The organism is Terrimonas sp. (assembly GCF_003075435.1).
In the GTDB taxonomy this organism is placed as follows: domain Bacteria; phylum Bacteroidota; class Bacteroidia; order Chitinophagales; family Chitinophagaceae; genus Agriterribacter.
In genome coordinates, this window is record NZ_QCZJ01000004.1 from 230687 (window position 1) to 288357 (window position 57671).

Consider the following 57671-nt stretch of genomic DNA (forward strand, 5'->3'; position numbering starts at 1 on the left):
GGTTGATGAAGTGAAAGACATTCTTGTAAACGGCATTTGCGGCCAGGTTCCAGGTTCAATTATTCCCGGCATGATGGGGCTCGAAGCCGGGCAAAGCGCATTTGGCGATGTATTTGCCTGGTTTAAAAATATATTAAGCTGGCCGATACAAAAGTTTATTACAGATGAAACACAAAGAAATGCCGCTACTGAAAAGATCATCGCTGCGTTGAGTGAAGAAGCCGCTAAGCTTCCATTGAATGAAAAAGATGAACTGGCAATAGACTGGCTGAATGGGAGAAGAACACCCGATGCCAACCAGTTACTGAAAGGCGCAATAACACAATTAAATCTGGGTACAGATGCGCCACGTATATTTAAAGCATTGAATGAAGCCATTTGTTTTGGCGCAAGAGCAATCATTGAACGATTTATTGACCAGGGTATTCCGGTAAAAGGTTTGATAGGACTGGGAGGTGTTGCACGCAAATCACCATTCACTATGCAAACCCTGGCAGATATTGCCAATATGCAGATACGCATTCATAAATCTGAACAAACCTGTGCCATTGGCGCCGCTATGTTTGCGGCAACAGCCGCAGGTATATATAGTAAAGTGGAAGATGCTATGCAGGCAATGGGACAGGGATTTGATAAAGTGTATACACCTGATGCAACAAAAGTGGAGATATATAACAAACGCTACAAGGCGTATAAAAAGCTTGGAAAATTTTTGGAGCTATGAATGGTCACATATCAGCTATCAGCAAAGCATTGGCCGCTGATGGCTGATGGCTGAATGCTGATAGCTGACCGCTAAAAACCAACATCATGAACTACAATCATATACGCGAAGCAGCTTACAAGGCAAACATGCAATTGCCGGAGCTGGGATTGGTGCTTTTTACTTTTGGTAATGTAAGCGCTGTTGACAGAACGCTTGGTGTGTTTGCTATTAAACCAAGTGGTGTTCCTTATAATGAGCTATCACCTGCCAAAATGGTGATTGTGGATTTTGATGGCAATACAGTGGAGGGCAATCTACGTCCTTCTTCAGATACATTAACACATGCTGTATTGTATAAACATTGGATAAATATCGGGGGTATTGTTCATACCCATTCCACATACGCTACGGCATGGGCACAATCGCAAAGAGATATTCCTATTTTCGGCACAACACATGCTGATCATAATACCGTTGATATTCCCTGTGCACCACCCATGGACGATGAAATGATAAAAGGCAATTATGAATATGAAACGGGTTTCCAGATCATGAACTGTTTTAAAGAAAAGGAATTGAATTATGAAGAAGTGGAAATGATACTGGTTGGCAATCATGCGCCTTTTACCTGGGGCAAAACACCGGAAAAGGCAGTATACAACAGCGCGGTACTGGAAAGCATTGCACAGATGGCTTATCTCACCGGGCAAATCAATCCTAAAGCGCCGAGACTGAAAAATGCGCTCATTAAAAAACATTTTGAACGCAAACATGGCCCGGATAGTTATTACGGTCAATAGTATTTTATATATTTTATCTAAGACTATATCACTATATGAAAGATTTCAGCACACACGAAGTTTGGTTTATTACAGGAAGTCAGCATTTGTATGGAGAAGAAACCTTACAGCAGGTAGCCACACATGCGCAAACCATCGCCGCCTATTTAGATAAATCCCCTATAATACCGGTAAATATTGTTTGGAAGCCAACCGTAAAAACACCGGAAGAAATATACGCGGTTTGCCAGGAAGCCAATGCTGCTAAAAATTGTATAGGTATCATTGCGTGGATGCATACATTTTCGCCGGCTAAAATGTGGATCAATGGTTTAAAGATCCTGCATAAACCTTTATTGCATTTACATACACAATTTAACCGCGATATTCCCTGGAGTGATATTGATATGGACTTTATGAACCTGAACCAGAGTGCACATGGCGACAGGGAATTTGGCTTTATGGTGAGCCGTATGCGTATCAACCGTAAAGTGGTTGTTGGTTATTGGCAGGATACTGAAGTGCTGGATGATATAATTGTATGGGTTCGCGCTGCCGCCGGCTGGAACGACTGGCAGGGTGCAAAATTTGTACGCTTTGGTGATAATATGCGATACGTTGCTGTTACCGATGGCGATAAAGTAGAAGCAGAATATAAATTCGGTTACGCTGTAAATACACATGGCATTGGCGATCTTGTTCGTGTGATCGATGCCGTTAGTGATAAGGCTATTGATGACCTGGTAAGCGAATACCAGGATAGTTATACACTGGCAAAATCATTAACCAGGGGAAGTGAGCAGCACCAATCCTTACGTGAAGCAGCTAAAATTGAATTGGGGTTAAGATCATTTTTGAAAGATGGGAATTTCAAAGGGTTTTCAGATACGTTCGAGGACCTGCATGGCATGGTGCAATTGCCCGGACTGGCGGTACAACGTTTAATGGCAGATGGCTATGGCTTTGCCGGTGAAGGCGACTGGAAAACCGCGGCGCTGGTAAGAGCAATGAAAACAATGGCAACAGGCTTAAAAGGCGGTAACTCATTCATGGAAGATTATACTTATCATTTTGATCCTGCCAACTCCCTGGTATTAGGTTCTCACATGCTTGAAATTTGTCCATCCATTGCTAACGGAAAACCAAGCTGTGAAATACATGCATTAGGTATTGGCGGAAAGGCAGATCCTGTAAGGCTGGTGTTTAACTCCGGCGCCGGTGCGGCTATTAATGCTTCTGTAGTTGATATGGGCAACCGTTTCCGTTTGCTGGTGAATGAAGTGGAAGCAGTAGCGCCCGTGAATGACTTGCCAAAGTTGCCAGTGGCCAGGGTTTTATGGAAACCGTATCCTGATATGAAAACGGGTTGCGCCGCATGGATATTAGCCGGCGGGGCGCATCATACGTGCTATAGCCAAAACTTAACTGCAGCGCACTTGCAGGATTTTGCTGAAATGGCCGGAATTGAATTTGTTCTTATCGGTAAAAACACTAATCTTTATCAATTCAAAAACGAATTGCGCTGGAGCGATGTATATTACCAACTCAATAAAGCTTAATTCAATATATCAACATTTTTAAAACTGATTGACTTGTTATGAAAAATGGACTGCTGCTTCCTGATTACCTCGTGTTCTTTATTTACTTCATAATTGTTGCTTCCTATGGATACTGGATTTACCAGCGAAAGAAAAAGGCACAGGTGGATACTCACGACTTTTTTCTTGCAGAAGGCTCTCTAACCTGGTGGGCAATCGGCGCTTCCCTTATCGCATCAAATATTTCCGCCGAACAGTTTATAGGTATGAGTGGCGACGGTTTTTTTGCAGGCGTGGCTATTGCCGCTTATGAATGGATAGCAGCCCTTGCACTTATTATCATTGCTGTTTGGTTTATGCCGGTATATCTTAAAAACAAGATATACACAATGCCGCAGTTTTTAAAAACTAGGTATAATGAAAGTGTCTCTCTGATCATGGCGATATTCTGGTTGTTCCTGTATGTGTTTGTTAATCTTACTTCTATATTATATCTCGGCGCCTTAGCCATTAACGGGTTGCTTGGTGGCGGGTACCTCCATTTGATCATGGTATTATTATCCATCTTCGCCATCATTATTACGTTGGGAGGAATGAAGGTGATAGGATATACGGATGTAATACAGGTATCTGTGTTGATTATTGGTGGTTTGGCTACCACCCTGCTTGCATTAAATATTGTGAGCGATAAAGTTGGAACAGGCGCCGGCATATTCGATGGCTTTAATACATTATTGAAAGATGCGCCAGAGCATTTTCATATGATATTTGATAAGCCAACACCTGAATCATCCCAGATTGAAATTGATAAATATCTTATTCTTCCCGGTATTGCCATGTATTTTGCAGGTCAGTGGATTGTGAACCTTAATTATTGGGGATGTAACCAATACATTACACAGCGTGCATTGGGCGCTGATTTAAAAACCGCACGTACAGGTATTTTATTCGCAGGTATGCTTAAGCTGATGATGCCGATTATTGTAATGTTACCTGGGATAGCGGCGTATGTATTGCATAAGAATGGTCATCTTCCCCAGTTGACAGGCGGGAAAGATGGCGCTTATTCAGCCATGTTAAGCTTTTTGCCAACGGGTTTAAAAGGGCTTTCTGTTGCGGCGCTTACTGCTGCTATAGTAGCTTCGCTGGCAGGTAAAGCAAACAGTATATCTACCATTTTCACGCTCGATATCTATAAAAAATATATTAAGAAAGAAGCTGACGAAAAGAAACTGGTTTGGATAGGACGGGTAACCATCATAGCATCTATGGTAATTGCTATTTTATTTACCTGGAATGATTTACTGGGTATTGGCGGCGAAGGCGGATTTACATTTATCCAGAAATATACCGGTTTTATCAGCCCTGGTGTATTCGCAATGTTCATACTCGGTATGTTCTGGAAAAGAACAACCGGTGCTGCTGCTATTGCCGGTTTAATTACAGGATTGGTAATGGCAATTATTTTCAATAACTATGCACCACAGTGGTTTGGCAATGAAACATTATTGTATACCGCCTTCCCAACAATGGAAAACGGCGTGCAGGTATGGCGTATCCCATTCCTTATCTGTATGGGTTGGGCATTTGTGTTTACCGTAATTGTGATGGTGGTATTCAGTCTTGCAGGTACTAAAATAAATCCAAAAGCATTTGCATTGGATAAGCAAATGTTCAAGCTCCAACCTTCCATACTTACCATGATCGTAATTATGCTGTTGATCCTGGTTGCGCTGTATGCGAAGTTCTGGTAGAGGTACCACAAAACACACAAAGAAGGCACAAAAGGCACAAAAACACCAGGGATTTAGCTTTTAGAAAACCTAAAACAAATTGCAGCAGTTACAAGAGATTGCTTCGCCCGCCGCAATATGCCTTCAACTCAAATCTTCATGCGGGCGGGCTCGCAAAGACGCGGGAGTGTTTGAGTTTTGCAGTCAGCGTTAAAGCAAGGTTTGTAATTGCTCAACATCCCGGACAATACTATCAGTACTGAATCAAAGTGTAAAGCTATTCAGTCTTTCAGTCGTCCTTGCGAGCCCGCCTCAACCACTTATAAATATCAGGTTGATATGCGGGCGAATCTCAGTTCTTTTGTCTGGCTCCTTTTATTACTTAAGTATATATATTTATCTTTTAAGGTTAAAGTATCTTTTTAAAACGAAATCCCTGACAAAAACACTTTGTGTCCCTTTGTGCAATTCCACAAAACCACAATAATCACTTCAACTTAAATTCCTTTGTCAGCTCCCACAATACTATGCCTGCGGCAACAGATATATTCAGGGAATGTTTCATACCCATCTGAGGAATTTCAATGCAACCATCACAAAGTTTCAGCACTTCGGCGTCAACGCCACTAACTTCATTGCCAAATATAACAGCAGCTTTTTCCTTCTCCGGCAAGTGAAGGGTTGAAATTTTGTCGAGTAATATACTGCCTTCAACCTGTTCAACAGCCCATATACGATAACCGGTAGCTTTTAGTTCCTGTACCGCTTCTGTTGTTGTATTGTAATATTTCCAATGCACGGTTTCTGTGGCGCCCAAAGCTGTTTTCTGTATATCCCTGTGGGGTGGCTTAGGCGTGTAGCCGCATAAATAAACACCTTCAATAAGAAATGCATCTGCCGTTCGGAATACGCTGCCCACATTGTGCATGCTGCGCACATTATCTAACACAGCAATTACAGGCGTTTTATCAGAAGCCTTAAATGCTTCCACCGATTTTCGGTTAAGTTCGTCCATGGTTAATTTGCGCATAGCGCAAAGAAAGTAAAAGTTTTAATGCGGAAAACTGTGGTATACTCAGCCTGCTGCACGAATGCTGCTCAATGATATACAGTACAAGCGAGCGTGGCAAGGAACGATGCTACCTGCACTGTGGCCGGCTACATAAAATATATACTTTAATTTTGGGGAAACTTAGGGGAAATAGTTGCGGTACAGTTCATTAAATTTGCCACCCCAGTATGGCAAAAGCAAGTTCAGATACTCCGTTAATGCAGCAGCACCGCGCAATAAAGCAGCGCTACCCGGATGCGATTTTATTGTTCAGGGTTGGCGATTTTTACGAAACCTTTGGTGAAGACGCGATCGTAACATCGCAGGTGCTTGGTATTACGCTCACCAAAAGAAATAATGGTGCGGCATCATCATCCGAACTGGCAGGCTTTCCGCATCACGCATTAGATACTTATTTGCATAAACTTGTAAAAGCAGGTTATCGCGTAGCTATATGCGATCAGCTTGAAGACCCGAAAGCAGCCAAAGGAATTGTGAAACGCGGTGTAACGGAAATGGTTACACCGGGTGTTGCTACCAATGATAAACTGCTTGAGCACAACAGCAATAATTTTTTGGCAGGTGTTTATTTTGGAGAACATATAGTAGGTACTGCCTTCCTTGATATATCAACCGGCGAATTTTTTGTGGCGGAAGGAAATGCGGAATACGCGGATAAATTGTTGCAGAGCCTCAAGCCGGCGGAAGTTGTTTTTCAACGCAGTTTTCAAAAGCATTTTAAAGAAACCTTCGGCACAAAATTTTATACCTATACTTTAGAGAGCTGGCTGTTTGAAGAAAAATATGCCACAGAAAGTTTGCTGAAACATTTTGGCACACATTCGCTTAAAGGATATGGTGTAGAAAATATGCATGCCGGTATTATTGCGGCCGGCGCGGTATTGCATTACCTGAAAGATACAGAGCATCCTAATCTTCAGCATATCACTTCCATTCAGCGCATTGATAAGGATGAACATTTATGGATGGACCGGTTTACCATCCGCAACCTGGAATTGCTGGGCACCGGCGTGGATAGCGGGCATACATTACAGAAAGTAATGGATAATACGGTTTCTCCTATGGGTGCCCGTTTACTGAGGCGATGGCTGGTATTGCCGCTAAAGGATATGGCAGGCATTAATGAGCGGCTGAATCTTGTGGAGTATTTTATTAAAGAAGTTGATCTACGTACAAAGATCATTCAGCATATTAAACAATGCGGCGATATTGAACGGCTGGTAAGTAAAATACCCTTAAAAAAAATAAACCCACGCGAAATAAAGCATATAGCCCGCGGATTACAGCATATACAGGAAGTAAAAAACAGTTGTATAAACAGCAGCAATGCTTACCTTAAGCGGTTGGCCGACAGCCTGAATCCCTGTACATATATAGCTGAAAAAATAAACAAGGAGATCACGGAAAACCCGCCGGTACAGGCAAATAAAGGTGGCATGATCAACACAGAGGTGCATGCTGAACTGGATGAGCTAAGAAGCATTGCTACTAACGGCAAAGATTACTTGCTGGATCTGCAACAGAAAGAAATGCAGGCAACAGGCATATCTTCTTTAAAAGTGAGCTATAACAATGTGTTTGGTTATTACCTTGAAGTGACTAACTCACACAAAAGCAAAGTGCCTGAAAGCTGGATACGAAAACAAACGCTGGCAAATGCGGAAAGATATATTACGCCGGAGCTAAAACATTACGAGGAAAAAATAACCGGGGCCGAAGAAAAAATATTCCAGATTGAATTGGAATTATATGATAAGCTGCTGGTTGAATTGCAGGATTATATTGCACCGATGCAATTGAATGGAAACATACTGGCAATACTGGATTGCCTGCTGTGCTTTGCAGGTAACGCGCTGCAGTATAATTATAAAAAACCGGAGATGCACGATGGAGCGGCATTAACGCTGAAAGACAGCCGGCACCCGGTTATTGAACGTTACCTGCCCTCTGACGAACAATATATTACCAACGATATTATACTCGACCCGGACAGCCAGCAGATCATTATACTTACCGGGCCCAACATGAGTGGTAAAAGCGCATTGCTCAGGCAAACCGCGCTGATCACACTAATGGCGCACACCGGAAGTTTTGTGCCGGCATCTGCTGCAAGCATACCTGTTACAGATAAAATATTTACCAGGGTTGGAGCATCCGACAATTTAAGCGGCGGCGAATCAACTTTTATGGTAGAGATGAATGAAACAGCCAGCATTATCAATAATATTTCGGCGGCCAGCCTGATATTGCTCGATGAAATAGGCAGGGGAACATCTACGTACGATGGTATTTCGATAGCATGGAGCATAGCGGAGTTTCTGCATAATTCACCGCACAAACCCAAAACATTATTTGCTACGCATTACCACGAGCTGAATGAACTGGAAAATAAGCTTCCCCGTATTAAGAACTATCACATCACCAATAAAGAAGCAGGCAATAAAATTATTTTTCTCCGCAAATTAGCACCGGGGGGAAGCACGCACAGCTTTGGTATACATGTGGCTAAAATGGCCGGTATGCCTCCTGCGTTGATTGACCGCGCCAATGCGGTGCTAAAGCAACTGGAAGAAAAGCATGGAGATGGCGGACCCGATATATCTTCTGCCGTAAAGCAACTGGCAATACCGCAAATGCAACTTTCTATTTTTGATGCACACAGCGAAACTTTTGATGAAATAAGAAAGCTGCTGGAAACTACTGATATTAACCGGCTTACCCCCGTGGAAGCATTATTGAAGTTGAATGAGATTAAGGGAATGCTGAAGTAATGTGAGAATGTGGAAATGTGAGAATGAGTGAACCGGGAAAGTTGTTTGGAGATCAGGGGGAACGTATCAGTAAATCAGTTAATCATAGGTAGTTATGGGATTAGATAGTGTTGAAATATTAATGAAAGTAGAAAACACTTTCGGTATTAAAATCCCTGACCATGAGGCTGAAAAAATTATAACTATAGGTGATTTTCATAATGCTGTATGGAAGCATCTTTCGGGAAAAGATAGTGAAGGGTGTAGATCCCAAACGTTATTTTATCGCCTGAGAAAAGGATTTCAGGATTATTTTAATGTACCTTATTCAGAAATTTTATTAAATACCTCACCCGAAAATATTTTTCCTGAAGAAAAGCGCCGGGAGCACTATTATGATTTTGCGATAAGTACTGGCTTAGCTTTACCTCAACTTGTTTTAACTAGACCATGGGCTAATTTTCTGAATACAACAGGATTTTTATTTATTGCCGGCGGAGCGGTTACCTCTAATATGCTTATATTTTTTTACAATCAATCAAAATGGTTACTACTTATTCCTGTTGCTGGTATATGTACAACTATTCTGCTTTCTTATTCATTAAATTCAAAGCGTACCCGAATACCTTTAAAAACACTGCGTGCTTTTACTGAACAAACGCTTATGCTGAATTTCGCTGCCATGCATTCCGATGAAGGTGCCAACAGAAAGGAAATGGAATTTGTTATAAACCATATTATTTCAGATATGGCTGGTGTAGATATTGAAGAAATTACACCAGGCAAGAAAATAGCTGATGATTTGGGCATTGATTGAACTGTCAGTAGTTAACGGCAATAAGTACATTACGTTGATTACCCGACCTGCTTTTGCTTTCTCCCGTCCATCCATATTTTCCCGATTCCACAATCCCATTTCGCTTATATTTGTTTCAGGAACATCTATAATAACTATTTATGCACTCAATCATTCACCTGGATAATATCAGGAAAAGCTACTTTATGGGAAGACAGGAGTTACAGGTGCTGAAGGGTATATCACTCGATATCCGGAAAAACGAATATGTAGCGCTGATGGGACCTTCAGGTTCAGGAAAAAGTACTTTGATGAATATTCTCGGTTGCCTTGATTCGCCAACCGGCGGAGACTATTACCTGAATGGTCACCAGGTTAGTAAAATGGCAGATAATGATCTTGCAGAAATTCGTAATAAAGAAATAGGTTTTGTGTTTCAGCAATTTAACTTATTACCAAGATTAACTGCCGCGGAAAACGTGGCCTTGCCACTTATATATTCCGGTATTCCTAAAAAGCAGCGTACTGAAATGGCAATGCATGTATTAGAGCAGGTTGATCTTGCCGACAGAAGCCATCATAAACCAAATGAATTAAGTGGTGGTCAGTGCCAGCGTGTAGCCATAGCAAGAGCATTGGTCAATAATCCTTCGCTGGTTTTGGCAGATGAACCAACAGGTAATCTCGATACAAAAACCTCTTACGAGATCATGAACATTTTCAGCAAAATACAGGAAGCCGGAAATACAATTGTGCTGGTTACACATGAAGAAGATATCGCTAATTACTCCAAACGAATAGTGCGCTTACGCGATGGCGTTATAGAAAGTGACAGGAAGGTGGAGAAGGCTGCTGTTGCAGGGTAAATCATCCCTTATGGCTATAAGAATTTATACAAAAACCGGTGATAAGGGAAGCACATCCCTTATCGGGGGGACTAAAGTGTCTAAATCTCACCTGCGTATAGAAGCATACGGAACGGTTGATGAACTGAATGCACATATAGGTTTGTGCAGGGATATACTCACGGATAATAACAGCCGTAATACACTGCAAAAAATCCAGAACGATCTTTTTGTAACTGGCTCTTTGCTGGCTTGCGATCCGCAGAAGGATATTAAGATGGCATTGCCGGAAATTGCTGAAAGCGATATTGCTTTATTAGAGAAAGAAATAGACCGGATGGATAGTGTGTTGCCAGCCATGAAATATTTTATTCTGCCGGGAGGAGATATTGCCATCTCTCAATTACATATTGCCCGCTGTATCTGCCGCCGTGCAGAGAGGTGTTGTGTGCGGCTTGATGAAGCATCAAAGGTAAACCCAGCCATTTTAAAATATCTCAACCGCCTGAGTGATTATCTTTTTGTATTGGCACGTTATACCGGCCATCTTAATAAGATTGAAGATATACCGTGGAAGCCTTAAATTACCTTTTTTTCAGGTCCGGGATAGCCTCATATAGCTCATCAACATAGGCCTGTTTAAATTTTCCCGTTTTTCTATATTGCTCAATAACCGCATTTGCCTTGTCATAATTTCCTTTTCCGGCATATGTAACAACAAGTTGCTGCATGTTTAAACCATTAGACGGGTCATATTGAAACGCTTTCTCAAAAGCCACATTTGCGTCATCAACTTTTTCAGCAAGCATATAGAAAACTCCTTTGTAATAGTTAAGAAAAGGATCACCTCCGGTAAGACTATCTAATTTGTTGATGGCATTAATTCCTTTTTCCATTTCCTTTTTAATATAATAAGCATCCAGCATTAGCAAATAAATATTTGATTCGTTGGGATAAATTTTAGCAAATGATTCAATTGCGGAGATATAATTGTCTGTATCGACATGCTGGCAGGCCTGAATATAAATTGTCTGAATAGCTTTGTTCTTCTTTATTTCACCTGTTTGCGATTCAACAAGTTTTTTTATTTCTGTATAAGCGCCTTTTTGTTGAAGTGTTCTTAATTGAGTAATGAAATTTACCTTTTCTTGTGCCTGGGGATCTATGGATGATTTGGATATGATATCATTTAACAATGCCGCTAAAGTTGCGCTTAATTCCTCTCCTGTCAAATAAATGTATATATCAGCAGCCTTTACAGTATCCTTTACTTTATAAAGAAGGAAATCATGATAATTTAAACCGCCATCTCCAAACATCCGGAAAAGAACATGTGTTTCATTATTTTTCTGATAGGTACGAACCAGGCTATAACTACCGTTTGCAATACTATTTATTATCTGGGCTCCCATTTGATTAAGATTAAACCCCTGTTGAAAGCCTGCCATAACAGCAGGGTCTTTAGAAATCTCACTTTTTGAAGAAATTCTCTTCATTAGTTCGGGCATATAAATAATGGTAGAAAAAACTGCAGGATTATTGCTATTGATGGATGTTTCTAATTTTTCGGCGAGTTTTTTTGCTTCATCTACGCTTACAGCATAGGATTGTGCAAAAGACCAGGCAGTTGTGGATAGGGTAAATAATGCTAAGGCTATGATCTTTTTTGACATTATTGTGTTTTTCATTTAACGAATTTTAAGATGCATCAGGTATAATTTTAAACCATCTTCCCATCTTTCATATGCAAAACCCTGTCGCTCATCTGGGCTAATTCTTCATTATGGGTTACAATCAGAAAGGTCTGTCCGTGCCTGTTTCTCAGATCAACAAAAAGCTTATGCAGTTCCCGGGCATTTTGAGAATCAAGGTTGCCGGTAGGTTCATCAGCAAAAACAATATCAGGCTTGTTAATAAGTGACCGGGCTACAGCCACGCGCTGCTGTTCTCCACCGGAAAGGGCGTTGGGTTTATTATCAATGCGGTCGTTAAGCCCAAGCGTTTCCAGCAACTCTTTTGCCCTTGCCTCAACTTCTTTCTTTTTTTTGCCTGCAAGCCAGCCCGGAATACATACATTTTCCAGCGCTGTAAATTCCGGAAGCAGGTGGTGAAACTGAAAAACGAAGCCCATGTGCTTATTCCGGAATGATGCCAGCTTTTTGCCTGCCAGGGTATCTACCCGCTCATTCTTCAGGAAAATTTCTCCACTGTCTGGACTGTCGAGCGTACCAATAATATGAAGTAAAGTGCTTTTGCCTGCCCCTGAAGAACCGATGATACTTACAATTTCGCCCTGGTTTATATCAAGGCTTACCCCTTTCAGCACCTGCAGGTTACCATAGGATTTTACAATGTTTTTGGCTGATAACATTACCGCGTATTAGGTTGTTTAAGACGGGAAATTAAGCAATAGTGTTCATAAATGCCCAATGCCGCATGCAATAAAAAAATCGGCTGCCCGTTCACCTTTTTTTGAGCGTGAATAAGTGAATTTGGAAATTACGTGCTAAACTTTACTTTTGCGGAAAATTTGCAGGGTATAAAGCCTGTAAAACCGGAAAGAAATCTGATCATCCATAAAATTAAAATAGACAATGTTCTGGACACTTGAACTGGCATCCTACCTGGAAGACGCTCCCTGGCCCGCCACAAAAGATGAATTGATTGATTATTCCATTCGTAGCGGTGCGCCTATCGAGGTGATAGAAAACCTGCAGGAGCTGGAAGACGAAGGTGAGATATATGAAGGTATTGATGATATTTGGCCTGATTACCCATCTCAGGAAGACTTCTTCTTTAATGAAGATGAGTATTAATCAGTCCAGCATTATCCACACTTATGTCAACCGTTCTTTGCAGAGCGGTTTTTCGTTTTGATATTTCCTCCATATGCTTCATGGAACTTTCCCTTTATCAATTAAATAACCCTTTTATAACAAACCTGCCGCTGATTTTCAGGCAGCTTGTTTTAAATTGAACTCCGGATCCCCACTTGTGAAAGCGTGCTGCTTACAGCTGTTTCGATGTTTGCTGATTTGTTTATTACGGTAATTAACTTAAATAACCCGCGCATGCATACAATATCGGCGGAATAAATACTTTTAAAGATATGCACTGATATCATGCAAAGTGTGTTGACCAGTTACTATGAAATATATTTTTATATCGTGTTTGTGGATTTGCTGTTTATGGGGTGGTGTATATGCACAGCATAGCTCCAGACCAAAAATAGGGCTGACACTTAGCGGCGGTGGAGCTAAAGGGCTGGCGCATATAGGTATATTAAAGGCAATAGATTCGGCGGGCTTGAATATAGACTATATTACCGGCACAAGCATGGGCAGCGTAATTGGCGGTTTATATGCTGCCGGTTATTCGGCAGACACTATTGAAAGAATAGCAAAAACAATGGATTGGGATCTGTTGCTCAGCAATCAATCTTCGCTGCAAAGTATATTCATGGCTGAGAAAGACGAATATTCCAAATATATTGTAGAGCTTCCCTGGCAAAATCACAGGTTTAACCTGCCAACCGGTATTCTTGAAGGGCAGGAACTCTGGTTAAAATTTGCCGAATTATTTTTCCCTGTTTGTAATGTAAAAGATTTTTCAAAACTCAGTATCCCTTTTAAATGCATAGCAACAGATGTTGGTACAGGAGAAGCCGTAGTAATGGAATCCGGGGAAATAGTTTCGTCTATACGTTCCAGCATGGCAATTCCGTCTTTTTTTACGGCGGTTAATATGCAGGAAAGAAGGTTGATTGATGGAGGAGTGGTACGAAATTTTCCTGTACAGGATGTAAAACGAATGGGCGCTGATATTGTTATAGGAAGTAATGTTTCAACAGGTTTGCTGAGCTCTAATAATGTACGCAACGCGATACAGGTATTATTGCAGGTAGCATTTTTTCGCGAAGCGGAAGATCATAAAACCGAGATACCGCTTTGCGATATTTATGTTAATCATAACCTGGAAAAATACAATATGGGCAGTTTCGGCCAGGCAATTGATATTCTTGATGCCGGTATTGAAAGAGGAAAAGAATTATACCCGGCCTTTAAAAAACTTTCTGATTCACTGGATGCTATTTATGGTCCCCAGCCGCTTAAAGCTAATCGTTTGCCATCTACGGAAAAAGTAAAAATAACTTCTTTTGAGATCAGCAGCCTGAAAAATACAACGATAGAATTTTTCATTAATACACTAAACCTGAAAACAGGCGAATGGTATACGGCAACAGATATATCCCGTATGATACGCCACGCCTTTGGTACAAGATATTACAACCGCATATTGTATTCCCTGCACGAGCAACCAGACGGCAGCTATAAAATTATTTTTGATGTAATTGAAAATCCCCTCACGTTCGCCAAAGTAGGATTACATTATGATAAATTCAGCGGCATCAGTGCTATTATAAATCTTACTACCAGAAATTTTCTGATCAGTAATTCAAGAGACCTTGTTACAATAAATATCGGTGATAATTTTCGTGTACGTGGTGAGCATCTGCAGTATATTGGCAGGCATAAAAATGTAACAGCATCACTCAGTGCCCAGTATGATAGATTTAGTGTAAGCACATACAATGATTTTATTGCAGAAAAGCCATTTAGTCAGTCTGGTTTATTTAAAAGACAGTATGCAAGGTTTGATGGTAATATCGGTTTTTCGGCAGACAGGAGGTTTGCAATTGGTGTAGGCGCAAGAGAAGAAATTGTAAAGTACAACCCTGTAATAGCATCAAACTTTGAATTTAAAGGAACCGTTAGCATGCCGACTGCCTACGGGTTTATTAAATATAATTCGCTGGATAAAAGAATTTTTCCTAATAAAGGTGTCAGGATAGATGCGGAAGCAGGTTGGGTATTCAGGCAAAATATAAACGTGTCTGTGTTGAGAGATGGAGATCCATACCCGGAGGCGGTTTCTGCCATTTCAACACAACCTTATCTCAGAACGTCATTCAGCCTGGAATCTTACTATCGTGTGCTTCGCAGGTTAACGGCAATAGCATCAACACAGGCGGGTGCTAATTTCAACTACACCAACAATATTATGAACGAGTTTTCGATAGGGGGTGTTTTGCCGCTTTATAATAACCAGGTTACGTTTATCGGGCTGCCGGAAGGCTCAATATATACACCCACTGTTGCGGCTTTTATGGGGGGCTTCAGGTATGAGTTTTTGTCGAACACTTATGCTACCGCCAAAGCAAATGTGTTGTTTACCAATCTTATTAATAAGAGTGTATTCTTCAATAATCCTGATTTTATGTCGGGGTATGGACTTTCTTTCGGTTACAACTTTGCATTAGGCCCGCTTGAAGTAGGCGCTATGTATAGCGACAGGTCTGGTAAAATATATTCTACAGTAAGTTTTGGGGTAAGCTTTTGATGGAGGGTGGAAAGTTTGTGCTGCAAGACACAGGGGTTCACGATGATTCCGGTTGCAGGTTGTAAGTTTTACACTTCACCATTGCCTGTTCACTATTGAGGTATTGCGTTATTGTTTACGGTTCACTTTTATAAAATTACTCACCAGTTCGCTCACCAGCTTTGCGGCAAAAGCATTCGACTGGCCATTGACCAATTGTGCGGCGCCTTCGCAAATATGCAGGTAAGCAATATGGGGATAGTATGCAGTGAAGTTAATATATTGTCTTGCCTGTAAGGCAGTAAAGCCTGAAGGGTTTGACGAGCTGGAGAGCATTTGCTCAATGCAATCCATATCTAATTCTATACCGGTAAAAGATTCTTCTGTAAACGATATTGCCTGCACAATCGCCTGCCGGAAATTAAGTTTTTCGCGTAAGCTTATGTCTTCAAAAGTTGAGTATTGAATATTTATATTACTGTATAAATCATCCATTACACGCTGGCTATTGTAATTTTCCTGTAAGCCGATAACAGCGTATTTTTTAAGAAAACCCTCTTCCATAGCATAACGAAAGCTATTGCCACTATGTCGGCCTTCTGCAATACGGTAACCGGAGTGAGCATCAGCATTCATCACATTGATTGCCGCGCTGGCTAGTTTTCCTGCTCTCTGCAATCCCTTAGCTGCGCCTTTAATCAGCGGGTATGCGTTATTGTGACCACCGCCAATAATAATTGGTATTTTACCTGCCGAGCTGATTGCTTTTACCATGTTTTCTACTTCATTGTCTATAATATTGGCAACTGCATGCCTGCAGGCGTCAATCAATTCATCCTGGTTTTTAGCGTTGGCGGTAATAAGCGATTTGATATCACTGAAATCGAAATAACCTGATAATATTACTTCTTCTCCTGTAAATGCATCTGTGCTCTGCATATTACACAAGGCCTGCAAAAAAGGGAGCCAGATCGTTTCTGTTCCACCCACACCGTAATTTGCTCTCACGCCAATATCTTCAGGTATACCTACAATAACATATTGCGCTTTTGATTGTGATAAAGCATCTGCCAGGGGCATATCAGGTAAATGCTGAAAACATTCTCCAAGCTTGGTTTCAAAGCGTCTTAAACGGGTGATGCTTAAAATGTCCTGCCGTTTATACAATTTAAAATAAGGATATGCCATGATGTGAGATATTTGAATAAATATAAGTATAGTTTTATTCACACCGATACCTTGCCGGGAATTTGAGCTATTGCGGAATATCTGATCTCCTGAGGGCTTCAAAATGCAAATTGCCTTACCAGAAACCAACTGATATTTTAAGTTTGTTTCAGCGGCGCTCAAAGATGATGCAAGGGTGCGGAATTTATAGGTTTATGCATACTTTTATGCCTTTCTTCAAATGTGCCGGAATCTTTATTTAAATTTTACTTCTATGCTTAAATACTCCCTGGTTTTATCACTACTTTTTTTTTCATTGTTTGCTTTCTCTCAAAAAAAAGCATCACAGGCTGATAAAAGACTGGACGGATTGGAAACAGCGCTTGAAAAATTGCTGAAAGACTGGAATGCTGCCGGTTTTGCTGTTGCTATAGTAGAAAAAAATAAAACCATTTACAGCAAAGGTTTCGGCTATCGGGATGTTGAAAAAAAATTACCTGTTACGCCCAATACCTTATTTGCTATTGGCTCCTGCACCAAAGCGTTTACCGCATCATTGCTGGGATTGCTTCGCAAAGACGGGAAAGTTGAATTTGATAAACCTGTAAGAACATATTTGCCTGAACTGAAGTTTTATAATGATGTAATGGATAACCTGGTCACTGCCCGTGATATGATGTCGCACAGAACCGGGCTGCCACGTCATGATTTTTCCTGGTATTTGTTTCCCACAACCAGGGATAGTTCTATATATAATATCCGCTATTTTCAACCTACTGCCTCGGTGAGAGAAATATGGCAGTATAATAATTTCATGTTTGCCGCACAGGGCGTTCTGGCTGAAAAGCTATACGCAAAAAAATGGGAGCAACTCATAAAAGAAAAATTTTTTGATTCGCTTGATATGAAAAAATCTACCTGCTATATAGATGATTTAAGAAAAAGTGAGGACGCCGCAAAAGGGTACGGATTGTTTAAAGACAGCATCATCAGGGAGATGGATTATTATGATATTGGAGGGATGGGGCCTGCCGGAAGTATAAACAGCAGTGTAAATGAAATGGCGAATTGGGTAAAGGCCTGGATAAATAAAGGCGAATATAACGGCAGAAAGATACTGCCTGATAATTACATAACTGAGGCTATCAGCTCGCAGGTAAGTATTCCCGGTGCGCTGCCAACCAGTGAAAATCCCGATATACACTTTGCTACTTACGGGCTTGGCTGGTTTTTGCAATCCTACCGGGGACATTATTGTGTTTCACACGGTGGAAATATTGATGGGTTCAGCGCTCTTACCAGTTTTTATCCTTCTGATAGTATTGGCGTGATCGTTTTGGCTAATCAAAATGCTTCTCCTGTTCCTTCCCTTGTTCAAAAAATAGTGGCTGACAGAATGCTGAAGCTTCCGCGCAAAGACTGGAATGCACTCAGGCTGAAAGATAAAGCTAAGAATAAGGAGAACCAGAAAGAGGAAGAAAAGATAAAATCAAAACCCAATATTACCTATGCGCCGCCAACGCATAAAACAAAAGATTACGAAGGATTGTATTCATATAATGGGTATGGCACAATTGATATTGTTTCTAAGAATGATTCTCTTTTTGTTTTGCTTAAAAACAAAACCTACTGGTTAAAACATGCTACTTATGATGTATTTTATTTGTATGATGTAGATAGACGTTATGGAATTGACACCAGCGATCAAAGCAATTTTGCGGTACAGTTTGTGATAAATAAGATCGGTGAAATTGAATCCCTGGAAACGGAATTACAGTTTGGGTTACCGGCCTTTGTGTTTAAGAAAGTGCCCAAACCTTTACCTGTAGCTGCGGAAACACTGAAGAAATACGAAGGTGAATATGTATTGGGAGGAATGACCACAAAAGTATATGTAAAAGACAACTCGGTATTATATGTGGTTGTGCCGGGGCAACCGGAATATGAAACCGTACCGGTAGGTAATGAGGAGTTCAAATTAAAAATACTGTCAGGGTATAGTGTTAAGTTCCTGTTGAATGATAAAGGTGATGTAGAAGCAATGAACTTTATTCAACCCAATGGAACGTTTAAGGCAACAAAAAAGAAATGATAATTACTGTAGTAAATAAAATATGAATATTACCATAAGACGGGCATTAAAAGAAGATTGCGCAAGATTATTAGAGCTGGTTAAAGAGCTTGCATTATATGAGCGTGCGCCGCAGGAAGTAACCGTAACCATGCAACATTTTGAAGAGAGTGGCTTTGGAAAAAATCCGGTATGGTGGGCTTTTGTTGCAGAGAGTGATAATGTGGTTATGGGATTTGCATTGTATTATATCAGGTATTCAACGTGGAAGGGGCAGGCAATGTATCTTGAAGATATTTTGGTAACCAGTGATATGCGTGGAAAAGGTATCGGCAATTTGCTTTTTGAAAGATTGTTTGAAGAAGCGAAAGAAAAAGGATTCAATCGTATTTGCTGGCAGGTACTGGACTGGAATGAGCCTGCCATAAATTTCTACAAAAAATACAATGCATCTTTTGATGGCGAATGGATTAATTGTACCGTGGATATCGCGAAATAAACCAACCATCTTCTCATCACCACGTATATTAGACTTTATAAGAGGTTGTTAATACGATCAGCGGTTTACTATATGAGCATGTTATTTGATATTTTTAGTAAAAATCTTATTCAATGTTGAGTATAGCCTGTAAAAAGATATTCGGTACTATCGCTTTGCTGTTTTTCATATCTGCTCTTCTTGTTTCATGTAAAAAAGATGGTGCCGGCATAGAGAATTTGGCAAAAGACTCAGCCTGGTTATATACGCAGGAGTTATACCTGTGGAATCAAAACCTTCCTTCAAGGTTTGATGCGCGGAGTTATAACGATCCCAATGCTGTAATGGTTGCGCTCAGGGCATATAGTACAGAGCCGGGGTTTACCGGTCCTGTTGACAGGTGGAGCTTTGCGGCTACAAAAAAAGAATGGGATGATATAAGTTCAGGCATAAGTGGTGATTTTGGTTTGGGGATTTTTTTTAATGCAGCAAATGATCTGCGCGTATCTTATGTGGAACCTGCGTCACCTGCCGGACAGGCAGGCATTCAAAGAAGCTGGAGATTTACGTCCATTAATGGCAATACCACTATTGATACCAGCACATCAAATATAGCCCGCATAGCCAATGCTATACAAAACAGCAATACAGGAACGTTCATTTTTCATCGCCCGGATAATACAGATACCACTATAACGCTAACTGCTGCAATATACCAGGAAGAACCTGTTCTCCTGGATAGTATATACAATGTGGGCGGAAACAAAGTAGGTTACCTTGTGTATAATTCCTTCCTGGGCAGTATATCAACTATGAAAAGCCGGTTTAATACGTTGTTTAGTAAGTTCAGCAGTGCGGGTGTATCTGATATGATCGTTGATCTTCGGTATAATGGCGGCGGTTATGTAGAGTTGCAGAATGAACTGGCAAATTATCTCGTTCCTTCTGCAGGCAACAGTGGTGTGATGCTGAAGGAGGAATTTAATGATAAGTATAGCAGTGTGTATGACACTACCATAAATTATGCAAAGAAAGGAGCGTTGAACCTGTCCCGTATTTTCTTTATTACAACAAAAAATACTGCATCGGCAAGTGAATTATTAATAAATAGTTTAAAACCATATATGGATGTTAAGCTGGTTGGCCGTGCCTCTCATGGCAAACCTGTTGGCTTCTTTCCTTTATCTGCAGGCAGCTGGTATGTATTTCCGGTATCTTTCAGAAGTGTAAATAAAAATGGTGAAGGAAATTATTTTAACGGATTACAGCCTGATGCTACGGTGAGTGATGGTTTAGACAAAAACTGGGGAGATACAGAAGAAAACTGTTTGGCAAGCGCACTGCATTATATCAGTTCAGGGTCATTCTCAAGAATTTCAGGCCGTGAGCAGCAGGATATGCTTATAGAGCCGGGTAATGTAAAATTGGGGGCCAGGAAATTCAGGGGTGCGGTTGATAAAAGACTGCTGGAAAAATAATTTTTTGGATAAAAAGGGTAGCGCCTATGGCTTTCGGGTCATTCTCTTTGTGAAACTTTGTGTAAACCTTTGTGGCTCCTTGTGTAAAAAAATCTTACAGCTACCCCGCCGGAATAATTTAAAATACGCCCAAATCATAATTTGCAATCTTCCACTGAAAACATATCTTCATCTTTTCTTCATAATCACTAATTACGATGACCGCAAAAAAGATCCTGTTTTCCCTGGGGATTACTGTTTTATGTTATTGCAGTTACGCCCAACCGAACGATTTTATCAGTATTGATCTCACCAGTTTAAATGCTTTTGGCAGTTATGGTTCCAACTGGACAATCGCTTCGAATGCTGAAGCCGATATCAATAAAAAAGGTTACATGAAAGCCCTGCCCGGCACAGGTGCTATTGTAAATATCGTTTCATCAAAAAGCAAAGCTCATCTCATTACCAAAGAAGCATTTGGTGATGTTGAACTTGAATTGGATTTTATGATGGCTAAAGAATCCAACTCCGGTATATACCTGCAGGGCAGGTACGAGGTGCAATTATTTGATAGCTGGCAAAAACTCCGTCCTACTTATATCGATTGCGGCGGCATATACCAGCGCTGGGATGATAACAGAGCGGGAGAAAAGGGCTATGAAGGTATCGCACCATTTACCAATGTTGCAAGGGCGCCGGGATTGTGGCAACACATCAAAATTAAATTCAGGGCTCCGCGATTTGACGATAAAGGAGTGAAAATGGAGAACGCACGCTTTGAAGAAGTTTATCTTAACGGCGTATTGGTACAGCAACAGTCAGAAGTTACAGGACCAACCCGTTCTTCTGCATTTAATGATGAAAAACCAACCGGCCCCGTAATGATACAGGGAGATCATGGCAATGTAGCGTTTCGGAATATCAGGTATCGCAGGCTTCAATCAAATGATACTGCTGTGCAAACCAACAGTAAAAACGGACGAAGAAGAGATCTTCCCACACCGATTATTGTAAATGCAGAAGCCCGTCCTTATTTGCTGCGTAGTTTTCTCAACTACAAAAATAAAATGCTTACACATGGCATATCAGTAGCAAACCCTAACCAGGTTAATTATTCATACGATATGAAAACGGGCGGACTGTTCCAGGTGTGGAGAGGACAGTTTGCAGACGCCACTGACCTGTGGTATGAACGAGGTGAACCCTACCAGCGTATTGTTCCTTTGGGAAGTGTGATCGTATTGCCTGATGCTCCTGCTGTTGCGGTGCTTAATGATTTGCAAACTACAGCCTGGCCGGATTCTGTTGCATTTGATGATATGCACAACAAAGGCTATGCACTTGATGAAAACCGTTTCCCCACTTTTACATATGAACTCAATAATATAACAGTGACGGATAAGGTATCTGTGCCGGATGCATCAGGTATAACAAGAACAATAACTGTTGCCACACCTGTTTCTAATTTGTATTGCAGGGTCATCAGTGCTAAACAAATAGATATAGTGGGGAAAAGAACGTTTGTAATAGATGATAAATCTTACTACATCAACATCAGTGAAAAATTAAAACCTGTTATACGGCAGATAGCCGGTTTGCAGGAATTGCTTATTCCTGTGACATCTGCAGATCCTGTAATCTATTCTATTACCTGGTAATTTTATTAAGATGACAATCAGATATTCAAACATACATTTCCATATAAAAAATGTTTTCTGCTTCCTGCTTATTTCCATAGGTATTACTATTCAGGCGCAGGATAAAACAGATACTGTTCATGTTCAGAAGGAAGATGATTTTTATGATATCATTACTGTTCCTATTCCTGATGATATTATTCTTGAAGTAGGTGGTATGACTTTTTTACCCAATGATGCCCTGGCTGTTTCAACGCGCAGGGGAGAGGTGTGGATCATTACCAATCCATATATGAAAGATGGGTTAAAACCCCAGTACAAATTGTTTGCACAAGGCATGCATGAAGTGCTGGGATTAAATTATATAAACGGGGATATTTATGCGGTGCAGCGTTCAGAGCTTACCCGCCTTCGTGATCATGATGGCGATGGTGAAGCAGATGAATACGAGACCGTATATACATGGCCGTTAGCAGCCAATTATCATGAGTTTTCTTACGGCCCTGTTTTAGATAAACAGGGCAATATGATCATTACTTTAAACCTAGGATGGGTATATGATCATGGAGAAAGCTTATCAAAATGGCATGGCTGGATGATTAAAATTTCGCCGGATGGAAAAATGAAACCATTTGCAGCAGGTATGCGTTCGCCTGCAGCATTCGCTTTAAATGATAAGGGAGATATTTTTTATTCTGAAAACCAGGGCGACTGGGTGGGTTCCGGCAGTATTACGCATGTAGCTGAAGGAGATTTTGTTGGTAATCCTGCAAGCCTCGTATGGTCTGGTTTGCCGGAATCAAATGTAAAATTGAAAAAAGAAGACATACCGGATACGCATGAGCCGAAATATGATGTGGCGAAAAGAGTTCCGGGTTTAAAACCGCCTTCTGTTTGGTTTCCGCATACTATATTAGGTATTTCCACATCGGGTATATTAAGTTATGAGGCGGCAGGAAAAATGGGACCCTTTGAAGGACAACTTTTTGTAGGTGACCAGGGACAGAGTAAAATTATGCGGGTATATCTTGAAAAGGTAAAAGGTGTATACCAGGGTGCAGTATTTCCTTTTCGGGAAGGTTTTTCTTCTGGTATTCTTCGTTTAAACTGGGGCTCTGATGGTAGTATGTTTGTAGGTATGACGTCACGTGGATGGAGCTCAACCGGTAGAAAATTATTTGGTTTGCAACGCATGGTTTGGAATAGTAAAGTGCCGTTTGAAATGAAAACTATTGAAGCAAGGCCGGATGGTTTTGAAATTTCTTTTACGCAGCCTGTTGATGTGAGCTCCGCTAAGAATGTTGCTTCTTATGCCATTGGAAGTTTTACTTATCAGTATCATCACAACTATGGCAGTCCTGTAATAAACCAGGGTACTTGCACTATAAGAGCTATTGAAGTATCACCGGATCGTTTAAAGGTAAGACTTGTAGTAGATAGCCTTAAGCTGGGGTATATTCATGAAATAAAAACAGAAGGTATTGTATCTGCTGATAAAAATACATTATTACATCATGTAGGGTATTATACCCTTAATCAGATCCCTGATGGAGATAAGCTGGTTATTACTGATGATAATAAAGTGAAGCCGGTTATGCAGCATGATCATATGGCGATGACAGGAAAGAAAACCAGTGCAGATTCAACAAAGAAAGCAGTTACTGCACCAGCAGTAAAATATATGGTTAAACAGCCCGCTGCCTGGAAAAACGGCGTTGAGCGTACTATCAAATTGGGAACCTTGCCGGGCTTGAAATACGACCTGGAGACCATTACAGTTAAAGCCAATGCAAAAGTAAAGCTCATTTTTAATAACAACGATGATATGCTGCATAATATGGTTATTACAAAACCTGAGGCTGCAGACAGAGTGGGTGAAGCGGCGATGAAACTCGGATTGAATGGGGAAAAAGTGGGGTATGTTCCTGATTCTCCTGACGTTTTGTTTCATACAAAACTATTAGGACCGTCAGAAACAGAGACGATATATTTTACAGCGCCTGATAAGCCGGGAAAATATCCTTTTGTGTGCACCTATCCGGGACATTATTTAATGATGCGGGGAGTGTTGGTAGTAACGAAATAATAATGCTGTGAAACTATTAAACTTCAGCACTCCGTATTGATATGATTGAACAGGCTTCTGGCAGCAATAAGAATATCAGGTAAATTATCAAATATATTTTAAGCATGAAACTGATCAAATTCTTTTTACTCTGTATGCTCACAATCTCTTTTGGGCATAATGCATCTGCACAAAAAAATGATAAAATAAAGGTTTTGATAATTGATGGTCAGAATAATCATGACAATTGGCCGCGAACCACGCCAATGATGAAAGGCTATCTTGAAGAAACAGGGCTTTTTGTTGTTGATGTAGCAACTACTCCACCTGCAGATGCTTCCATGGAAGGGTTTAAGCCTGATTTCAGTAAATACAAAGTGGTATTGCTGAACTATAACGGTAAAGATTGGCCGAAGGAAACCAATGACGTTTTTGAAGCATTTGTATCAGGCGGTGGCGGTGTTGTTTCCGTTCATGCGGCGGACAATGCTTTTCCGGAGTGGCTGGCATATAATAAAATGATCGGTATAGGAGGCTGGGGCAACAGGAGTGAAAAGGACGGTCCGTATGTATACTATGATAGTACGGGTAAAATAGTGAAAGATAATACCCCCGGCGTTGGCGGGAGTCATGGAAAGTTTCACCCGTTTAAAATTGCTACGCGGGATAAAAACCATCCGATAACAAAAGGAATGCCTGGAGTATGGATGCATAGTGCTGATGAGCTTTACGATCGTCTTCGGGGGCCTGCTGAGCATATGACAATACTTGCTACGGCATACAGCGCTGTAGCACAAAGAGGAACAGGCAGGGATGAACCTATGATGATGACGATTACTTATGGCAAAGGCAGAATATTTCATACAACATTGGGACATGCTGACGAATCGCAGCAATGTGTAGGCTTTATTACTTATTTGCAAAGAGGAACGGAGTGGGTGGCGACAGGAAAAGTAACACAAAAGCCGCCGAAGACATTTCCGGGTGAGGAGGAGGTAGTATTGAGGAAGAAGTGATTGGAGTCTTATGAATTTTCTATTTCCCTTACCATCTTCCTGACCACCATTGGTTGGTCGTAGTACTGTTGACCGGGATTCTTTCTCCCAGTGAAGGATGAATGATATTAACGCCCGCCGTATGTGCCGCTTTCATGAGGCGGTCAATCGGATCGTGCCAGGTATGTGTAGATAATGAGAACTTTGCCCAGTGAACAGGCAACAAAGCGCTTGCTTTTAAGTCAATAGCAGCCTGAACCGTTTCTTCCGGGAACATGTGAATATTCGGCCACATCTCGTTGTATTGCCCGTTTTCTAATATAGCAATATCGAATGGTCCATACTTTTCGCCTATTAAAGCAAAATGGGTATCGTAGCCGGAATCTCCCCCAATAAAAATTTTACTGTTTTTTGAGACCAGTACAAACGAAGACCACAGCGTTTTATTCCGGCTGAAATTTCTTCCTGAAAAATGTCTTGCAGGTGTAGCGGTAAATTCCAATCCTTCTTTGGTGGTATAGCTTTCCCACCAGTCGAGCTCAACTATTTTTTTAGCGGGAACTCCCCAGTATTCCAGGTGTGCACCAACACCGAGTGAAGTAATGAACAGCGGCACATAATTTTTCAGTTTCTTTATAACCGTATAATCAAGATGATCATAGTGATCATGTGTAATAACGATAATGTCAATGCCCGGCAGATCATCAATGCTGAATGCATTGCTTCCTTCAAATGCTTTTGAGCCAGCATAAGAAACCGGTGAAACCCTTTCACTGAATACAGGATCAACCAAAACATTAACGCCATCTACCTGCAGTAAATAAGAAGAGTGCCCAAACCATGTTATTTCCGGTGTGTCTTCGGCTTGAGGAAAGTAAGATGGCCTGATAAAAGGCAAAGCCTTATGTGGTGAGCGATTGGGGTGTTTGGTAAAAAACATTTCTTTAATAATCCTGGGAATAGAAACGCCTGGTTGCATGGTTTTTGTTTCAGAGAGATTCTGAAAACTATTGTTTTTATAATGGGGAGATTTTTTTATCCTTTCAAGTCTTTTTCCTGAGGGAACTTCTCCAAATGAAGTTTGTTGAAAAAAGAGATATATAATAAAGACTGCTGCGGCTGCAATGATCAGGAATAGCATTGGATGAAATTAATCCGGAAAGATAAAAATAACAAATCAAAAATCCTGTTGATAGCTCTGATGGAGTGCATTTAAAATTTTCGCGTGTATCGCAATCCTGAGCAGATGCCTCGTGCCCCGGCATGACAGACGGTTGGATATATGTTGAACAGTAGTACAAATGCTGAACGATTGCTCCATTGCTGAGCAGACCCTTGTTGCCTGTCATGCCGGGGCACGAGGCATCTGCCGTAGCAGTAGTACCAATACGCGAAAATTTTAAATGCACTGCGGAGATGTCATTATCTTTAAGTATATGAAAATACTATGGCGGTATCTGCAACCGCATAAATGGCTTATTATTCTTTCGCTTGTATTGGCTGGCATTGCACAGTTGCTCACTTTAATTGACCCTATAATATTCGGAAAGATCATTGATGAATACGCGAATAATCCGGGTGATAAAACCGAAAAAGAATTAGTGAATGGCGTGGTTTTCTGGCTCGTGATTGCTGTAGCTATAGCACTTATTTCAAGGCTTGTAAAAAGCTTCCAGGAATATATTACAAGGTTGGTGGTGCAAAAATTCGGCATGCAGATTTTTAATGACGGGCTGAGACAGACACTTCGTCTTTCTTACCAGGAATTTGAGTTGCAAAGAAGTGGTGAAACATTATCAACACTGCAAAAAGTACGTACAGATACGGAACGGTTTATCAACTCATTTATCAATATTCTTTTTTCATCACTTATTGGCGTTGGGTTTTTAATATGGTATGCCATTACCAAACACTGGTTGCTTATTCCTGTATTTATAATTGGCATTGTTGTATTGGGCGGATTAACCGGATTGCTGAGCAAGAAAATAAAAACATTGCAGCGTTCCATTAACAGGGAGACCAACCAGATGTCTGGCGCTATTACCGAGTCCTTGCGCAATATCGAACTGGTAAAAAGTCTTGGTTTAACCTTCCAGGAAATCAGAAGGTTAAGAGATCACACCCAAAAAATATTTGATCTTGAAATAGCCAAGGTAAAAAAAGTGCGGATGCTCAGCTTCCTGCAAAGTTCTGCGCTTACGCTCCTCCGTCAGTCCATACTTTTTATTTTATTATGGTTAATATTCAGGCATGTGCTCACTACAGGTGAGCTCATCAGCATGCAGTTTATTTCCACAACTATATTCGGTCCGTTGCAGGATCTGGGAAATATTATTTTATCGTACCGCGAAGCAGAAGCGTCTATTCTCAGCTTTGATAAGCTGATGCAAAAGCCGATAGAAAAGCGGCCGGAAGAACCTGTTGCTATCGGCGTGCTGGAATCTTTACAGTTCAGTGATGTGGTGTTTCGTCATAACACAGCTTCAATTAATGCGATTGATCATATATCCTTTACGGTTAAAAGCGGAGATACTATTGCATTTGTAGGTCCATCCGGTTCGGGAAAATCTACTTTGGTAAAATTGCTTGTTGGGTTATACCGCCCTGTTTCAGGCGAAGTATTTTTTAATAATGTGCCTGCATCGGATATGCGCTATAATGAAATGCGCCGGCAGATAGGATTTGTAACCCAGGAAACACAATTGTTTTATGGAACCATAAAAGAGAACCTGTTGTTTGTAAAGCCTGATGCAACAGATGAAGAAATCATTCATGCGCTGCACCAGGCATCCTGCGAAGCCTTGTTGAACCGATCGGAAAAAGGAATTGATACCATGCTGGGAGAAGGCGGTATGAAACTTTCCGGCGGGGAAAAGCAACGTATTGCCATTGCCCGGGCTTTACTACGGCATCCCAGGTTATTGATCTTTGATGAAGCTACTTCCGCACTGGATTCGCTTACAGAAGAAGCCATCACCACAACTATAAAAGAAATTTCGCAGCAGCGTGACCCCATCACCGTTCTTATAGCACACCGGCTTTCAACCATTATGCATGCCGATACCATATATGTATTGGAAAAAGGAAAAATTGTGGAAGCCGGAACACATGATTTCCTGGTAGAAAAGCGCGGCTTGTATTATGCCATGTGGCGCCAGCAGGTAGGGGAGCGGAGAAGTGAGGGAGTGGAGGGTGTTTAAGCAAATTTGAGATTAGTAACCCGCAGTAAAAATTTCCAGTTCTGTTAATATCCCCCGCTGGCGGGGGAAGGTTTTCGAATGAATTGTTTGTGTGCAGGGGTGGAAAATTAATTATATTAAACTATATGAATATTATGAGCAACCATGAAAATCACCATTATAACAAACAACTACAGCCTTATGCCAATAAGCTTCGCAAACAAATGACCAAGGCAGAAGCGTGCTTATGGAAATATGTACTGCGTGCGGGTAATTTAAATGGATTTTATTTTAGGCGTCAACGTCCTGTACTCAACTATATTGCAGATTTTATGTGCAAAGAACTGATGCTCATCATTGAAGTTGATGGCATTTCACATCAGTGGGATGGCGCTGCTGAAAAAGATGCAACCCGCCAAAAAAAACTGGAGGAAGCCGGCTTTACAGTACTACGTTTTGATGATGCTCAAATACTGAATAATATAGCCTATGTACATGTATACTTGTTAGATTGGATTGAAAAACACAAATAGGTATATTTTTGTCCACCCCATTTACAATTACTTTGGGGAGTAAAAACTTCCCCCGCCAGCGGGGGATATTTAAAAGGCTGATAATTCTGGCTTTGTAGATCCACATTTCCCCTTTTTTTCTTACATTTCCATGACAAACGCTAAACATTGCCATTATGATCAAAATTTCTGAAGTTAAAAACGGCGATATTGTAAACGCCCGTTTTGAAGATGTAATCAATACCGGGGAAGTAATACAGGTAGACCGGGAAGAACGAAAAGCGCTGGTTTCTCATGGCGACCAGGAATTTTGGTATGATGCAGAGGACCTCAGCCCGGTACTTTTTACGATAGACAGCCTTACAACATTAGGATTTATAGAATCCAGCGATCCTGTAATAATGGGAACCGGCAGGGCTTTTGTAAAGGGACCATTTATCCTGCAGTTTCCCGATGCTGCCAATACTGATCATATTCATCTGATTTACAGGGATGAACATAGGGATATCAAAGGCCCGATCTTTTTACACCAATTACAGAATCATTATCACTCCATGACCAATTTTCACCTGGAATTGTCGTAACTTTGCAGCCGCAAAATTCCGGTTATACATAGGTTTTCCCCATCAGGTGGGGAAAATTTACTCTTTTTTTGTAATAATCAACAATATAATCGTATCTTTGCGCACCCAAAAACGGTATGGCAAAACAGACACTCATTAAACAGGATGGAATAATTTTAGAAGCCTTGTCCAATGCAATGTTCAAGGTGAAATTAGAAAACGGTCACGAAATACTGGCCACCATCTCCGGGAAAATGAGAATGAATTATATCCGTATTTTGCCGGGCGATAAAGTGGGCGTTGAAATGAGCCCTTATGATCTGAGCAGGGGACGAATCATTTTCAGATACAAATAATATAATAACGTTAAAAAGCAAATAAGATGAGAGTAAGAGCATCCATTAAAAAACGCAGCGCAGATTGTAAGATCGTGAGGAGAAAAGGCGTGTTGTTTGTTATCAATAAAAAGAATCCCCGATTTAAACAAAGACAAGGATAGAAATGTTTATAGTTTGTAGTTTATGGTTTTTAAAAACGCTAGACTACAAACTACAAATAACAAACTATAAACTACAAACTATAAATTAAAAATATGGCTCGTATTGCCGGTGTTGATTTACCAAAAAATAAAAGAGGAGAAATAGGTTTAACCTATATTTTCGGTATTGGACGTTCTACTGCTCAGTACATATTAGATAAAGCTGGTATCAGCTTAGATAAAAAAGTAAACCAGTGGAATGATGAAGAGTTGAATGCTATCCGTAATATCATCACCAACGAATTTAAGGTAGAAGGTCAGCTGCGTTCTGAAGTTCAGATGAGCATCAAACGCTTACTTGATATTGCATGCTACCGCGGGTTACGCCACCGTAAAGGATTACCGCTTCGCGGACAGCGTACCCGTACAAATTCACGTACACGTAAAGGTAAACGCAAAACAGTTGCCGGTAAGAAGAAGGCAACCAAGAAGTAATAATATACTTATTGCCGCCGGATCCGGTTCACTTCCCGGGGAGGGGCAATTTGTTTTTTGTATAATAAACATTTAAAAGACTACCTCAGGTATTATGGCTAAAGCACAGCAAAACAGCGCAAAAGCCGCTGCTAAAAAAAGAATCGTAAAAGTTGACTCCTACGGAGATGCTCACGTAACAGCAAGCTTCAATAATATTATTGTAAGCTTAACCAACAAAACCGGACAGGTGATCAGTTGGAGCAGCGCCGGTAAAATGGGTTTTAAAGGTTCTAAAAAGAATACACCTTACGCTGCACAAATGGCGGCTTCTGATGCAGCCAAAGTTGCGCTGGAAGCTGGTTTAAAGAGAGTGGATGTATATGTGAAAGGACCTGGTGCAGGACGTGAAGGAGCTATCCGCGCTATTGCTAACAGCGGTATAGAAGTAAATATGATCAAGGATGTAACCCCATTGCCTCATAATGGTTGCCGTCCTCCCAAGAAAAGAAGAGTATAACGCTATTCCTGATTTATTGATTTCTGATTTGGAAATCAATAATCAATAATCAGCAATCATAAATATAACTGGGTGTTCGATTGATTTTAGATTTTTAATGATCGGGCATCTTTAATTAAAAAATCAAATTAATAACTATGGCACGTTACACAGGCCCAAAAACAAGAATTTCCCGCATTTTCGGTGAACCTATTCTCGGTAACGGTAAATACCTTACCAAAAACAGTAATCCTCCTGGTCAGCATGGACCTTCTAAAAAGCGTAAAGCCCCGGGTGAATACGCACTTCAGTTAAAGGAAAAGCAAAAAGCTAAATATACCTACGGTTTATTAGAGCGCCAGTTCCGCAAAACTTTTGAAGAAGCATCACGTCTGGGTGGTGTTACCGGTGAAAACCTTATCAAATTGCTTGAAGCAAGATTGGATAATACAGTTTTCCGTCTCGGTATTGCTCCTTCACGTCCTGCAGCAAGACAATTGGTTGCGCACAAACACGTAACTGTAAATGGTGAAGTGGTAAATATTCCTTCTTTCAGACTGAAAGCAGGCGATATTATCGGTCTTAAAGAAAAGAGCGCCGGCAATACTGCAGTTACAAGCCAGGTACGTGGTAAAAATCCTAAGTTCAACTGGTTGGATTGGAACGAAACTGAACTTACAGGTACATTTATTACTTATCCTGAAAGGGAAAGTGTTCCTGAAAATATTAAGGAACAACTTATCGTAGAGTTGTATTCTAAATAATGATTTTCATCTTCACACAGAGTGAAGTCACAATAGTTGATTCTATTATTAACGCGTACCGCCTTAGGTGGTATAAAAACTTAAAACTGAAATTTAAATATGGCCATTTTAAATTTCCAAAAGCCGGACAAAATCATTCTTCAAAAAGCTACTGAATTTGAAGCATCTTTTGAATTCCGTCCGTTAGAGCCGGGTTATGGTGTTACTATTGGTAACGCACTCCGCAGGGTTTTATTGAACTCTCTTGAAGGTTATGCGATTATTGGAATTTTTATTGAAGGCGCTGAACATGAGTTCGCTACTCTGAAAGGAGTAACTGAAGATGTTACAGAAATTATATTGAACCTGAAACAGGTTCGTTTCAAAAAAATATTGGACACTGATATTAACCAGGAAAAACTCACTATTTCCATAAAAGGAAAAAGTGAATTTACTGCCGCGAATATTGGTGAAGCTACAGGTTCTTTCCAGGTAATGAATCCGGAATTGCTGATCTGCACCTTAGATCCTTCTGCTAAGCTGAATATAGAGATCACTATCGGAAAAGGACGTGGTTATGTTCCTTCTGAAGATAATAAAGTGAAAGACGCACCATTCGGATATATTCCTACTGATGCCATTTTCACTCCTATTAAAAATGTAAAATACGGTATTGAAAACTTCCGTGTTGAACAAAGAACGGATTACGAAAAACTGTTGATGGATGTAACTACAGATGGTACTATCCATCCTGAAGAAGCTGTTAAACAGGCTTCACGTATCCTCATTCAGCATTTGATGATCATTACTGATGAAAACATAACATTCGACAGTAAAGAAGAGAAGAAAGATGATGTGGTTGATGAGCAGGTACTTCAGTTACGTAAAGTATTGAAAACGCCGCTTGAAGATCTTGACCTCAGCGTTCGTGCATTTAACTGCTTAAAAGCTGCCAAGATCAACAGTCTGAGCGAACTGGTACAATACGAGCAGGAAGACCTGATGAAATTCCGCAACTTCGGTCAGAAATCACTGGCTGAAATTGAGCAGGTGTTGGGCGAAAGAAGCCTGCACTTCGGAATGGATCTGCAGAAGTTGGGATTGGATAAGGATGAGTTTTAGTGGAAAAGGGTGAATGGTGAATAGGTAATAGTGAATAGTGAGCGTGGAACAAACCTATAACCTGTAATCTGGCAAACAAAAGGAATTATATTTTTTACATAATCTGCAGCGAAAGCGCAGAGCCGGCTGTAAATCCCTGACAACGGTACAGCAGGTATTATTAACCAATTTGAAATAAAAAAAAGAAAATGCTGTTGTAACAACACCCAACATTTTCAAATTTTTAAACTTTCAAATTTTCAAATTAAACAGTCATGCGTCACGGAGACAAAATCAACAATCTTGGCAGAACAGCGTCGCACAGAAAAGCGCTTTTAAGCAATCTTGCCAATGCTTTATTGGTAAACAAACGTATCGTAACTACACTTGCTAAAGCTAAAGCTTTAAGAGTGTATGTTGAGCCGCTTATTACCAAAACAAAGAAGAATGAAAGCAAAGAGCAGATCAGCCATAACCATCGTTTGGTGTTCAGCGCTTTGAACAACAAAGAAGCAGTAAAAGAATTATTTACTGTAATTGCACCTAAGGTTGCAGGTCGCCCGGGTGGTTATACACGCATTATTAAATTAGGAAAACGTGTGGGGGATAATGCTGAAACAGCTTTAATTGAACTGGTTGACTTTAACGAAGTATACGGTAAAGGCACAGAAAAAGCTGCGGCCGGCACAACCAGGCGTACACGCCGTGCGGGTGGCGCTAAAAAGAAAGCTGAAGCGAAAGAAGAAACTGCTGCTGACGTAAAACCTGAAGCATCAGCAACAGAAGCTGCTGAAGAAGCAAAACCAGAATAGCAGAATATTTTCAGATAATTAAAAGGCAGCACTGATTAGTGTTGCCTTTTTTGTTGTTATTATAACCTGTGCACAAATAACCACTTGCAAAACCGCTCAAATTGCTTTTCTTTGCGAAATTTTGTTTACATGCTTGATACTCAAAAACGTGAAGCTATACTCCTGCTTGAAGATGGAAATGTATTTCGTGGCGAAGCATTTGGAAAAATTGGTACCACTACCGGTGAAATTTGTTTTAATACCGGCATGACGGGTTACCAGGAAGTATTTACTGACCCCAGCTATTACGGGCAGGTAATTATAATGAATGCGGTACATATTGGTAACTACGGTGTTAAAGCCGCGGATGTAGAGAGTAATTCGGTGAAGATCAGGGGACTGATTGCCCGCAATCTTGAGGAAAAATATAGTCGTTTCCAGGCAGATAATTCCCTGCAGCAATATCTTGAGTCACAAAATATTGTTGCCATCCACCAGGTTGATACCCGCGCACTGGTGGCGCATATACGCACTGCAGGAGCAATGAACTGCATTATTTCATCCGAAATAACTGATGTAAATGAATTGAAAAAGCAATTGGATAAAGTGCCTTCAATGGATGGGCTTGAGCTGGCTTCAACCGTTTCTACAAAAGAAGTATATGAAGTAGGCAATCCCCATTCTCCCGTAAGAATTGCTGTATATGATTTTGGTGTAAAGAAAAATATATTGACAAGCCTTGCTGAAAGAGGAACACATATAAGAGTATATCCTGCAAAAACGCCATTGAAAGAAACAGAAGATTTTAACCCGCATGGTTATTTTATTTCCAATGGCCCCGGCGACCCTGCCCCAATGGATTATGCTGTAAAGACAGTAAAGGAAATTCTGCAAAAAGATAAGCCATTGTTTGGTATCTGTCTTGGTCACCAGTTGCTGGCATTGGCGAATGATATTCCTACTTTTAAAATGCACCACGGTCACCGCGGACTGAATCACCCGGTAAAAAACCTGGTTACCGGCAGAAGTGAGATCACTACGCAAAATCATGGTTTTGGTGTAGATCCCGAAGCTGTAAGAAAATCTGACAAGGTTGAAATTACGCATGTGAACCTGAATGATGAATCCATAGAAGGTATCCGCATAAAAGGTAAGCCTGCATTTTCCGTACAGTATCACCCTGAGTCAACACCGGGCCCGCACGACAGCAGGTACCTGTTTGATGAGTTTATAGCAATGATGAAGAATTAGGGGGAGGGTATAGGGTGTGAGGTGGGAGCAATGATGAATAGACTATAGAGAAGTTATAGCGGAAATGCCAGGTGTTGGCTGAAACCTGATGGCTGATAGCTGAAACCTGGCTGCTGATAGCTTAACACTTTTGATTTATCAACTACTGAAAGATGAAAATAGCCATCATAAACGGACCTAATTTAAACCTGCTTGGCACAAGAGAACCAGGTATATACGGTAGCCAGACTTTTGAGCAATTTTTCTCAGCGCTGAAAAATAAATATCCCGGCATCAGCTTCAGCTATTTTCAAAGTAATATAGAAGGAGAACTGATCAATGAACTGCAAAGGGTTGGGTTTGACTATGATGGTATTATTATGAATCCCGGTGGTTACACACACACATCAGTAGCTATTGGCGATGCCATAGCATCTATTAAAACACCGGTAATAGAAGTGCATATTTCCAATGTGCATGCAAGAGAAGACTTCAGAAAGATATCTCATGTATCTGCTAAAAGCAGGGGTACTATAGCAGGATTAGGTTTGAAGGGATATGAACTGGCTGTGGAATTTTTTTATGAGGCGTAGGGAGAAAGGCGGAAGGTGGAAGGTGTAGGGTAGAAGGTGTAAGGTAGAAGAACGGCACAACTACAAACCACAAACTACAAACCATAAATCCCCAACCCCAAACAACCTCACCTTCTTATCCAGCCCGCTTTATACACTACCAGTTTTTCTTCCATCACTGAAAACACTTTATGCTTTAGTTCAGGGAGATCTTCAATGGTTAATCCTTCAACAGGAATCTCCTCTAAAAATACGGACCTGTTTTTTCCTGGATTAAGCGTTAATATTCCATTGTATGGCATCCTGTTATAGGTATCCAGGAATAAAACCGGTTTAATAGGGGTTTGCGTTTCTATAGCAATGCGGAAGGCGCCATCATAAAATGATTTAAGCGGTCTGCCGGTTTCATTAAATGTTCCTTCCGGGAAGATTAAGATAGATATACCTCTTTGCAGAACGCTGATCAATTTTTTTACACTGTTCGATCTGTCTGATGCATTATCCCGGTCTACGGTTACGATAGCATTTTTATAGATATAACCGAATACAGGCACTTTTGTCATTTCCACTTTACCTAATGGTCTTAACGCCTGCCTGAATGTTTTCACAATAACAGCAGCGTCAAGATAGGAGATATGGTTGGTCACAAATAGGTATGCCTTCTTTTTGTTGTGCGGTGTTTCGTAATAATTTTTGTGGAATATGCCAACAAGGGGAAACCATATATCTGCCCATAGCATACAGAGCCGGTAAATAATTTTTCCGCTCAGTACAGGGTTTAAAAAAGACGCGATAATTACAAGAGGGAAAATGACCAGCATTAAAATAATAAAAAGCAGCAGTGCATACAGGTTATACAATAGCAGTAAAAATTTATACAGGAGTCGCTTCATTATATTTGTATAATGCGTTTATATTATTTACAGTCGCATTGCCATTCTTCATTTACATCAATAACGGTAATTACTACCATGCCGTGCTGCGAAGGTGCGAATATAATACGCACATGTTGATTATCGGCGGTGTAGCCTTCTAAAGCGTATTTGGGATCTGGTTTAGAATTTAACTGGCTTTTTTTATAATTGATTCTTCCGTTAAGCAGAATTTGTTTTACTTCATCTTCATCAATATGCCTGTAGCCCATGCGGCATCTGGCATGTTTAGTATAGATGATGGGCATGAGATTTCTGTTGAAGCCTTCATCATGAGTAACATTATTGTGCTGCTTTGTGGGGGGATAATATTGCCATACCAGGAGAACGATCACCAATAGTGCTATACCTGTAAGCAATCGTGAAACCTTCCTGTTCATATTGTATTATACAGATGTAAGAATACCTGCGAGTGAGCGCAATTCTGTTTGTTTATATTGCACAGACGCTTCTTCAAAGCATTTGGAAAACTCTTCGCATAAAAATTGTATGATGGCTTTGTTGGACATAGGTTTAAAAAACAAAGGGTTTTCCGGAACCGATATTTTTTTGAAATAATTATCTACATCTTTCTGAGTGTATATATGCCCGTTCATCGGGTCTATATAAAAATGAATACCTGTAGTTGTTTCTTTCTGCGGATTAAAATATTCATATGAAGTGTCGAAATATGCAAGCAGGTATTGACGTGGTATTTTAATTACCTTAACCGGTATATCAAGCATCTGGCAAAGCACCTGGTAAACAATACCATTAATGATCGAATTGCCTCTTTTGGTTTCAATAACCTTATTTAGTAAGAACTCTTCCTGGTGCTGGTAAGATATTTCTACACCTTTATATTTATGGTAGGTAAATAGAATACGGTTTAAAATGTTGATTTGTTCCAGTGCGGTTAAATAGCTGTTTAGCTCAAGCCATATATTGCGCCTGATCTTTTCTATTTCCTGGTAAACGCTGGTATTTACAAGATCGGGGTATTGGTATCTCGACACGAGTAATGCACCGGCAATCAGATCCTGTGAGCCCGATTTCGCAAATTCGGAAAAGTCCTGTTGCAAATCCTGGTAGTGCAGCCTGTGAATGAGCAGCTCAATTTTTTCCTGCACATTTTCGTCAGGAGTATTTTCCCATAAATGCTCAAGATTGGGAATAATTAGTTTCCCATAGCTGATGATCCTGTCGCTAACGGTTGCAAACACATCTTTGTCAGGATCATCTATCAGGGTCATTAAAGCCGATATTTCGCGGGTTTCTTCCATAAGATGTAAAGCTGTTAGTTATAAGACGAATGAAATCCGCTTTTATTGTAGCGGCATTACGCAAATAAATATCGCTTTCAGGAAGGAGATTACTGCTTTATTTTTTTCCACATAGGTGGACAACTGAGGTTTCGGGCGAACAGTACGCTAAAAACTTACATTTTGACGGCAGCTATTATTTCTTTTTCGCTGTTTTCTTTGCTGCTTTTTTAGGTGCTCCCTTTTTTGAAACTTTCTTTTTTGCAGGTGCCTTCGGAACTTTTGCACCTTCCTCTCTTGCTTCAGAAAGCCCTATGGCTATAGCTTGTTTGGGATTGGTTACTTTTTTACCGCTTTTACCACTGCGCAATGTACCTTCTTTCATTTCTTCCATTGCTCTTTTTACTTTGCTTTGAGCTTTTTTTGAATACTTTGCCATAATACATGTTTTAACTGATACATATAAAAAGTTGTGCCATTAAAATACCGGTAGTGATCCGCGTAATAAAATACCGTTGGTTCCGATATTGTAGAATGCAATCCTCATATTGACGCAATACTTCACTTGCCGGCAGTAATTTGCTTTTTAAGCCAGGCGTTAAGCCAGTTGATATTTTCAATGGCTGCTGCCGTGGCTGTATTGTTGAAGTAGATGAACACCTCTTTCAGTGCTTTGTGCCCGGTTAATTTATCTGCAATTGCTTTAATGAATTGCTCATCGTATTTTGAGTAATACAGTCTGGGCACACCATGAAACCTATAGTATGCAATTTTGTTATTAACAATAACATCATCCGGCAATAAAGGGTGGCTGATACCGGAAAATATAATATGATGATTGCTTAATACTTTATATACATCGTTCTGCCACCAGCCTGCATCGCGAAATTCAACCACTACATTTTTAATGCCTCGTGGTAATGTTGTAATGATGATTTGCAGCCGCTCATCTGTATAAGAAAATGAAGGTGGAAACTGGAATAGTATCAGTCCTGATTTTTCCTGTAATCCATTCTGTACAACACTATAAAATTCGTCCAGTATAGTTTCGCAATCTTTCAACTGTTTATAATGTGTAACAAGGCGGGGTGCTTTTACACAAAAGCTGAAATTTTCCGGGCTGGCATCATGCCACCTTCGCAGGTTTTCTACAGCCGGTATTTTATAAAAGGTTCCATTCAGCTCAATTGAATTATAATGAGCAGCATAGTATGCAAACCAGTTTTTCTGCGCCAGTCCTTTTGGGTAAAAGATATCCCTCCACTCCCTGTAATAAAATCCTGAACAGCCTGTATGCCACTTCATAACGGTAATATATACCGTATAAACAACAAAAATGCTGCCATGCAAATGCAATGATTGCATGCAATAAAAAAAGGAAACAGCAGCCTGTTCCCTTTTTTATATTATGTATTATTTGGTTTAGTCTACTTTAGTGATCTTAAGCAGGTTTGTAGGCAAATGCAGGTGTATAGGTATGCTGCCGGTATTTACTACAGTGTCGCCTGTTTTAAGAAATCCTCTTCCTTTTAAAATCTGTATCATATCATATATGATCTGATCAATATTTTCTTCTTCATCATAAAAGAAGGCACGAACACCCCAACTAAGGCTCAACTGGTTTACAAGGCTTTTTTCTTTAGTAAAAATATATAAAGAAGATTTTGGTCTGTAGCTGCTCACCACCCATGCAGTATAACCGCTTTGTGTCATTGCAATTACGGCTTCGGCATTTACATCCCGTGCTATTTTACAGGCATTGTAACAAATGGCATCACTATGGAAAGAAGGGGAGTGGGGTTGTGGTTTCAAATCATCCTCGCGGTTATAGTTATATTCTTTTCTTTCCACTTCAAGAATGATTTTGCGCATGGTTTCCACCACCAGCACAGGGTGTTGTCCTGTTGCTGTTTCACCGCTCAGCATCACTGCATCTGCGCCATCCAGAACGGCATTGGCAACATCGGTAATTTCGCTTCGGTTAGGTTTAATACGGTCAATCATGCTTTCCATCATCTGCGTAGCCACAATTACCGGCTTACCGCGATGGATGCACTTACGCACAATGTCCTTTTGTATTAATGGTACCTGCTCTACGGGGAGCTCTACGCCCAAATCGCCACGGGCAACCATCACACCGTCAGATTCCAGGATAATTTCACGCAGATTCACAATCGCTTCAGGCATTTCTATTTTTGCCATCACCTTGCTCTTGCTCTTTTTTTCCTGCAATATGCCTTTTAAAATTTTAAGGTCATCAACCCTTCTTACAAAAGAAAGTGCTATCCAATCCACTTTGTGCTCAATCATAAAATCGAGGTCAGCCAAATCTTTAGGTGTTAAGGCAGGAAGCGATATTTTCGTGTCAGGCAGGTTTACTCCTTTTTTAGGAAGTAAAATACCCGGCATGGTAACTTCTACTTTTACATCGTTGCTTTTGGTAACATCTACAACCTTTACTTCTATCTTACCATCATCAATCAAAATTTTGTTACCAATTTCCACATCTTTTGCAAGGTCCGGATAAGATACATATATCTTCTCTTTTGTTCCAACACATTTTTCATTGGTAAAAGTGAGAATATCGCCGGGCTTCAGCGGCATTGAGCCACCCTCAATTTCTCCCACTCTTAATTTAGGTCCCTGTAAATCTCCAAGTATGGAAATATTATAAGGTTCGGTGGAGTTGATCTGGCGGATATGGTTGATGATCTTCAGTTTATCTGCATGATCGCCATGCGAAAAATTCAGACGGAATACGTTTACACCGGCTTTGGTAAGTTCCAGCAACTTTTCATATGTATCACAGGAAGGTCCAACCGTTGCAACAATTTTTGTGCGATGAAAAGCATGTTCAAGACCAGCTTGTTTATCCATGTCTTCATGCAGATATTTAGAAATGTTTTTCGACATATTATTTTTTTATATTAAAATCTGAAATCTTTAAAAGGGTTCGGAACGCATGTTTATGATGCCAGTATCTTCACAATTTTCAACCATTCAGGATCGATGGTTTGTGTTTCTTTTACTGCCTGGTCCAAGGGTGTATAATGCAATTGGTTATTTACAATACCGATCATGGTATTTACTTTGTCGCCCTGTATAAGCGTTTCAACAGCTGCATATCCAAGTCTGCTTGCAATCAACCTGTCGAGGCATGATGGCGCTCCTCCGCGTTGAATGTGACCGAGTATACACACTTTAATATCGGCGTTGGGTAATTTTTGTTTTACCAGTTTGGCTACCTCGTTTCCTCCGCCAAAGTCATCGCCTTCTGCAACCACCAAAAGGTTCACCAGCTTTTTTCTTTTTTCCTTTTCCTGTAATGAGCTGATGAGCTCTTCTATATCCGTTTTATGTTCGGGAATAAGTATATTTTCCGCACCGGTGGCAACACCGCTATGCAGTGCAATATAGCCGGAATCGCGCCCCATCACTTCTATTATAAACAGCCTGTCGTGGGCATCAGCGGTATCGCGTATTTTATCAATAGCTTCTACAGCGGTATTTACAGCGGTATCAAAACCAATGGTAAAATCAGTGCCGGCCATATCTTTATCTATGGTGCCGGGTAAACCTATACAGGGAATATCAAATTCTGAGGAAAATTTTTGCGCACCGCGAAAAGAGCCGTCGCCACCAATGACTACCAGCCCGTTAATACCTAATTTCTTTAAATTTTCATATGCTTTTTTCCTTCCTTCCGGCTCGAAAAATTCTTTGCAGCGGGCTGTTTTTAAAATGGTACCTCCTCGCTGAATAATATTGGCAACGCTGCGGTTTTCCATTTTATACATGTCGTTGTCAATCATACCCTGGTAGCCGCGTACAATACCAAATACCTCAAGCCCGTAATAATTACCTGTTCGTACTACTGCTCTTATTGCTGCATTCATGCCCGGTGCATCTCCGCCGGAAGTTAATACCCCGATTTTAGTAACTTTCTTTTTCATTCGTTTAAAACTTATCTCAAATGATTAAAAATCATTCAAAGGGCAATTGCAATTTTTGAAAATAACCTCTTTTTAAGAAGCGCCAAAAATACATAATTACAATCATTTCCCAATTTTAGATTATAGGTTTAATGATTTTGTAATTTGTGCCTTTTAGCATGTATATATGAGTAAAATAAAAGTAGTTATTACCGGGGCAAACGGATTATTAGGGCAGTATTTAATAAGAGATATGGCAAAAGCGGGTTTTGAGGTTTTTGCAACAAGTCGTGGCGCCGGCAGGCTGCCGGACTATGAGGATGTGGATTATACCTATGCGTCTATTGACATCCGCGATAAGGAAGCTGTTCAGCAATACTTATTAACCGTAAAACCGGCAATTATTATTCATGCCGCAGCCATGGCCCAGCCGGATGCCTGCGAACTGAATAAAGATGAATGCAGGGATATTAATATTACCGCTACAGAAAATATTACAGGGGTTGCTGAAAAATTGGGCGCTCATTTAATATATGTATCAACTGATTTTGTTTTCAGTGGAGATAACGGTCCTTACCGGGAGGATGATACACCTGCGCCGGTTAATTATTATGGTGAAAGTAAACTTGCTTCTGAAAAAATTATACAAAGCAGCAAAACAAGCTGGGCCATAGTACGTACTGTTCTGGTGTATGGAAATATTCTTTCCGGAACACGGAGCAATGTGGTAACCTGGGTTAAAGATAATCTTGAGAAAGGAAATCATATAAAAGTAGTAAACGACCAGGTAAGAACGCCTACTTATGTAGAAGATCTTTCCAGAGGCATAGTATTAATAGCGCAACAAAATGCTAAAGGTATTTTTAATATTTCAGGCAAAGAAGTATTTACACCTTATGAAATGGCTGTGCAGGTGGCAGATTATTTCGGGCTTGATAAATCATTGATGGAAAAAGTTACTGCCGATACGTTTACCCAACCTGCCCGCCGGCCATTGAAAACAGGCTTTATTATTGATAAAGCAGAAAAGGAATTGGGGTATAAACCTGTATCTTTTAAAGAAGGGATACAGAAAATGTTTGGCTGAATTTTACCCTTTGAATGATTGTTTTATATGCGAACCATCACAATAAGGTTTGTTGAGTGAATGCCCACAACGGCATAGCGCGGTTACTTTTGATTTTCGGGTTTCATTACCGGATCTGTCCTTGATAATAATATTGCCATATACGAGTAACGGACCATCGGGCATTACTTCAATTTTGGTATCGGTAGTTATATTACCGTCCTCTTGTTCTTTATGGTTATAGTAAAAACTTAAAGCACCGCTGGGGCATTGTTTCACCTGCGCTTCAATTTGTTTGCTGCTTCCTCCTTCCATATTGATCCATGGGCGGATTTTGGGGTTAAAAACACCCGGTAATCCTGTAGCCTGTTTCCAGCATATGGTAGAATGTATGCAAACTGATGGTTGCCATACTATTGTTATTTCACCATTGCTGTATTTCTTGATGATGTTTTTTTCCATGTTTATAAAGTTAGAGAAATTATGGCTACTGAAATTCTAACAACATTAGTTTTGTACGTCTTTTAATTCAAATGTTATTATGAATCACGTGGAATTATTATCTCCTGAGAATATACTACTCATTCTGTCAATGCTTTTTGTTGTGGCGCTTTTAACTATGCTCAGCAATAAGCTGAAAATATCTTATCCCATATTTTTGGTAATAGCCGGCTTAATTATAAGCCTTATACCAGGCATGCCGAATATGAGTATAGCGCCCGAACTTGTTTTCCTGATCTTTCTTCCGCCATTATTATATTCCGCTGCATGGAATACGGCATGGCATGAGTTCTGGAAAATGCGGCGGCCAATCAGCCTGCTTGCTTTTGGACTTGTAATATTCACTTCTTCATTGATAGCAATGGTATCGCATATTATGATCCCTGATTTTCCGCTGGCTTATGGTTTTTTATTGGGAGGAATAATTTCGCCACCGGATGCCATTGCGGCTACTTCTGTATTGCAGGGACTTCGAATACCCAAAAGAGTAGTTACTATACTGGAAGGTGAAAGCCTGATCAATGATGCATCAAGCCTTATCGTTTTCAGCTTTGCATTAACAGCTATTACAAAAGGAGATTTTGTTTTTCTTGACGCGGCTAAAAATTTCTTTTATGTGGTTTTGGTGGGCATATTAACAGGTGTGGCCATTGCCAATATACTGTATTTTCTTCATCGCTACCTGCCTACTACACCTGCTATTGATGCGTGCATTACGCTTATTTCTCCTTACATTATGTATATTGTTGGCGAACATTTTAAGGCCTCAGGCGTGCTTGCTGTAGTGAGCGGAGGGTTGTTTTTATCTTACCGCTCCCAGGATATATTCAGCTATGATTCCAGATTAAATGTGTACAGTTTGTGGGACACGATCACGTTTATGCTGAATGGGATTGTTTTTATTCTGATTGGACTGGAACTACCTGTAATAGTTAAGGGATTAAATGGTCATTCCATACAGGAAGCTGTTTTTTATGCTGTAATCATCAGTATAGTTACTATTGTTGTGAGATTGGTATGGATTTTTCCCGGAGCTTATTTTCCACGGGTTTTATTTAAAAGCATACGAAAGAAAGAACCAGTGCCAGGCTGGCGTTCTGTGTTTCTTGTTGGATGGAGTGGTATGAGAGGCGTTGTTTCGTTAGCAGCCGCTTTATCTATACCACTGATGTTAGGAGGGCATTCATTCCCACATAGAAATCTTATTTTGTTTATCACTTTTGTAGTAATACTTTTTACACTTGTATTGCAGGGGTTAAGCCTGACGCCTATTGTCAGGTGGTTGAAAATAGAATCAAATGACCAGGAATCGCAAAAAGTGCAGGCAGTGGCATTGCGCATTCATCTGGCAGAATCTGTTCTGTCGTACATTGATACAAATTATTCGGAAGAAACCAATACAAACGAAACCTATAAGCGGGTGCGTGACCGTTATGAGCGCATGGTTGAAGTTGCCAAACGTAAGCTGGAAAAGGAAGAGGCTGATGAAGCGGAAACAAATTTTCTTCCAAAGTACCGGCAAATGCTTATTGAATTAGTACATATAAGAAGGCGGGAATTAAACCTGTTTCGTCATACCGGAGAATACAGTGAAGAGCTGATCCGCGAGAGAGAAAGAGAGCTTGACCTGGAGGAGGCCAGATTAGAAACATAGTGCCGTTTAATAAAGCGCTTTTAAATATTTAAACAGGTTCTGTCTGACAGAAGAACAGCCGGCGAAATATTTGCCGGCTGTGTGTAGGGTAAACAAGAAAATTAAAGCAGTTAGCTTGCCGTAAGAACAAAAGTGTTTTGCACCACCTCTTTTTCGCCTGTAACATTTTCGTTTTCATCATATTCAGGTGATACAACAATGATTTGCATTTTTAACCTGCTTTCAGTGAGCTCTAATATTTTCATATAGCTGTATATGCTCCCTGTTTCGGTATATAGTCCATAAATTAAACGTAACGCGTTCTCTTTTTGCTGAAATGTGTTCCAGCCATATGAAAAAGCTAAAACATAATCGTCGTCTTTTGTCATTTTCATTAAGAAAGTGCCTGCGGTAGAAAAGAAAAAATTTACTTCACCTGTTTCAATGCCCCAATTATTATATACGGTAGCACCATCTTCTTCTGTAGTCAGTGTCCAGTATTTAAGAATAGATTTTTTATTGTTGTCTATGGTAATGTTAGAAACTTTTGCCGCTTTGACTGCCAAGGGAATATCATAATAAGAGCAATTAAAGCTTATTGAATCGCCGGCAACTTTTAAATCGGATATAGTACCAAATTTTTTTAGCTCAAATGAGGAGCTGTCTTTGATGCTGAATTTATCAGTAAAAGCAGAATAGTAATTAAAGGTGAGTATATAACTGCTGTCATTAAAAAATTCTACGGATGTGATATAGCCAATATCCTGCACTTTTTTTGAAGGCTGTAATAATGTTCCGCTACCCGAAGGCTTGCTGATCCTTGCCGGAAGTTCAATATCTGCAATCCATTTTCCCTGTACTTTTTCAAACAATGTAGGTTCGGGAGCTGAAGGCGATGGGTTATCATCTTTTTTACAGGAAAAGAAAAAGCTTAAAGAAAACAATAAAATAAGATAGCGGTTTTCAAAACGAAATTTCATGAAAAAGGATTTGGTATTAAAATGTTTACCCGGTTATGAATATATACTGGCAGCAAATAAACGGTGATTTATAACGCGAATTGTGTATACTGTCAATACTTCGTTTAACCAATTATGCGAGTGAGTGTATGTACTTAGTCATTGATAGCTGTAATCCGATAACTGTTAACAGTTGTCAATCGCTCCCGGTTCAACTTATTGTTGAGCAAAACATGTTTTTCTTTTGTACTAACAGAAACAACATTACTGCGTTGTACATGGATCTGCATAAAGAACCGGAAATATAATTGATAAGTGCACTTCAGGCTTTCGCGCTGAAAGCGGGCGGTGCAACACTAACCGGGCGTACACCATGGGTGGCGACAAACTTAAAGAATGTACATTAAAAAACTTCGTTGGTAGATTGTTTACATCTGAAAATACATTTTACCAAACCAGTAACAATCCCTTTTAGTTATTTCATCGTATAAACAAACATGTTAATGAAATGCCGCTTTATACACTATATCAGTGTACTTATATTTTTTGTTTGTGCATCAGGATTGAAGGCGCAGGACCATTGCGCTACCATGCCCAGGCTTGATTCTTTGTTTGAAAATAACAGCTCATTCCGGAAAAAATTTGAACAAAACCGTGATAATTTCAACCTGCGTTTGCAGCAGAGGAACACCGCATCCCAAAGAGAAGGAGATGCTGAAATAACCTATACCATACCGGTAGTTTTCCATATTGTATTGAGTGATCCTTTTGTTGTTACTGATGCCCAAATTCAGGCGCAGCTTGAAAAGCTGAACAATGCATTTTCAGGAACCGGTGCAGACAGTTCTTCTGTTCCTTCATGGTTTAAACCCTTGTTTGCAAAATCCAGGATAAGGTTTTGCCTTGCACAACGTACTCCTGATGGCGCTCCTTCAGCCGGTATTACCAGGACAACAACCTCAGTAACTTCATTTACTTATGATGATAAGGTGAAGTATATAAGTTCAGGAGGAAAAGACAGCTGGGATCCAGATAGCTATTACAACGTATGGATATGCAGGTTGAATAATAATCTTTTAGGTTATGCCACATTTCCGGAAGATGGGGATGCAGACGCGCAGGGCGTAGTGATTGATTACAGATCGCTGCCCGGAGGAAGCTATACCAATTATAATACCGGTAAAACATTATGTCACGAAACAGGGCATTATTTTAACCTCTACCATATTTGGGGAGATGATGATGGTGCCTGTACCGGCACTGATTATGTGGATGACACACCCAACCAGGCTAATTCAAGTACCGGTTGCAGCTCGGGTATTAAAACAGATCGCTGTACTTCAGGCGGTAATGGAATAATGTACCAGAATTATATGGATTACAGTTATGATGCCTGCCTCATCATGTTTACTACAGAGCAGGTTGAAAGAATGGAGTCTGCACTGTTGACCTACCGATCATCTTTATTAAACGCACAGGGTTGTGTACCGGTAACCTTATATGATTATGATGCAGCGTTGACAGGATTATATGAGCCAGACCAGCGTTTATGCTCTTCTTCTTATTCTCCGTTAATAAGTATAAGGAATAAGGGCAGTGAAACATTAACGGCGTTAAATATTTCGGTTATACTTAACGGTGAGGTAAAAGATATATACAACTGGACGGGTAGCCTTGCTTCATGGGATACTACCTCAATACGTTTGCCACAGTATCCGATTGAGCAGGGTGATTATACATTATTAATAAAACTGTCTATGCCTAACGGCAGGGCAGATGAGGATACTGCAAATGACATTTTATCAAAAGCAATATTATATTATACACCTGTTACCAATATTGAGGAAAGCTTTGAAGGTGATGGCACTTTGCCGCAGGGATGGGATATATTAACCAATGAGAACATCAAAGGCTGGCAAAAATCGGGCGGTGTTGCAAGTACGGGCAAAACAAGCATGCAGAAAACAATGGATGCCTATGGCAGCGGGCAGAAGGCTTTACTACGTTTGCCCGAAACATATTTTTCCGGTGTGGATTCCGCGTACCTTACTTTTAATATAGCGGCTGCACCTGCGGTGAGTGCTGTTGTGCAATCGCCTGTTGATACTTTGGAAGTATTGCTGAGCCAGAACTGTGGCGTAACCTATCAATCCCTGTATAAACAATACGGTACTTCGCTGTATACAAAAAATACAGTTGCGGCTGGTTTCAATCCCTCAATTACTGAATGGCGTAAAGACACTGTAAATCTTCTTGATTATATTGATAAAGGCAATGTGTTGCTTGCTTTTCGTATCAGCAATTACAATCAAAGCAATATTTACATTGATGATGTAAATGTTTTTACTGTTACGGTTAATTCTAACCTAAAGGCAAAAGGGTTTATGGTAACACCTAACCCTACTGCCGGCATAGTATATGTGCAATTTTACCCGGCTCCGGAAAAATTGCAGGCAATACAGGTTTACACTGTTACCGGGCAACTCATCCGGAATATAAATACTTCAGGTGCTGCGCTTAATCTTTATGCCATTGATCTTACAGCACAGCCGCCGGGCATGTATATTGTAAGAGCGGTATTTAAAGACAGGGTAGAGGTTAAAAAGATAATCAGGAAATAAAAAGTTTTTTCTGTATAGGATCCTATGAAGCATTGGCCTCCGGTATTTTTTGTAATTCATCTATTACACGAAGAATTTCATCAAAATTTCTTCCGGTTGATGCAGGATAGGTAAGTGTAAGCCTTATTTTTTTATCAGGGTCAATAATAAAAACAGAACGAACAGTTGCAGTGGATGATGCATTGGGATGAATCATATCATATAAGCCGGCTACTTTTCTCTCCTGGTCGGCTATTAAAGGAAAATCAATTTCAGTTTGCGAAAGCCTGTTGATATCATTTGCCCAGCCGTAATGATCCTCAATATTGTCAACGCTTACCACCAATACTTTTACATTCCTGCTTTTAAATGCATTGCTTAACTGTGCTGTTCTCCCGATTTCTGTTGTGCAAACAGGCGTATAATCGGCAGGGTGAGATAGCAATATTCCCCAACTGTTACCGAGGTACTGATGGAAATTAATAATGCCTTCTGTTGTTACTGCTCTAAAATCAGGAGCCGTATCTCCTAAAAATAAACTCATATTATCGATGTTTTTGAGGATGAATATTTACCAGTTATTTTTTTGTGTATCATTGGTGCGTTCCGGAACATCAGCCTTATTGTGGCGCCAGTTACTATCGTAAGAAACAAATAGTGCAAGCCACATACTCCTTGCAACACGCATGATGATGGGTTGTAACGCTACTAGCAGAATAGCATTAATAATTATCCAGTATAAGAAGCGATAATCATTAACACTCATTCCTACTGTTAATGCATACACAACAAATGAAAAAACGCTTACAGCAATCGAGATAGCGTAACTGCTGTAGCCAGATCCATAGTAAAATCCAACTTCCAGGTTAAAAGCCTGCCCGCATACAGGGCATGTTTCATGCATCTGCATGGTATGCTTTAAATGATAAGGATTTTTATCAACAAACATGTTCCCCTGCCTGCACCTTGGGCATTTGCATTTTGCAATACTCATTATTGCCGGCATATGCTTTTCAGCAGAAGATTTTACTCCTGTTATTTCTATTAAGTCCATATAAATTATTTTTTTATGTCGAATTGTTTCCTGAATGCTTCCGGTGTATATCCTGAATATTTTTTAAAGAAGCGACTGAAATAAGAGTTATCCTGGAAATTTAATTCGTATGCTATTTCAGCAGCTGTAATATTTACATTTGTAAGTAATCGTTTGGCTTCAAGCAGTACCCGTTCCCTTATTAATTCACCCGCAGTTTTTCCTATTAAGTCCTGGCACAGCGCATTAAGATGGTTTGGCGTTACATACAATAATTCTGCATATTGTTTTGGAAGTCTTATGTTTTTGTAATTATCTTCTATTAGTTTCCTGAAGTTACGCAGCAACATCATTTTTTGTTGCGGTATTGATTTATTTGACAATTCAGGTGTTTTATCTTCCAGCAGTATAAACAATTGCAGAAGCAATATTCTTATTTTGTCCATATCTCTCTGCTCACGTGTTTCCTTTGCTGTGCTGATGATTGATTCAAACAATCGTGTCACTGTGTCTTTTGAAGATGAAGGAATTTGAATGATTCCTTCATTGCTTATACCACTGAAAAATGAAAATCTTTCAATGTAATGAGGGTTTAACAGGAAAGATTTAAAGAACCGATCTGAAAAATTAATGATATAACCATCCGTACTTCCTGTAAAATGCCAGCTATGTACCTGCCCCGGAACCATACAATATAATTGCAAAGCTTTTACAGGGTATGTATGAAAATCTATTGTGTGCTCCCCTTTTCCTTTTGTGAAAAGCACAAGATGAAAAAAGGAATGGCGATGAGGAGAATGCAGGTGGCTATAATGCTTTTCCAGGTAATCTGAAAAGCGATCAGCAAGAAAATCATCCTGTACCCCATGTTCATCCTGAAGGCTGCAGATATCGTATACAGGAATTTTTTCTTTTGTCATAACTCACTCATTCGTTATGCAAAGGTATGTTTGATGGCTGTTGAATAAGTGATACAATTTATGGAATGAATGGTACTTTTTACTGATTGATGATGTAGAAGTATATCATCCGCCAGAGATACAGAGGCAGGATAATTGGGTGCATTCCAAATTTTACGCCATTTGTTCCACTCTTAGAGAGGGGAGAAAGGAGTGAGAATAAACTGATATTCAGCTAAAATTTGGAATGCCCCAGGATGATCCGGAGTAACAAAATATGTTTTATAAATTGCTCTAATGTACGGATTAGTGATCACCCGTTTTTTATTAGAATAAATTATTACCGTTTATTTCCTTACGCCTGTATTGCCGCCTCCATCTAATGTAAGATCAATAGGTTTATTGGTTTTCCATGCGCCTCTTGTAAAATCCGGAATTTCAACAGAAGAAGATTTTTTAGCTATTGACGCGCCGCTTAACGGAAGTATGCAACTCCACGCCGCCGCATCATATACATCCTGATCAAGCGGTAAGCCATTGCGCAGGCAATCAATCAGGCGCCAGTCCATAATAAAATCCATACCGCCATGCCCGCCAACTTCTTTGGCGATACTACCTATATGTTTAACAATTGGGGGAGTGTACTTTTCATATAATGCGTCAAGCTCCTCTTTTTTAACCCATGCATGACCAAATGCTATACGCTCAGGGTCAGGGTATTTTTGTGCAATGCCTTTTGTGCCGCTCAGCAAATGAATGCGTGAATAAGGACGAAGCGTTGATACATCATGCTGCAGCATCATTGTTTTACCTTTATTGGTACGTATAACGGTAGTGTTAAGGTTACCGCGGTAAGGTTTATCAACAAATTCAGCAAAAAAATCATCTTTCGCTGCCATTTCTTTGGCAAGATTATTCAGTGTAAAATCATTGGTGCTCATGCTGGTCATATAATCCATCTTGTCACCACGGTTTATGTTCAGGCACTGTGAAATGGGGCCAAGCCCGTGTGTAGGGTATAGGTTACCGTTATGTTTATAGTTTTCTTTGAGCCTCCACATATCGGCATAAGCCTTTTTGTTAAACAGCCAACCTTTACTCAGATCGTGCAGGTAAGCACCTTCTGCATGGATCAACTCGCCGAACAAACCGTTGCGGGCCATATTCAGGGTGAGCAATTCAAAAAAATCGTAGCAACAGTTTTCAAGCATCATCATATGCTTTTTTGTTGCTTCGGAAGTTTCCACCAATTGCCAGCATTCATCAATGGTTAAGCCGGCATTCACTTCGGTAGCTGCATGTTTGCCGTTTTTCATCGCGTGAATAGCAATAGGCGCATGCAGGCTCCAGGGAGTAGGTGTATATATTAAATCCACATCCTTACTTTCACATAATGCTTTCCAGCCTTCTTCACCACTATATTCTTTGGCTTTTGGTCTGCCTCTTTTTTCTAATGTTTTTTGAGCCGCAGTAACCCTGTCAGGATATTTATCACAAAGCGCTGTTATTTCCAGCCCGTCAATATAGCTTAAGCGGCCTACAGCATCGCCTCCTCTCATACCTAAACCAATAACACCCACACGAACAACATCCAGTTTTGGTGCAGCATAGCCGCACATATTGAAGCGTTGTTTACTTTTTTCAAAATCCTTCGATCTGGCGATTTGCTCATCGGTAGCAGCACCAAATGCGTTAGCAAGCGATGGAGCTGTCGCAACTGCCCCGGCACCCAAAGAAATATTGCGGATAAATTTCCTGCGGTTCGTACTCATACTGGTTTTTTTAATGATTGATGCAAGTTCTGTAAAATAATTGTTATGCAAAGCCCATTGCTAAAATAGCACAAACGTTTGCCTGAATTGTACTGTTAATTTATATTTAGATTTACCTGTCTTCAAAAAAGTTGATAATGAAAGGTTATATAATTGTTTTATTGATGAATGCTTTTATTATGCATGCAGCCGCTTTGCCTGCTCCTTTTGATCATAGCGATACTATTATATCTGTACCTGCAGGAGGTAATACATGGTGCATACAGTGTGATGAAAATAACAATCTTATCAGCAATAAAGGAATACAGCACTGGACGCAGCAGGAAACAGGTTTTGAAACTTATATAAGGGTAAATAAAACCGGTAGCCTGAAAATAGGAATAAATGCAAAAACAGATAAAGCAGGTGTTTTGCGCTTAAGCGTTGCCGGTAGTGGTAAAAATATAACGGTAAAAGGAACAGCCTTTAAGGTTTATGATGCGGGAACATTTGAAATAAAGGATACCGGTTATATTAAAATTGCTGTAAGCGGCAGGCAAAAGAAAGGAGCATATTTTGCGGATATATCGGCATTTGAATTAAGCGGTACTGCTATCAATGAGCATACAGCTTTTGTAAAAAACAATAAGGATAATTTTTTTTACTGGGGCAGGAGGGGGCCTTCAGTGCACCTGAATTATCCTTTTGCAGACAGCATAAAAGCTGAGTGGTTTTATAATGAAATTACCATTCCTGAAAACCAGGATGTGGTGGGTTCTTACTATATGGCCAATGGTTTTGGTGAGGGATATTTTGGTATACAGGTGAATTCAGCATCAGAGCGGAGAATATTGTTTTCGGTATGGAGCCCATTTTCAACAGATGATCCCAAAAACATTCCGCAGGATATGCGCATAACCCTGCTAAAAAAAGGTGAGGGGGTGCATACCGGTGAGTTTGGTAATGAAGGTTCGGGCGGGCAGAGCTACTTGCGTTATAACTGGAAGGCGGGCGTAACATATAAATTTTTACTTCGCGGACAGCCTGACGGAAACGGGAGCACCATTTACACCGCTTATTTTTTTGCTCCGGAAAGGGGAGAATGGTTATTGATCGCTTCTTTTAAACGACCCAAAACAAATACATATCTCAGGAGGTTTCATTCATTCCTTGAGAACTTTATACCTGAGCAGGGCAATAAAACAAGAGAAGTATTATTCGGAAATCAGTGGGTGTGTGATGAAGCGGGTACATGGTTTGAACTGGTAAATGCCGTGTTTACTTATGATAATACTGCAGCTAAAAAGTACCGGATGGATTATGCAGGCGGAGTTGAAAACGGGAGATTCTATTTAAAAAATTGTGGCTTTTTTGCCGGATTTACTCCCTATAAATCTTTGTTTTTGCGCAAAGCAAATATGCAGATCCCGGATGTTGATTTTAAAACGCTGCCTTAAGTTCAGGAAGCTAAAAACTCGATCATGTCGTTACCAAGACGGGGGCGTTTTTCAAAAGTATATACCACACTCTGACCGTTGGTTATGTTTAAATTGAAGAAATACTTTCCACTGTTAAGGTGAGCTACTCTTAGTTGCACTTCAAAGCCATTGAATTTGCCTTTTCTGCATACTTTTTTTTCAGTATCTGTAATGCTGTATTCAAAAACCGGGTTGGCAACATCTTCTTTTTCTTTAATGCGGAGATGGAGTAGTTCCATTACTACGGAAGGAAATTCAACTTCTAAAGCTTTTAAACTGCCCATGATACTTTGTTTATAAGTTATAGTAGATCACATAATTGGTATAACTGAAAATCTTTGTAAATAGTATAGCAAATTGAAAAAAATAGATAAAACACGAGGTTTAAATCAAAATTTTGCAAATGGTAAGCGGTGGGCAGGTGATTTTTTTTAATACGCTTAAAAAAGATAGACAAAGGTCCGGGTTATTTGAGTTAAAAAGCAGCATTTGCATAGGAAAATCATACAATATGATTAAAAAAAAGCATTATGGCAAGGTCATTGCATTAGTAATTAAAACCATTTGCTATGAATGACATTAATATACAGCCTGCGGCGATAAAAACAACGGTGAGGGTAGATCAGGGTGTAGATGCTGTGAAAGAAACCATTAATGGCATCCTGGAAAATGATCCCAATATTTCCGGCACACCTATCCAGCACATTTCCGGTAATTCGTTTGTACTTGGCTGGGTGAAATCTTTCCAGATCATCATGATTTCGGTTACACTCCGCAAAGAAACTGAAAACCTCACAACCATAAGCCTTGAAGCCATAAAGCCTGAGGCTGACAGTAAATCAAGTCGTATTGTTCAGGAAGGCTTTTATGATTTTTTGTCTTTTTTGAAGACAACACTTGTACCTCAAAATATTCATCCCACAGATGGTGCCGCTTATGCCCAGGATAATACCAATACCGGGCTGTGGAAATGGATTTTTTTCATACTGCTTGCTACATTTATGACATGGTATTTCTACCAGCATTAAGCTTCTCTTCTCTTTATCCCTCCTGCATTCCTTCTCTTATAAATCCTTTTTTATACCAAGCCTGTAAATAAAAACGGCTGCACGCTGAATAAGCAGCGGGTATTGTTTTGTATTCATGGTTTCCCCGGGGGCATGTGAACCTGTTCCTGATGGTCCTAATCCGTCAATGCAGGGAATATAATCTGCAATAAAGGAAATATCGCCTGCGCCGCGTTCCATCGGATCATTCTCCAATACCGCACCCAATCCCATATCTGCATTTACTTTGTTGATCTCTAAAAAGAGTTTTTTGTTGCCCTCTTTCGGCCCCATAGATGGTATGCCATCATTGAATACTATTTCAGCACTTGTGCCAGTGAGATTATTATTCATTACAATATTCTTCATTAATGTGCGTACTTCAGCGCGTTGCTTTTCTCCTAAAAACCTAACATCACCCATAACCGTAGTTTTAGAGGCAATAATATTATCCTTGCCATATACTTTTACGTTATCCACAGAATCAATAACCGTTGTGCCTCCTGCAAATACACCGGGATTAAATGTCAAATATGGTATTGCGCTCAATCCTGTGCGGAAAGAATCCACAATGCGTACCGCTTCGTATATAGCGCCAAAGCCTGCTTTTTCACTGAACACTCCCGAGGAATGTGCCTGTTTGCCATATACAAATAATCTCCAGTTATCAGCGCCGCGTCTTGTGGTGGTTACTTTATTGATCTGCCCGCCTTCAAAACTCAGTGCTACATCATGCTGTTTTGCTTTTTCAATCACATCTGCTCTTGTAACTACAGAAGGCATACCACCAATTTCTTCATCGCCGGTAAGGTATACAGTTATATTTGCATCTTTCAATGCACCTGCCTGGTGCATGGCCTCTAATGCAGCTAATACAAGCACAGCACCGCCTTTATCATCAAGGATACCCTGTCCTGTTGCCGTAGAATCATTTATAATCCTGAATGGATTTGATGGCATATCAGGCTCAAAAACCGTATCCAGGTGAGCAAGCATCAATATCTTTTTTCCTTTTCCTCCTTTTTTGGTAGCAACTAAATGTCCTGCGGTTTTTATTGAGTCCGGCATTTTTATCCACTCTGCAACAAATCCTATTTTTTCAAAAGCAGTTCTTAATATTTCACCACTTGCTCTTACGCCTGCTACATTCATAGTCCCGCTGTTGATATTCACGATCTCTTCAAGCGTTTTAAATGTTTGCGGGAGCTGTTTATTAACTGCATCAAGGATTTTCTTTTCGGTTGCGCTGAGCTTTTGAGGTGAGGCATTTAACCCGGTACAGATAAATACCAGTAATAGCATTTTCTTCATGTTGATTTTTTAAGTGCATCGTAATTTACTCAGAAATCACCAGGTGTTGAAGTGTAATTTTTTTACTGATGTTCATGTGCAATGAAATGCACCCAATACACCCTTACGATCCGGTCGCATTTCAAATTTCGTATGTAGGTGCTACAGCTAAGATAGATGCCTCGTGCCTCAGCATGACAGACATAAGAATATATATTGAACAATAATACCAGTGTTCAACAATAGGACTGACGCTCAACACAGTACTAAGGTTTGTCATGCCGAGGCACGGGGCATCTGCACAAGATTGCCATATATGCGAAATTTTGAAATGCATCCTACGATCTGATGTTATCATTTTGCTGCGTATCTTTGGGTAATTCTATTTCTTCTGCAATAATATTTTGTCATGGATGTAGAAATATTATCCCGGGTACAATTCGCACTTACTATTTCCTTTCATTATATCTATCCTCCATTAAGTATTGGTCTTGGTTTGGTAATGGTGTTGTTTGAAGGTATATACCTGAAAACAGGGAATAAGCTATTTGAAGCCATGACCAGGTTCTATACAAAAATATTCGCATTGATATTTGGTATAGGAGTGGCTACAGGTATAGTAATGGAATTTGAATTCGGAACCAACTGGGCAGTATACTCGAAGTATGTTGGCGATATTTTTGGGAGTGCCCTTGCTGCTGAAGGTATTTTCGCTTTCGCCCTGGAGTCTGGTTTTTTAGGCATACTATTATTCGGTTGGAACAGGGTGAGCAAAGGCGTACATTTTTTTGCTACGGTAATGGTAACACTTGGTTCCATGTTTTCGGCTATATGGATTGTTGTGGCAAACTCCTGGCAGCAAACACCTGCGGGTTATCATATAGTTGGAGAGGGCTTGGATGCCAGGGCGGAGATCACTGATTTCTGGGCAATGGTTTTTAATCCTTCATCTGTTGACAGGATATTACATGTATGGGTAGGCGCTTTTATTGCAGGTGCATTTCTTGTGCTCAGCATAAGTGCTTATTATATCATAAAGAAAAGATATGTTGAGTTTGCGGTTAAATCTTTCAAACCTGCATTTTGGGTGTTTGCTGTTTCTTCGATGCTCCAGTTATTCATTGGTCACCGTTCTGCAGATATAGTTGCGGTATACCAACCTGCAAAGCTGGCGGCAATGGAAGGACATTTTGATACACTTGGCAAAGCGGATATGTATGTGGTAGGTTATGTTGATAAAAAAAATGAAACAACTTCAGGTATAAAAATACCCGGCGGATTAAGCTTTCTTGTGCACCAGGATTTTGATGCGCCTGTAAAAGGTTTAAAAAGTTTTAAACCGGAAGATCGTCCTAACTCCCCCAATACTGTTTTTCAAACCTACCACCTGATGATCAGCATTGGTATGTTTTTTATTGCTTTATCATTATATGCAGGTTATCTTTTATGGAAAGGAAAGCTGTTTGATAAAAAATGGATGATGTATGTTTTTTTATGGGGTGTTTTATTGCCACAATTAGCTAACCAGGCAGGATGGTTTGCCGCAGAAACCGGCCGGCAACCCTGGGTAGTATATGGGCTGTTGCGTACTTCTGATGCATTATCGAAAGCGGTTACTGCAAACCAGGTGATGTTTTCGCTGATCATGTTTACAGTGGTATATATATTGTTGTTTTCTCTTTTTGTTTTTTTGTTGAACA

54 protein-coding genes (2 of these 54 running past the window's edge) are annotated in these 57671 nt (G+C 40.2%); 34 read left to right on the forward strand and 20 right to left on the reverse strand.

Going from position 1 to position 57671, the window contains the following annotated elements:
* The 4 genes from DC498_RS06960 to DC498_RS06975 all read left to right on the forward strand — a co-directional run.
* Positions 1-724 carry the final stretch of a ribulokinase gene (locus DC498_RS06960; RefSeq protein WP_116873421.1) on the forward strand. 914 nt of this gene lie to the left of the window's left edge, so the window shows 724 of its 1638 coding nt (coding positions 915-1638); its start codon lies off the left edge, out of view; the stop codon is at positions 722-724.
* Between the two features lie 86 nt (positions 725-810).
* Positions 811-1506, forward strand: coding sequence for an L-ribulose-5-phosphate 4-epimerase (locus DC498_RS06965; protein ID WP_116873422.1), 696 nt, complete (start codon positions 811-813; stop codon positions 1504-1506).
* A 35-nt stretch (positions 1507-1541) separates the two neighbouring features.
* Positions 1542-3044 carry an L-arabinose isomerase gene (araA, locus tag DC498_RS06970; RefSeq protein WP_116873423.1) on the forward strand — a complete coding sequence of 501 codons (1503 nt, stop codon included), beginning with the start codon at positions 1542-1544 and terminating at the stop codon, positions 3042-3044.
* A 38-nt stretch (positions 3045-3082) separates the two neighbouring features.
* Positions 3083-4777, forward strand: a complete 1695-nt coding sequence (locus tag DC498_RS06975) for a sodium:solute symporter family transporter (RefSeq protein ID WP_116873424.1) — start codon at positions 3083-3085, stop codon at positions 4775-4777.
* A 466-nt stretch (positions 4778-5243) separates the two neighbouring features.
* On the opposite strand, the gene DC498_RS06980 is transcribed toward DC498_RS06975, so the two are convergent.
* Positions 5244-5786, reverse strand: a complete 543-nt coding sequence (locus tag DC498_RS06980; protein WP_240627906.1) for an RNA methyltransferase — start codon at positions 5784-5786, stop codon at positions 5244-5246.
* A 209-nt stretch (positions 5787-5995) separates the two neighbouring features.
* On the opposite strand from DC498_RS06980, the gene mutS reads away from it, so the two are divergent.
* The 4 genes from mutS to DC498_RS07000 all read left to right on the forward strand — a co-directional run bounded on the left by mutS (position 5996) and on the right by DC498_RS07000 (position 10802).
* On the forward strand, positions 5996-8599 hold the full coding sequence (gene mutS / locus DC498_RS06985; RefSeq protein ID WP_116873425.1) for a DNA mismatch repair protein MutS: 2604 nt from the start codon (positions 5996-5998) through the stop codon (positions 8597-8599).
* A 94-nt stretch (positions 8600-8693) separates the two neighbouring features.
* On the forward strand, positions 8694-9395 hold the full coding sequence (locus DC498_RS06990; protein WP_116873426.1) for a hypothetical protein: 702 nt from the start codon (positions 8694-8696) through the stop codon (positions 9393-9395).
* A gap of 140 nt (positions 9396-9535) precedes the next feature.
* Positions 9536-10240 carry an ABC transporter ATP-binding protein gene (locus tag DC498_RS06995; protein WP_116873427.1) on the forward strand — a complete coding sequence of 235 codons (705 nt, stop codon included), beginning with the start codon at positions 9536-9538 and terminating at the stop codon, positions 10238-10240.
* A gap of 10 nt (positions 10241-10250) precedes the next feature.
* Complete coding sequence (locus DC498_RS07000) at positions 10251-10802, forward strand: cob(I)yrinic acid a,c-diamide adenosyltransferase (protein WP_206197544.1); 552 nt, start codon at positions 10251-10253, stop codon at positions 10800-10802.
* Position 10803: 1 nt separating this feature from the next.
* Here the strand turns inward: DC498_RS07000 and DC498_RS07005 are convergent, their stop codons facing one another.
* Positions 10804-11907 carry a tetratricopeptide repeat protein gene (locus DC498_RS07005; protein WP_116873428.1) on the reverse strand — a complete coding sequence of 368 codons (1104 nt, stop codon included), beginning with the start codon at positions 11905-11907 and terminating at the stop codon, positions 10804-10806.
* A 32-nt stretch (positions 11908-11939) separates the two neighbouring features.
* Positions 11940-12590, reverse strand: coding sequence for an ABC transporter ATP-binding protein (locus DC498_RS07010; protein ID WP_116873429.1), 651 nt, complete (start codon positions 12588-12590; stop codon positions 11940-11942).
* A gap of 223 nt (positions 12591-12813) precedes the next feature.
* Between DC498_RS07010 and DC498_RS07015 the strand changes: the two genes are divergently transcribed.
* Positions 12814-13035 (forward strand): DUF2795 domain-containing protein, encoded by a 222-nt coding sequence (locus DC498_RS07015; protein WP_116873430.1) that lies wholly within the window; start codon positions 12814-12816, stop codon positions 13033-13035.
* A 331-nt stretch (positions 13036-13366) separates the two neighbouring features.
* Positions 13367-15619, forward strand: a complete 2253-nt coding sequence (locus DC498_RS07020; protein ID WP_116873431.1) for a patatin-like phospholipase family protein — start codon at positions 13367-13369, stop codon at positions 15617-15619.
* Positions 15620-15727: 108 nt separating this feature from the next.
* Here the strand turns inward: DC498_RS07020 and DC498_RS07025 are convergent, their stop codons facing one another.
* Positions 15728-16786, reverse strand: coding sequence for an arginase family protein (locus DC498_RS07025; RefSeq protein WP_116873488.1), 1059 nt, complete (start codon positions 16784-16786; stop codon positions 15728-15730).
* A 253-nt stretch (positions 16787-17039) separates the two neighbouring features.
* On the opposite strand from DC498_RS07025, the gene DC498_RS07030 reads away from it, so the two are divergent.
* The 6 genes from DC498_RS07030 to DC498_RS07055 all read left to right on the forward strand — a co-directional run bounded on the left by DC498_RS07030 (position 17040) and on the right by DC498_RS07055 (position 25489).
* Positions 17040-18857, forward strand: a complete 1818-nt coding sequence (locus DC498_RS07030; protein WP_116873432.1) for a serine hydrolase — start codon at positions 17040-17042, stop codon at positions 18855-18857.
* Positions 18858-18879: 22 nt separating this feature from the next.
* The gene (locus DC498_RS07035) at positions 18880-19335 is read left to right on the forward strand and encodes a GNAT family N-acetyltransferase (RefSeq protein WP_116873433.1); all 456 of its coding nucleotides are present in this window, start codon (positions 18880-18882) and stop codon (positions 19333-19335) included.
* A 113-nt stretch (positions 19336-19448) separates the two neighbouring features.
* Positions 19449-20792: a S41 family peptidase gene (locus tag DC498_RS07040; RefSeq protein WP_116873434.1), complete on the forward strand. Its 1344-nt coding sequence runs from the start codon at positions 19449-19451 to the stop codon at positions 20790-20792.
* Between the two features lie 197 nt (positions 20793-20989).
* Positions 20990-22429: a 3-keto-disaccharide hydrolase gene (locus DC498_RS07045; RefSeq protein WP_116873435.1), complete on the forward strand. Its 1440-nt coding sequence runs from the start codon at positions 20990-20992 to the stop codon at positions 22427-22429.
* Positions 22430-22439: 10 nt separating this feature from the next.
* A complete protein-coding gene (locus DC498_RS07050; protein WP_116873436.1) occupies positions 22440-24494 on the forward strand; it encodes a plastocyanin/azurin family copper-binding protein in 2055 nt (684 codons plus the stop codon).
* Between the two features lie 104 nt (positions 24495-24598).
* Entirely contained in the window at positions 24599-25489 is an 891-nt protein-coding gene (locus tag DC498_RS07055) for a ThuA domain-containing protein (RefSeq protein ID WP_116873437.1), read from the forward strand.
* A gap of 28 nt (positions 25490-25517) precedes the next feature.
* Here DC498_RS07055 and DC498_RS07060 read toward each other — a convergent pair whose 3' ends face one another.
* A complete protein-coding gene (locus DC498_RS07060) occupies positions 25518-26609 on the reverse strand; it encodes an MBL fold metallo-hydrolase (protein ID WP_116873438.1) in 1092 nt (363 codons plus the stop codon).
* A 295-nt stretch (positions 26610-26904) separates the two neighbouring features.
* Between DC498_RS07060 and DC498_RS07065 the strand changes: the two genes are divergently transcribed.
* From DC498_RS07065 to aroQ, 12 genes are all read left to right on the forward strand, one after another.
* Positions 26905-28668, forward strand: a complete 1764-nt coding sequence (locus DC498_RS07065; RefSeq protein ID WP_116873489.1) for an ABC transporter ATP-binding protein — start codon at positions 26905-26907, stop codon at positions 28666-28668.
* 134 nt (positions 28669-28802) lie between these two features.
* Entirely contained in the window at positions 28803-29180 is a 378-nt protein-coding gene (locus tag DC498_RS07070) for an endonuclease domain-containing protein (protein WP_116873490.1), read from the forward strand.
* A gap of 155 nt (positions 29181-29335) precedes the next feature.
* Positions 29336-29743 (forward strand): hypothetical protein, encoded by a 408-nt coding sequence (locus tag DC498_RS07075; protein ID WP_116873439.1) that lies wholly within the window; start codon positions 29336-29338, stop codon positions 29741-29743.
* A gap of 116 nt (positions 29744-29859) precedes the next feature.
* Positions 29860-30078 carry a translation initiation factor IF-1 gene (infA, locus tag DC498_RS07080; RefSeq protein ID WP_116873440.1) on the forward strand — a complete coding sequence of 73 codons (219 nt, stop codon included), beginning with the start codon at positions 29860-29862 and terminating at the stop codon, positions 30076-30078.
* Positions 30079-30104: 26 nt separating this feature from the next.
* The gene (rpmJ, locus tag DC498_RS07085) at positions 30105-30221 is read left to right on the forward strand and encodes a 50S ribosomal protein L36 (RefSeq protein ID WP_116873441.1); all 117 of its coding nucleotides are present in this window, start codon (positions 30105-30107) and stop codon (positions 30219-30221) included.
* 93 nt (positions 30222-30314) lie between these two features.
* Positions 30315-30695, forward strand: coding sequence for a 30S ribosomal protein S13 (gene rpsM, locus DC498_RS07090; protein ID WP_116873442.1), 381 nt, complete (start codon positions 30315-30317; stop codon positions 30693-30695).
* 94 nt (positions 30696-30789) lie between these two features.
* On the forward strand, positions 30790-31194 hold the full coding sequence (gene rpsK, locus DC498_RS07095; protein ID WP_116873443.1) for a 30S ribosomal protein S11: 405 nt from the start codon (positions 30790-30792) through the stop codon (positions 31192-31194).
* A gap of 137 nt (positions 31195-31331) precedes the next feature.
* On the forward strand, positions 31332-31937 hold the full coding sequence (gene rpsD, locus DC498_RS07100) for a 30S ribosomal protein S4 (protein ID WP_116873444.1): 606 nt from the start codon (positions 31332-31334) through the stop codon (positions 31935-31937).
* A 99-nt stretch (positions 31938-32036) separates the two neighbouring features.
* Positions 32037-33038 (forward strand): DNA-directed RNA polymerase subunit alpha, encoded by a 1002-nt coding sequence (locus DC498_RS07105; protein ID WP_116873445.1) that lies wholly within the window; start codon positions 32037-32039, stop codon positions 33036-33038.
* A gap of 254 nt (positions 33039-33292) precedes the next feature.
* Positions 33293-33829 carry a 50S ribosomal protein L17 gene (gene rplQ, locus DC498_RS07110; RefSeq protein ID WP_116873446.1) on the forward strand — a complete coding sequence of 179 codons (537 nt, stop codon included), beginning with the start codon at positions 33293-33295 and terminating at the stop codon, positions 33827-33829.
* 129 nt (positions 33830-33958) lie between these two features.
* The gene (gene carA, locus DC498_RS07115; protein ID WP_116873447.1) at positions 33959-35059 is read left to right on the forward strand and encodes a glutamine-hydrolyzing carbamoyl-phosphate synthase small subunit; all 1101 of its coding nucleotides are present in this window, start codon (positions 33959-33961) and stop codon (positions 35057-35059) included.
* Positions 35060-35211: 152 nt separating this feature from the next.
* On the forward strand, positions 35212-35631 hold the full coding sequence (gene aroQ, locus DC498_RS07120; RefSeq protein ID WP_116873448.1) for a type II 3-dehydroquinate dehydratase: 420 nt from the start codon (positions 35212-35214) through the stop codon (positions 35629-35631).
* Positions 35632-35738: 107 nt separating this feature from the next.
* Here aroQ and DC498_RS07125 read toward each other — a convergent pair whose 3' ends face one another.
* The 7 genes from DC498_RS07125 to pfkA all read right to left on the reverse strand — a co-directional run bounded on the left by DC498_RS07125 (position 35739) and on the right by pfkA (position 41736).
* On the reverse strand, positions 35739-36503 hold the full coding sequence (locus tag DC498_RS07125) for a lysophospholipid acyltransferase family protein (RefSeq protein ID WP_116873449.1): 765 nt from the start codon (positions 36501-36503) through the stop codon (positions 35739-35741).
* A gap of 23 nt (positions 36504-36526) precedes the next feature.
* A complete protein-coding gene (locus DC498_RS07130) occupies positions 36527-36922 on the reverse strand; it encodes a DUF4258 domain-containing protein (RefSeq protein WP_116873450.1) in 396 nt (131 codons plus the stop codon).
* Between the two features lie 6 nt (positions 36923-36928).
* The gene (locus DC498_RS07135; RefSeq protein ID WP_116873451.1) at positions 36929-37804 is read right to left on the reverse strand and encodes a transglutaminase-like domain-containing protein; all 876 of its coding nucleotides are present in this window, start codon (positions 37802-37804) and stop codon (positions 36929-36931) included.
* A gap of 175 nt (positions 37805-37979) precedes the next feature.
* Positions 37980-38222 (reverse strand): DUF6496 domain-containing protein, encoded by a 243-nt coding sequence (locus DC498_RS07140; RefSeq protein WP_116873452.1) that lies wholly within the window; start codon positions 38220-38222, stop codon positions 37980-37982.
* A gap of 122 nt (positions 38223-38344) precedes the next feature.
* Positions 38345-39088, reverse strand: coding sequence for a DUF72 domain-containing protein (locus DC498_RS07145; RefSeq protein WP_165813780.1), 744 nt, complete (start codon positions 39086-39088; stop codon positions 38345-38347).
* 117 nt (positions 39089-39205) lie between these two features.
* On the reverse strand, positions 39206-40696 hold the full coding sequence (gene pyk, locus DC498_RS07150; RefSeq protein WP_116873454.1) for a pyruvate kinase: 1491 nt from the start codon (positions 40694-40696) through the stop codon (positions 39206-39208).
* A gap of 53 nt (positions 40697-40749) precedes the next feature.
* Positions 40750-41736 (reverse strand): 6-phosphofructokinase, encoded by a 987-nt coding sequence (pfkA, locus tag DC498_RS07155; protein ID WP_116873455.1) that lies wholly within the window; start codon positions 41734-41736, stop codon positions 40750-40752.
* A 166-nt stretch (positions 41737-41902) separates the two neighbouring features.
* Between pfkA and DC498_RS07160 the strand changes: the two genes are divergently transcribed.
* The gene (locus tag DC498_RS07160; protein WP_116873456.1) at positions 41903-42802 is read left to right on the forward strand and encodes an SDR family oxidoreductase; all 900 of its coding nucleotides are present in this window, start codon (positions 41903-41905) and stop codon (positions 42800-42802) included.
* A 3-nt stretch (positions 42803-42805) separates the two neighbouring features.
* On the opposite strand, the gene DC498_RS07165 is transcribed toward DC498_RS07160, so the two are convergent.
* A complete protein-coding gene (locus DC498_RS07165; protein WP_240627908.1) occupies positions 42806-43243 on the reverse strand; it encodes a (4Fe-4S)-binding protein in 438 nt (145 codons plus the stop codon).
* 79 nt (positions 43244-43322) lie between these two features.
* Between DC498_RS07165 and DC498_RS07170 the strand changes: the two genes are divergently transcribed.
* Positions 43323-44936 carry a Na+/H+ antiporter gene (locus DC498_RS07170; RefSeq protein ID WP_116873458.1) on the forward strand — a complete coding sequence of 538 codons (1614 nt, stop codon included), beginning with the start codon at positions 43323-43325 and terminating at the stop codon, positions 44934-44936.
* A 110-nt stretch (positions 44937-45046) separates the two neighbouring features.
* Here DC498_RS07170 and DC498_RS07175 read toward each other — a convergent pair whose 3' ends face one another.
* Positions 45047-45895, reverse strand: coding sequence for a hypothetical protein (locus tag DC498_RS07175; RefSeq protein WP_116873459.1), 849 nt, complete (start codon positions 45893-45895; stop codon positions 45047-45049).
* Positions 45896-46377: 482 nt separating this feature from the next.
* On the opposite strand from DC498_RS07175, the gene DC498_RS07180 reads away from it, so the two are divergent.
* A complete protein-coding gene (locus tag DC498_RS07180; RefSeq protein WP_165813781.1) occupies positions 46378-48495 on the forward strand; it encodes a M43 family zinc metalloprotease in 2118 nt (705 codons plus the stop codon).
* 22 nt (positions 48496-48517) lie between these two features.
* On the opposite strand, the gene DC498_RS07185 is transcribed toward DC498_RS07180, so the two are convergent.
* The 4 genes from DC498_RS07185 to DC498_RS07200 all read right to left on the reverse strand — a co-directional run bounded on the left by DC498_RS07185 (position 48518) and on the right by DC498_RS07200 (position 52178).
* Positions 48518-49018, reverse strand: a complete 501-nt coding sequence (locus DC498_RS07185) for a redoxin domain-containing protein (RefSeq protein WP_116873461.1) — start codon at positions 49016-49018, stop codon at positions 48518-48520.
* A 27-nt stretch (positions 49019-49045) separates the two neighbouring features.
* A complete protein-coding gene (locus DC498_RS07190; RefSeq protein WP_116873462.1) occupies positions 49046-49528 on the reverse strand; it encodes a DUF983 domain-containing protein in 483 nt (160 codons plus the stop codon).
* Positions 49529-49533: 5 nt separating this feature from the next.
* Positions 49534-50427, reverse strand: a complete 894-nt coding sequence (locus DC498_RS07195) for a helix-turn-helix domain-containing protein (protein ID WP_116873463.1) — start codon at positions 50425-50427, stop codon at positions 49534-49536.
* Positions 50428-50753: 326 nt separating this feature from the next.
* Positions 50754-52178 (reverse strand): Gfo/Idh/MocA family protein, encoded by a 1425-nt coding sequence (locus tag DC498_RS07200; protein ID WP_116873491.1) that lies wholly within the window; start codon positions 52176-52178, stop codon positions 50754-50756.
* Positions 52179-52315: 137 nt separating this feature from the next.
* Here DC498_RS07200 and DC498_RS07205 point away from each other — a divergent pair, with 137 nt between their 5' ends.
* On the forward strand, positions 52316-53614 hold the full coding sequence (locus DC498_RS07205; RefSeq protein ID WP_116873464.1) for a DUF3472 domain-containing protein: 1299 nt from the start codon (positions 52316-52318) through the stop codon (positions 53612-53614).
* 2 nt (positions 53615-53616) lie between these two features.
* On the opposite strand, the gene DC498_RS07210 is transcribed toward DC498_RS07205, so the two are convergent.
* On the reverse strand, positions 53617-53919 hold the full coding sequence (locus DC498_RS07210; protein WP_116873465.1) for a hypothetical protein: 303 nt from the start codon (positions 53917-53919) through the stop codon (positions 53617-53619).
* Positions 53920-54204: 285 nt separating this feature from the next.
* Between DC498_RS07210 and DC498_RS07215 the strand changes: the two genes are divergently transcribed.
* The gene (locus DC498_RS07215; protein ID WP_116873466.1) at positions 54205-54663 is read left to right on the forward strand and encodes a hypothetical protein; all 459 of its coding nucleotides are present in this window, start codon (positions 54205-54207) and stop codon (positions 54661-54663) included.
* Between the two features lie 36 nt (positions 54664-54699).
* Here the strand turns inward: DC498_RS07215 and DC498_RS07220 are convergent, their stop codons facing one another.
* Complete coding sequence (locus DC498_RS07220; RefSeq protein ID WP_116873467.1) at positions 54700-55992, reverse strand: M20/M25/M40 family metallo-hydrolase; 1293 nt, start codon at positions 55990-55992, stop codon at positions 54700-54702.
* 388 nt (positions 55993-56380) lie between these two features.
* On the opposite strand from DC498_RS07220, the gene DC498_RS07225 reads away from it, so the two are divergent.
* On the forward strand, positions 56381-57671 hold the 5' portion of the coding sequence (locus tag DC498_RS07225; protein WP_116873468.1) for a cytochrome ubiquinol oxidase subunit I. 101 nt of this gene lie beyond the right edge of the window; 1291 of the gene's 1392 nt are visible here — the first part of the coding sequence; the start codon lies at positions 56381-56383; its stop codon lies beyond the right edge, outside the window.

Excerpts from the sequence above, each read along its gene's own strand:
- DC498_RS07135 (WP_116873451.1), bottom strand. The coding sequence starts at position 37,804 with ATGGAAGAAACCCGCGAAATATCGGCTTTAATGACCCTGATAGATGAT.
- DC498_RS06965 (WP_116873422.1), top strand. The coding sequence starts at position 811 with ATGAACTACAATCATATACGCGAAGCAGCTTACAAGGCAAACATGCAA.
- DC498_RS07075 (WP_116873439.1), top strand. The coding sequence starts at position 29,336 with ATGATCAAAATTTCTGAAGTTAAAAACGGCGATATTGTAAACGCCCGT.
- aroQ (WP_116873448.1), top strand. The coding sequence starts at position 35,212 with ATGAAAATAGCCATCATAAACGGACCTAATTTAAACCTGCTTGGCACA.
- DC498_RS07160 (WP_116873456.1), top strand. The coding sequence starts at position 41,903 with ATGAGTAAAATAAAAGTAGTTATTACCGGGGCAAACGGATTATTAGGG.
- DC498_RS07220 (WP_116873467.1), bottom strand. The coding sequence starts at position 55,992 with ATGAAGAAAATGCTATTACTGGTATTTATCTGTACCGGGTTAAATGCC.
- DC498_RS07000 (WP_206197544.1), top strand. The coding sequence starts at position 10,251 with ATGGCTATAAGAATTTATACAAAAACCGGTGATAAGGGAAGCACATCC.
- DC498_RS07010 (WP_116873429.1), bottom strand. The coding sequence starts at position 12,590 with ATGTTATCAGCCAAAAACATTGTAAAATCCTATGGTAACCTGCAGGTG.
- DC498_RS06980 (WP_240627906.1), bottom strand. The coding sequence starts at position 5,786 with ATGCGCAAATTAACCATGGACGAACTTAACCGAAAATCGGTGGAAGCA.
- DC498_RS07190 (WP_116873462.1), bottom strand. The coding sequence starts at position 49,528 with ATGGACTTAATAGAAATAACAGGAGTAAAATCTTCTGCTGAAAAGCAT.
- pfkA (WP_116873455.1), bottom strand. The coding sequence starts at position 41,736 with ATGAAAAAGAAAGTTACTAAAATCGGGGTATTAACTTCCGGCGGAGAT.
- DC498_RS07165 (WP_240627908.1), bottom strand. The coding sequence starts at position 43,243 with ATGGAAAAAAACATCATCAAGAAATACAGCAATGGTGAAATAACAATA.
- infA (WP_116873440.1), top strand. The coding sequence starts at position 29,860 with ATGGCAAAACAGACACTCATTAAACAGGATGGAATAATTTTAGAAGCC.
- DC498_RS06995 (WP_116873427.1), top strand. The coding sequence starts at position 9,536 with ATGCACTCAATCATTCACCTGGATAATATCAGGAAAAGCTACTTTATG.
- DC498_RS07210 (WP_116873465.1), bottom strand. The coding sequence starts at position 53,919 with ATGGGCAGTTTAAAAGCTTTAGAAGTTGAATTTCCTTCCGTAGTAATG.
- DC498_RS06975 (WP_116873424.1), top strand. The coding sequence starts at position 3,083 with ATGAAAAATGGACTGCTGCTTCCTGATTACCTCGTGTTCTTTATTTAC.
- pyk (WP_116873454.1), bottom strand. The coding sequence starts at position 40,696 with ATGTCGAAAAACATTTCTAAATATCTGCATGAAGACATGGATAAACAA.
- DC498_RS07140 (WP_116873452.1), bottom strand. The coding sequence starts at position 38,222 with ATGGCAAAGTATTCAAAAAAAGCTCAAAGCAAAGTAAAAAGAGCAATG.
- DC498_RS07125 (WP_116873449.1), bottom strand. The coding sequence starts at position 36,503 with ATGAAGCGACTCCTGTATAAATTTTTACTGCTATTGTATAACCTGTAT.
- DC498_RS07145 (WP_165813780.1), bottom strand. The coding sequence starts at position 39,088 with ATGAAGTGGCATACAGGCTGTTCAGGATTTTATTACAGGGAGTGGAGG.
- rpsM (WP_116873442.1), top strand. The coding sequence starts at position 30,315 with ATGGCTCGTATTGCCGGTGTTGATTTACCAAAAAATAAAAGAGGAGAA.
- DC498_RS07025 (WP_116873488.1), bottom strand. The coding sequence starts at position 16,786 with ATGGCATATCCTTATTTTAAATTGTATAAACGGCAGGACATTTTAAGC.
- DC498_RS07065 (WP_116873489.1), top strand. The coding sequence starts at position 26,905 with ATGAAAATACTATGGCGGTATCTGCAACCGCATAAATGGCTTATTATT.
- DC498_RS07055 (WP_116873437.1), top strand. The coding sequence starts at position 24,599 with ATGAAACTGATCAAATTCTTTTTACTCTGTATGCTCACAATCTCTTTT.
- rpsK (WP_116873443.1), top strand. The coding sequence starts at position 30,790 with ATGGCTAAAGCACAGCAAAACAGCGCAAAAGCCGCTGCTAAAAAAAGA.
- DC498_RS07170 (WP_116873458.1), top strand. The coding sequence starts at position 43,323 with ATGAATCACGTGGAATTATTATCTCCTGAGAATATACTACTCATTCTG.
- DC498_RS07200 (WP_116873491.1), bottom strand. The coding sequence starts at position 52,178 with ATGAGTACGAACCGCAGGAAATTTATCCGCAATATTTCTTTGGGTGCC.
- DC498_RS06990 (WP_116873426.1), top strand. The coding sequence starts at position 8,694 with ATGGGATTAGATAGTGTTGAAATATTAATGAAAGTAGAAAACACTTTC.
- DC498_RS07005 (WP_116873428.1), bottom strand. The coding sequence starts at position 11,907 with ATGAAAAACACAATAATGTCAAAAAAGATCATAGCCTTAGCATTATTT.
- DC498_RS07040 (WP_116873434.1), top strand. The coding sequence starts at position 19,449 with ATGTTGAGTATAGCCTGTAAAAAGATATTCGGTACTATCGCTTTGCTG.
- DC498_RS07195 (WP_116873463.1), bottom strand. The coding sequence starts at position 50,427 with ATGACAAAAGAAAAAATTCCTGTATACGATATCTGCAGCCTTCAGGAT.
- DC498_RS07180 (WP_165813781.1), top strand. The coding sequence starts at position 46,378 with ATGAAATGCCGCTTTATACACTATATCAGTGTACTTATATTTTTTGTT.
- DC498_RS07030 (WP_116873432.1), top strand. The coding sequence starts at position 17,040 with ATGCTTAAATACTCCCTGGTTTTATCACTACTTTTTTTTTCATTGTTT.
- mutS (WP_116873425.1), top strand. The coding sequence starts at position 5,996 with ATGGCAAAAGCAAGTTCAGATACTCCGTTAATGCAGCAGCACCGCGCA.
- DC498_RS07045 (WP_116873435.1), top strand. The coding sequence starts at position 20,990 with ATGACCGCAAAAAAGATCCTGTTTTCCCTGGGGATTACTGTTTTATGT.
- rpsD (WP_116873444.1), top strand. The coding sequence starts at position 31,332 with ATGGCACGTTACACAGGCCCAAAAACAAGAATTTCCCGCATTTTCGGT.
- DC498_RS07175 (WP_116873459.1), bottom strand. The coding sequence starts at position 45,895 with ATGAAATTTCGTTTTGAAAACCGCTATCTTATTTTATTGTTTTCTTTA.
- carA (WP_116873447.1), top strand. The coding sequence starts at position 33,959 with ATGCTTGATACTCAAAAACGTGAAGCTATACTCCTGCTTGAAGATGGA.
- DC498_RS07015 (WP_116873430.1), top strand. The coding sequence starts at position 12,814 with ATGTTCTGGACACTTGAACTGGCATCCTACCTGGAAGACGCTCCCTGG.
- DC498_RS07215 (WP_116873466.1), top strand. The coding sequence starts at position 54,205 with ATGAATGACATTAATATACAGCCTGCGGCGATAAAAACAACGGTGAGG.
- DC498_RS07070 (WP_116873490.1), top strand. The coding sequence starts at position 28,803 with ATGAGCAACCATGAAAATCACCATTATAACAAACAACTACAGCCTTAT.
- DC498_RS07130 (WP_116873450.1), bottom strand. The coding sequence starts at position 36,922 with ATGAACAGGAAGGTTTCACGATTGCTTACAGGTATAGCACTATTGGTG.
- DC498_RS07020 (WP_116873431.1), top strand. The coding sequence starts at position 13,367 with ATGAAATATATTTTTATATCGTGTTTGTGGATTTGCTGTTTATGGGGT.
- DC498_RS07035 (WP_116873433.1), top strand. The coding sequence starts at position 18,880 with ATGAATATTACCATAAGACGGGCATTAAAAGAAGATTGCGCAAGATTA.
- DC498_RS07060 (WP_116873438.1), bottom strand. The coding sequence starts at position 26,609 with ATGCTATTCCTGATCATTGCAGCCGCAGCAGTCTTTATTATATATCTC.
- rpmJ (WP_116873441.1), top strand. The coding sequence starts at position 30,105 with ATGAGAGTAAGAGCATCCATTAAAAAACGCAGCGCAGATTGTAAGATC.
- DC498_RS07185 (WP_116873461.1), bottom strand. The coding sequence starts at position 49,018 with ATGAGTTTATTTTTAGGAGATACGGCTCCTGATTTTAGAGCAGTAACA.
- rplQ (WP_116873446.1), top strand. The coding sequence starts at position 33,293 with ATGCGTCACGGAGACAAAATCAACAATCTTGGCAGAACAGCGTCGCAC.
- DC498_RS07050 (WP_116873436.1), top strand. The coding sequence starts at position 22,440 with ATGACAATCAGATATTCAAACATACATTTCCATATAAAAAATGTTTTC.
- DC498_RS07105 (WP_116873445.1), top strand. The coding sequence starts at position 32,037 with ATGGCCATTTTAAATTTCCAAAAGCCGGACAAAATCATTCTTCAAAAA.
- araA (WP_116873423.1), top strand. The coding sequence starts at position 1,542 with ATGAAAGATTTCAGCACACACGAAGTTTGGTTTATTACAGGAAGTCAG.
- DC498_RS07205 (WP_116873464.1), top strand. The coding sequence starts at position 52,316 with ATGAAAGGTTATATAATTGTTTTATTGATGAATGCTTTTATTATGCAT.